Below are 57,671 nucleotides of genomic sequence, written 5' to 3' on the forward strand. Positions count from 1 at the left end.
ATTGGAACAGTTCCAGTATGATTGAAAAAGACAACAGCTGCATCCACACCACTTTTAAAAGGTGGAACGACCAAACAGCCATTCAGCCCAGCGAATCCTCGTGGCTCATTTAAAAGTAGTTTCATTTCTTGCTCATAGATAATTGGAAACTGCTCATTCACCTCCTGCAAACTTTGATAATAACCCAATGGTGCCTCCTTCATAATTCGGTAAGCTTCGCCTGCTACATGCACATCGGTTGTTGTGTAAGTCGTTTTAATCTTCATGTTATATCCTCCATTTCATGTTCCATTGGAGGAATGAGTAAAAACCCTTCTTGCAGTGGATCTTCTTCATTATAAAAGAACCGATGCATACCCATTAACCAGGCTGCCCCCGTTACCTCTGGAATAACAGCTCCTACATTCTTGACAGTAGTTGTGTTTAAAATTCTCGCTTTAAATAAAGAACCAACAATACTCTCATGCACAAACAATTCATTTTCTTTTATTTCATTTTTACTATACATAACTGCTAGTTTTGCAGAAGTACCCGTTCCACATGGAGAGCGATCAATCCCTCCCGGCGGGACGACTACAGTGTTCTTCAAATCTGCTTCTGGATGAACTGGATCTGTGTAAAATTCAATATGTGTTAATCCTTGAATAAATGGAAATTCTGGATGCACAATCTCCTCTGCAGCATTAATTGTATTGCGAATGGTAGTAGCTTTTTCTATAATCGTGGATGCATTTGCTTTTATCAATTCAATCCCTAGTTTTCTAGCATCAATAATGCCATAAAAATTGCCCCCATAAGCAATATCACATTCTACTTCTCCAATTCCTTCTACATCTATTTTGATGGTTTTTAATAGAAAGGAAGGAACATTGGAAAAGGTTACTTCTTCCGCTTTGCCGTTAGTCACTTTAATGGTGACTTTAATTAAGCCAGCTGGAGTATCTAATTTAAGATAGGTATATGGTTCAGAAACTTTAACTAGCCCTGCCTCAATTAACGCAGTACAGCAGCCAATAGTATCATGACCACACATTGGAAGATATCCGCCCGTTTCGATGTAAATGACCCCGAAATCCGCCTCAGGGTGGCACGGTTCTACAAGTAGAGCACCTGACATCACCTCATGTCCTCTAGGCTCATTCATTAAAAATTTTCGAATCCAATCGTAATGTTCATCCATATAAAGCATTTTTTCTGACATCGTATTTCCCTTAATCGGTGGAAGTCCACTAATAACGGTCCGTGTTGGATTTCCACCAGTATGTGTATCAATTGTTGAAAATAGACGCTGAAACTTCATCTATTGAACCACCCTTTCTTTAAATCGATCATGGCGAAGCGGTTGAACTGGTATGCAGGTTTGTTTCTCTGATAACATTTCTTCGATAAGTTTTCCTGTCACAGCCGCCAAGCTAATTCCATCTCCTTCATGCCCTGCTGCAATATAAAAACCAGGAACTTCTTCTACATGAGAAACGATAGGCAGGTGATCCTCTGTCCACGGTCGTAAACCAGCGTAGGTCCGAATAACTGTCATATCCGCTATCTTCGGATAAAAGCGAACAGCCCTTCTCGCAATATACTTCGTTACTTCATGATTTACCTTCGTATTAAATCCTGAAAATTCCCGGCTACTTCCAATGAGAAAATTTTGACTTTCCGTTGGTTCAAAAACTAGGGCAACCCCATACTTTTCCGTTATGGTATCCACTTGTCTTATTCCACCAAATTTCGAGATAAGATAACCAAATTCCATAACCTTTCGCAATCCTATTGGTTGCTGTCTCGATGCTACAATAAGCTGTCCTTTTCTTGGTTTAATGGGAATAGTCACTTCTAACATTTCTCCAATAAAAGGTGCCCATACCCCACATGCATTCACCACTTTGTTCGCTGTAAATTTGCCATTCGTTGTTTCAATAGCAAATTGGCCAGATGGATTTTTGGCTACATTTGTTACTTCTGTCCTTATATGTACCATTGCTCCAAGTTCTTGAGCACGATGAAACATAGAAAAGGTAAACATATATGGATTTACTGTCGAATCAGTCTTACATTCCAAACCACCATATAAATCATCCGCAAAATACTTTGATTCATTTTTTAAATCAGACCGATCAAGCATTCGAAAATCCAATCCAGCACCCTTTTGTTGCTGCACCCACTTATGTGCTGCTTCCATTTCTTCATCATTCTCACAAACCAAAATACTCCCTGGGTTACGATACTCAAATGGTTGCTCTAGATCCTTACTCAATTCATGTACCAGTTGCTGACTTTTTAAAGACATTTGACTATCAAAGCCTGGATCTTTGTCTATAGCCAAAATGTTTCCATCACACCTTGAAGATGTTCCACTAGCTAGTTCATTCTTTTCTAACACCGTTATCTCCAATCCTGCTTTTGCTCCATAATAGGCTATAGCTGCCCCGATAATTCCCCCACCAATAACTACAATGTCACGATGCTTTGCATTTCCCATTTTTAATACCTCCTTTCAAGACGCTGTTACGAGTTAATATGCAAAATGCATGCCAACAATATTCACTCTATTTTCATAACATACATTGTTTTCTGAATATGTTGATGTAAAATTATTTATAAACCTGTAAAACTTTTTATACACAAGGAGGTTAACCAAATGAATTTTGAAAAAGAATTTAAATTAGCTATGAAACAAGATTTTTTTACCATTACAGATAGAAAAGATGATGAGAAAGAGCTTAGAAGTTTACTTCAAACCAATAAACCAAAAAAGCTCCTTTTTAAAAACCAAGAAAATGTCTACTTAATTGAATTGATTCCCGATACAGACCACTTAAACTATTATCCATGCAAAGAGGTTTCAGCAGATATACATGTAAACGAAGCAATGATATTGTTAGAAAAACATCGATTCATTGTCTTAAAAGAGAAGAAAAACTACATAGGATATCTCAGTACATTCGATTTATTTAAGTTGCTTAGAAAAGAGTACAAACAATTAAATGCTTATTATCAAGCTATTTTAGAAACAATAGATGGGTCATGTACTGTTATTGATGCTAATCAGAATGTACTCGTGTGGACAAAAGGGGCAGAGAAGCTGTTTTCTGTAAAACAAAAAGATATCATTGGAAAGCCAATTACAGACTTCTTCAGTCCTGAACGGCTCGAGCTGCTAAACACCTTAAAAAACGGCGATTCCCTTCAGCACAAACAGCATAAAGCAAGAGAAGACCTTGTCGTGTTAATCAACTCCACTCCTGTTTATTTAGAAGACCAAATAATTGGCGCGGTCGTCTCTGAGATAGATATAACAAGCCAAATACGATTAAATAATGAATTAAACAATGCATCAGAAAAACTATTTGAACTTGAAAGAGAAACAAATCGATTCATACCCTCAGATCCATTTAAACTTATTCGCGGTAACAGTAAAACCCTTAAGAAAACAACTTCCATGGCTGAGAAGGCAGCAAGTACGTCTACAAACATATTAATTCATGGAGAAAGCGGAGTAGGAAAGGAACTTTTTGCCAAAGCAATTCATACAATTCGCGAAGGCAATAAAGCTCCTTTTATTGCCATCAACTGTGGCGCCATTCCTTCCTCTCTATTTGAAAGTGAAATGTTTGGCTATGAAAAAGGGGCTTTCTCTGGAGCGGACAATAAAGGAAAAAAAGGAAAGGTCGAACTAGCACAAGGGGGAACCTTATTTCTAGATGAAATTGGAGAAATGCCTTTAGAAATGCAAGTAAAACTCTTACGGCTACTCCAAGAAAAGAAATTCTATGCGGTTGGTGGAACGAAAGAGAAAACAGTTGATTTTAGAGTGATTGCTGCAACGAATCGTATCTTAAAGGATTTAGTTGAGGAAGGTAAATTTCGCGAAGACCTTTATTATCGATTAAATGTGGTAAGTCTTGAAATTCCACCGTTACGCAAGCGACCAGAAGACATCATTGAATTAACACATTACTTTTTATATGAGATATCCATTAAATATAACCGGCCAATTTATGGAATTTCCCAGGAAGTAATGCAGGCCCTGTTAAACCATGAATGGCAAGGTAATATCAGGGAGCTAAAAAATGTTATCGAGCGCTTAATTGTTTTCTCGGAAGATGGTCAGGTTAAATTAGAGCATTTACCTTTTGAAATTGATGGATTAGCAATTAAAACCAATTCGATGACCTCTATTTACAAAAATGATTCTCGTCCATTAGCTGACCGACTTCAAGAGGTTGAACGGAAAATACTTTTACATGAACTCGATAATGAAAGTGGTAACAAGAATGCCGTTGCTAGAAAGTTACAAATCACTAGAGCTACCCTATATAACCGTTTAAATAAACTTGGAATAAAAAATTGAAAGCCCGTCTCTTTTAAAAGTTGGCACGATTATTGCATGAATAACGTTGAGAAAAAGATGAGGTGATTCAATTGAGAGAAAGTGAAATGATAATTTGCAGATGTGAAGAAGTAACATATCAAGAATTATTAGATACAGCAATAACCTATAGCTGCTCGGCAAGAGAATTAAAGCTCAGAACACGCGCAGGAATGGGCTACTGTGGCGGGAGAACCTGCCGGAGCATCGTAGATCAAGTTGCAAAGCAAGTCGGAAGTGAGCAAAGCAAGAAAAATATATCATTAAAATATCAAGCACCAATTAGACCTGTTAATTTCGTGGATTTAGGAGGAGAAGGAAAATGACATTGCGCGTCACCGACCACCCAATACTCGGAAAGCTAGAAAAGAAAAAAGCAGTTACCTTTACCTTTAATGATAAACAATATACAGGCTATGAAGACGAATCTTTAGCTGCTGCACTGTTAGCAAATGAAATTCGCACCCTTCGCCATCACGAAGAAAGTGGTTCATCACGAGGAATCTATTGTAACATCGGTCATTGTTTTGAATGCAGAGTAAGTATAAACGGCAAGCAAGGAGTTCGTGCATGCCTTACCCCATTAAAAGGGAATATGATCGTGGAAAGCCATGGCAAACTGCCAACACCAGTAAGGGATTGGAGGTCTTCTGATGAATAATGTCATTATTATTGGGTCCGGTCCTGCTGGATTAACAGCAGCTATTACATGTGCTCAAAAGGGATTAGAAGTAAGTGTTATCGATGAGTACATGAAACCAGGCGGTCGTTTGCTAGGTCAACTTTATGAACAGCCAGATGGTTCTTGGTGGAATGGAATTAATGAATCTAAAAAGTTGTTCCAACAAGCAGTAAATCTTGGTGTTCAATTCTATTTAGAAACACCTGTCTTTAATATTGAAAAGAAAGATAGTCTATGGGTGGTTTACACAGATAAAGAAACCTTTCAAACAACTAATCTATTACTAGCAACCGGAGCTGCTGAGGCTCCAGTACCAATCCCCGGCTGGACATTGCCTGGTGTTATGTCTATTGGAGCAGCCCAGATAATGACGAATGTACATCGTGTAAAACCCGGGAACCGTGGACTTATTATAGGTATTAATGTTCTATCGTCCGCTATCGCCATGGAATTAAAACTCGCTGGGGTAGATATTGCTTGTCTTGCCTTACCGAAAAACAATCAAATTACGCATGAATCTGCACATCCCAAGAAGGTATTAGATTCATTACTTCACGTTGCTCATATGGCCCCTTCTACTTTTGTAAAATTAGGAAGCAAATTAATGAAAAATAATTTCATGAAAGAATTAGGTGTTACATTTTATCCTAGAAATGGTGTGAAAATGTGGGACATTCCCATTCAACTAAAAAAAGCTGTTATTGAAATTTACGGAGAGCAGGAAGTAGAAGGAGTAACCATCGCTTCGATTAGCAGTAAAGGCGAGGTTATCGAAGGTAGTGAAGAAAACATCGCTGTTGACTTTGTCTGTATTGCTGGCGGTCTTTATCCTTTAGCAGAACTAGCAGCACTAACTGGATGTCCTTTTCATTATATTGAGGAACTCGGTGGATATGTACCATTACATAATGAACAAATGATGACACCAGTAGAAGGTTTATTTGTCGCAGGAAATATTACAGGTATAGAAGGAGCAAAAGTTGCCGCTGCCCAAGGAAAAATTGCTGGGTTATCAATCGCTAAACGCAGTGGGAAACATCAGTTAGACGAAGATTTAAAAGATGCTGTCCAACAAGGAGCAGATACGAGAAAGAATGCTTATATTCAATTTCATCCAGAGGTGGATAGTGGGAGAAGGAGGATTCAGGAGGAGTGGGAGGAATACTTGGTAAATAATACTGTACAGTTTTTTTAATTTTTATACACTTGCAGAATAATAACCATCAGCAGGCATTATGTAAAAATTCTTTAAAACGCCTACACACTTTTGTAAAAATATTTATAAAAAGAATGCTACTAATGGAATCCCTTTATATAAAAACCTATAGACTTTACAACAAATTTTATAGTTGGCACAGTTGTTGCATGTACAATTTATGAAAGCGTTTAATTTATATTTAAATAATAATATCAGGGGAGGCATAATTAAATGACCAGATATCGATTAGCCGCAGATATCGGCGGAACCTTCACAGACGTAGTGTTATTTGATAATAATACTGGAGTCTATAGAACAGAAAAGGTACCAACAACACAACAGAATTTATCAGAAGGTGTATTAAACGGAATTACAAGAATGGTAGGTGATTTTAAAGAAGTTGACTTTTTCGTCCATGGGACGACTGCTGGCTTAAATGCATTTTTAGAGAGAAAAGGTGCAAAAATGGCTTTACTTGTAACAAAAGGATTTAGGGATTTATACGAAATAGGACGTGCCAATCGATCCGAAATTTACAATATTCAATATCGCCAACCTACTCCTTTAATCAAGCGTCGTCATATTTTTGAAGTGGATGAACGGGTTTTAGTGGACGGAGATGTAGAGAACCCTTTAAACATTGACGATTTAAATGAGGTTATAAATGAAATTTCAAATAATGGCTATGATTCCGTATCTGTTTGTCTTTTACACTCTTATAAGAATCCAGACCATGAAAAGCAAGTGAAAAAAGTTATTCAGGAAAAATTGCCAAGTATCTCCGTATCACTATCCCATGAAATGGTTCGTGAATGGCGAGAATATGAGCGAACTAGCACAACAATAATTAATGGTTATATTGCCCCTATCGTTGAAAAGTACTTAGCAGAATTTGAAGAAGAAATTGACCATAGAGGGTTAAATAAAGATCTTTACATTATGCAGTCTAATGGTGGGGTTATGACATCGGAAATCGCCAAGGTAAAACCTATTCAAACCTTATTATCAGGTCCTGTTGGTGGTACCATGGGAAGTCTAAAATTAGGACAAAGCATCAAAAAAGAAAATCTAATTTGTATAGATATGGGAGGAACCAGCTTTGATGTAAGTATGGTTATCAACGGCGAACCCGACATAACCTCCGAATCAAATATCGAAAAATTCCCTATTTTATCCGCAATGGTTAATATGCATACGATTGGCGCTGGCGGGGGATCCATTGCTTGGATTGAAGGAGGCGGATTACGTGTAGGACCACACAGTGCTGGTGCCACTCCCGGTCCTGCTTGTTATGGAAATGGTGGAACGGATGCAACTGTAACAGACGCCAATTTAATTTTAGGCCGAATCGATGCTGAAGGTTTTTTAGGTGGAAAGATGAAACTAGATTGGCAAGCAGCATACAAAGCTATTGAAAAACTAGCACACCAACTAGGTTTAAGAGTTATCGAAACTGCAGAAGGTATCTGTGAAATTGCTAATTCTAAAATGGCTGATGCAATACGAACTTTAACTATCTCTAAGGGAATCGACCCACGTGATTTTTCCCTTGTAGCTTTTGGTGGAGCAGGCCCGATGCACTCCATGCTAATTGCTGAAAATCTGGGTATTAAGCGAATTATTATTCCAACTCTCGCTGGTACCTTTTCAGCCTGGGGAATGTTACAAACTGATATTCGGCATGATGATGTGCGAACCTTTGTTTCTCTATTAGAAAATACGGACCAAACAAAAATGCATGAAATCTATCAAAATATGGAACAAGAGGCAGAGGAAATTTTAAAACAGCAGAAAATAAAAAAAGAAGATATTGAGTTTAATAAATTAGCTGACTTACGTTATGTTGGCCAAGAATATACTGTCACTGTTCCTTTACAATCAAGTTTAAATACTCATTCTTTAATAGATCTAAAAGACCAATTTCATAATACACACTTAAGAATGTATGGTCACAATAACCCAGAGGGCGATGTGGAAGTTGTAAACCTAAGAATTGTCAGCTTTGGAATTTTAAAGACTCAAGAGAAAGTATTTTCTGAAACCAAATCAGTAGAAAATCCAGAACCAATCAGAAGGAAAAATATCGTTTGGAATAATATTGAGATTGAAACACCAGTTTTCTCCACAAAAGATTTAGCCTATGGCCAAACTATTAATGGTCCAACCATTATTGAATCAAATACATCTACCATTGTTGTTCCAGAAAATTATCATGTTCATGTAGAAACTATGGGAAATCTTGAAGTTATCAGGAGGAATAAAAATGATTAATACAAAGTCAGCTACTTTTTTAGAAAATCCTATTACGACCGAAATCATACGGAATGCATTAATTTCAGCGGCTGAGGAAATGAATGAAAGTCTTGCACGTAGCTCCTTCTCCCCTATCATTTATGAAATGAAGGATTGTAGTGTCGGAATCTATAATGAAAATGCTGAACTGCTTGGCCAATCATCAGGACTTCCAATGTTTCTAGGCAATCTAGATGTCTGTATTATAGAAACAACGAGATTCATCGGCGGGAACAAACACTACAAACCTGGTGACATATATATTATGAATGATTCATATTTGGCTGGCTCACATCTAAATGATATTACAGTTATCTCTCCAATCTTTTTTGAAAAAGAACTAGTTGGTTTCTCTGCAACACGAGCACACTGGTTGGATATAGGTGCCAAAGATCCTGGTTATCCAATGGATGCAACCGAAATTTATCAAGAAGGTGTAAGAATCCCCCCGACTAAAATATACGATGGTGGAGAACCTAGAAAAGATATTATCAATCTAATCACTATTAATAGCCGAATGACAAAAGATGCATTGGGCGACTTAAATGCACAAATAGCTGCTTGCAGAACTGGAGAAAAACGTTTAAATGATATTATCAATAAACATGGTCTTAAAACTTTCCGCAGATCTATCAAAGACATTTTTATGCAATCAGAGCTTTTAGATAAAGAACAAATTTCAAGTATTCCTGACGGTATTTATGAGGAAGTAGGGTATCTTGATAATGATGGGGTTACTGATGAGCCAGTACTTGTTAAAGTAACAGTAACAATTAAAGGGGAGCACTTAAAAATTGATTTAACTGGATCTAGCGAACAACGCCAAGGAATGACCAACTGTGGCCAGGCCCAGACTGTGTCTGCATGCAGAGTAGCTTTCAAACATTTAATTGGACCTAATTCACCAGTTACTGGTGGGAACTTTAAAACAATGGACATTGTTGTTCCAAAAAGAACGATTTTTAGTGCCGAAGAACCTGCTGCTTGTGGTTGGTATTTCACATCTCTCGGTTTACTAATCGACCTAATAATTAAGGCATTATCTCCAGTTTTAAAAGAACAAAGTGCAGCAGCACACTATGGGGACTCTATGGTTATTACCGTTGCAGGTCAAGACGACAAAACTAAATCTTCTTTCTTATACGTTGAGCCAACTGCTGGCGGTTGGGGAGCATTTTCCGAAAATGATGGCCAGTCAGGTTTAATCAACAATTCTAATGGAGATTTTAAAAATCTACCTGTTGAAGTGTTAGAAGGAAAATATCCACTTAAAGTTAATTCTTATGGACTCCGAAAAAACTCCGGTGGTGCTGGTAAAACTCGTGGAGGTCTTGGTGTTATTAGAGAATACGAAATTAGATCAGAATCTGCCAATCTATCTTTGTGGTTTGAACGTTCTCTAGATCCCGCTTGGGGTATATTCGAAGGAAATACAGGATATCCACCAAAAGTAACTATTGAAAGTAGTCAAGGACAAGAACAGATTTTGAAAGTTAACTCAAAACTAGTTCAAAGAGGAGATTTTGTGAGGGTTGAAACTGGTGGTGGTGGTGGATTTGGTCATCCGTTTACACGATTACCAGAATTAGTATTAGAAGACTACTTAGATGGATATATTGATATCGATACAGCTTTGGTTGAGTATGGTGTCGTAATAGATATCAATTTACAAGAAGTAAATCAACAAAAAACTAAAGAATATAGAAATAAATAACTAAATGAATACAATACTGGTTCAAGAGGGGGTTTCTATCGCCTTCTTGGACCATAATAGCATATTAATTATCAGATACTTCTAATTATTGAAAAACAAGGAGGTAGCTTATGGAAAGCAAAAAGAAAGACAATGCTCTTTCTGCTGTACCTTTATCGAAAAGGCAGCATTGGATCGTTCCAGCCACTATATTTGGTGGACTTGAGTTTGCCGTGCCAGTAATTATGGTGGGATCTACATTAGCAGGCAGTTTTAGCCTTTTGGAAATTATCGGGATATTATTAATTGGTTTAGTAATTATACAGTGGATAGGAAATGGATTACAAGGTTATCTTGGTGCAAAGACAGGGCGTCCCGCATCTGTGATTGCAAGAACTAGTTTCGGTTCATTACAGGCTCGGTTTTTAGTAGGGCTTGCTTTAGTTATATTAAACGTTGGATGGTTTGGCCTGAATACAGCTGTAGCTGGAAATGCCCTATCAGTTACATTAGGAATTGATTACACTGAAAGCTGGATGCTATGGGCGCTAATCACTTTAATATCTGGTTTAGTTTTTTCTCTTCCAGCAGTTCTAGGATATGACTCAATGAAATGGACAGATTATATCGCTGTTCCTGCCGGTATATTATTAATTTCTGGTGGAGTTTACTTAGCGTTAAGAGGGACAGGGTGGGATTCGATATTTTCTTGGAATCCAGAACAGTCGATCACTTTTTATGGAGCGATAAGTTTAGTACTTGGCGCAAATGTTGCTCAATGGTTGATTGCTTCTGACTATACAAGATACTCTAAACCAAAAATAAAAGATCAAGCTTTAATTCCTCTAGGCATTGTAATTATCGGCTTGCTCTTCTTCTTAACTGGCGCCATCATGTCGGTAGGCGTTGGTAACCCAGATATAGTTGTTGTCATGCAGGATCTAGGTTTTCCTATTTGGGGTTTTCTTATTTTATATGTTGCTCTTTGGACAAGTCAAATCGTAGCAAGTTACTCTATCGGTTTAGCTGCAGCAAATATGTTTAATATTAACTCAAATAAAGGTAGAGCAATATTAACCATAATTGGCTCTTTATTAGGTGTCTTATTAGCATTAGGTGGTATATTAACATATTTCCAGGAATTTTTAATACTTTTAGGTGTAACTTATCCTTCTATAGCTGCTATTATGTTTGCTGATTTCTTCTTTATTCGCAAACAACAATGGATTGATAATAAAGGTTGGAACTGGATGGCTACTATCGCTATGTTATTGGGTTCATTTATTGGCTACTTAACAGAATATATTATTCCAATCGGCATCCCTGCTCTTCAGTCATTAATATTTTCTGGAGTTGTATATATTATTCTAATGAGAGTAAAATCGAAGGTGCAACCAGACCAATTCACAAACACAAACATTGATTCTGACGATAAATATGCAGAAGGAAATATTTCAATATAATTGATGGCAATAGAGAAGGTTTATCCGTTTGGTGAGACTTTCTCTTATATTTCAACCACGCACACGTGATGTAATCACTTAGTACATGAAATATTCATGCCAAGTTACTAATGTTATCATTTTATTTCCTATTGTTTAAATCTTAATCTAAAATAAAAACATACTACAAGGAGGTATTTGTATGAAAAAGGAATACATAAAACGTCTTGAATCCATTCAAGTATATTTACAAAACGAAAAGATTGATATCGCTATGATCACTGATCCTGCCAATGTTTTTTATTACACTGGGTTTCTCTCCAATCCACATGAACGTTTCATGGCACTAGTCATCGACAACAAAAATGAAAAAACCACGTTGTTTGTGCCTGCATTAGATGTAGAAATCGCTCGAAATGATTCTGCCGTCCAAACCATTGTACCCATCTCAGATGAAGAAAACCCATTTACCAAGCTCCAAACGAATGTAAGTGCGAACATTTTAACTTTCGGTTTGGAAAAGAAAGCTGTCAATATCTTTCGGTATCAACACTTACAAGAAACTTTCGCAACGGCTTCCTATATCGACATTCAACCTTACATCAGTTCTGAGCGAATGAAGAAGTCTCCAATTGAAATAGAACAAATGAGAAAACCTATCCAAATTATAGAAAGGGTTTTAGCAGAAGGTATCAAAAAAGTTCAAACCGGAATGAGTGAAATGGATTTAACTGCTGAATTAGAATACTTAATGAGAAAATTTGGTGCCGATGGTCCTTCTTTTTCCACTATTGTTCTATCAGGGGAAAAATCAGCTCTACCGCATGGAACACCAGGAAGTCGTACCATTGAAAATGGTGACTTTCTATTGATAGATTTTGGTGTTATTAAAGATGGTTATTGCTCAGATATAACACGAACATTTTTAATAGGAGAAGCTTCTAAAAAACAGAAAGAAATCTATAACATTGTCTTACAATCTACCAATGCGGGGTTAGATGCTGTAAAAGCAGGGGTACCACTTAGAACATTTGATATTGCTGCGAGAAATGTTATTAAAGAAAAAGGATATGGAGAATATTTTAATAATCGTGTAGGTCACGGTCTTGGTATCGAAGTGCACGAGGAGCCTTCAATTCACGAAAGTAATGCAGACATAGCAGAACCAGGTCTTTTATTTACGATCGAGCCAGGAATCTATATTCCAAATTATGGAGGAGTACGAATTGAAGATAATGTTTGTATCAATGAAGAAGGTAAAGCAGATGTATTGACTTCGTTTCCTAAGGAATTGCAGATTTTATAATTTAGGGAAATAGAGATAGGTTGGTAAAGAACAGATAATTCCAATGCGAGAACAGAGTATAAACTTATCCTCTTTCACCACAACTAGGACTATTCCAATCAAGAATGGTCCTCCTAAAATGCCTCCAACTTATTTTCAGTAGACTTGCCCATTATGTTTAAAATTCCAATAATCTTAAGAGTATGACCATACGATTCCTTTTTAATTAGGATGGATGAATCTAAGTTTGACCAATACGCTGAGTTAGTATTAGATTCTACAACTAACATTTCTAAAAAAATGGAGTTTGTGTGATGGATTTAATGTGACTAGAACAAAATTCAAATAACTAAACATAACGTGGTATTTTTCATCAATGTTCAAGTTCAATGAAAAATACCACACTTTACCTCAATAGCACCATTTAAAAACGAGTAAGCACTTGAAAAAAGCCTAGAAGGTGAACGCCTCCATATACTAAGTAGTAAAAATTCCTCTTACCCAGCATTAACCTTTTTCGAATCACTTGTTTTAATCCGTTCAATCCCAAACCCTGTATATCCCGATATAATCGCGACAATAAAGCCTAAGTAACAAACTATTGCCCAAGGCGCATAACTAATCGTTGAAACACCAAGAACCCCTGCCATATATACACCCGCAGAGGACCATGGCACAAGTGGAACAATTACAGTTCCTGAATCCTCTAATGTTCTTGATAAGTTTTTTGCGTGTAGGTTTTTCTTTTGATATGTTTCTTTAAATAATTCTCCTGGAACAATAATTGATAAATATGAATTTCCAGTAACAAGTGCCATTGTTATGCAGGAGGCAACAGTCGATAGGATAAGATCACCAGTCTTTTTCACAATCTTTAACAATGCATCCATAATTACTTCCAATGCTCCTGCTTTGGTAATAATTCCTGCAAATGCAAATGCACTAAAGGCAATCATAATTACACTTGTCATGGACTGCATTCCACCCTGATTAACTAACCTGGTCACTTCAAATATTACCGTTTCTGCATTAAAATCAGGCTTGTTTATCATGGAAACATCAAACCCTGTAACAGTAGCAGCAAATATATCAGTTATTGCAAAATCTTGATAGAATTTTGCGATAATAGCAGCTACAAAAGATGAAAAAATAATTGTAGGCAATGTTGGCTTTTGGGTTATCGATCCATAAAGCACAATGGCTGGGGGCAGTAATAGTATAATATTCCAATGAAACATATCGGCTAATGTCTGAAGCATGATATTCATTACCTCTGGTGTTGCAACAGCATTAGCCGATAAATTGAACCCTGCAATTGTGTAAACGATCATTGCAACAATAGCTGCAGGAACGGTCGTATAAAGCATATGCTTTATATGTTCATAAAGCTCACTCCCTGCTGCAATGGGTGCGAGGTTTGTTGTATCGGATAATGGAGATAATTTATCCCCAAAATACGCACCTGAAACAATCGCACCAGCTGTCGCAGGCAATGAAGCGCCAAGCCCAGTAGCAATCCCCATCAAAGCGACGCCAACTGTACCTGCAGATCCCCAGGAAGTTCCTGTTACAATTGAAATGATTGCAGAGACAATAAACGCGATAAGTACAATAAACTGTGGATTAATTAATTCCAAACCATAATAAATCATCATCGGTATCGTTCCTGAAATCATCCAACTTCCAATTAAAATTCCTATTGATATCAAAACTAATATGGCCGGCATTGCCATATCGAGCTTTTCGCGAATACCAAGCATCATTTCATTCCAATTCACACCTACCCTAAGTGCAATAACCCCAGCGAAGATAGATGCAAGTATTAATAATGGCTCCGGACTTAATCCGTAAACACCGTAACCAATTGCTAATAGCAATAGCATGACTATAATCGGTAAAAATGCTTCTAATAACGTTGGTTTTCTTTGCATCGTATTTCCCCCTAATATCTTTATTCAAATGTTCCTTTGACAAGAATCTCCCTATCCCTAAGCATGTGTTGCCCTTTTGCAAAAACATGTTTAATTTCTAGTGAATTTTGATCCAGCATAAGGATATCAGCATCAAACCCTTCCTTCAGAGCACCCTTTTCATCTAAACGAAGTGCTCTTGCAGGATTACTAGTGACAAGAGGTAATACTTCAGTTAAAGGCAAACCATAATCTTTAACAGTGGATATAACTTGCTCAAACAAGGTTTGCTGCGTTGCAACACCAAATCCGATTAATTCCCCTCTCGTATTAAATTTAGGTAGACTGCCATTTCCATCAGAGGAAATGCTCAGCTGATGCATGTCACCTTGACTTTGTTTATAATACTGAATCCATTTACCTGTGTCTTCATCTGCAGTTATGTCTACAAATGCCCCCTTTTTCGCCAACTGGATCGCATCATCAACAAGTTCCTTGCTTCGTGTAATGTGTGTTGCATAAATATTTGCAGGTGGGATTTCGTAATCTTCTAAAAGCGCCTGTAAAAATGCCAAACGGTCTTTTCCAATACCAACATGAAAATGAGTTACTCCTGCTTTCTTACTTAGCAAACCACCTATTCTGGCTTCTGCAACTAATTTTGCAACCTCATGTAAAGAGGCTTGAGCTGATCTGGAATCGGATATTGCAATTTCTCCCGCTCCGATCACTTTATCAATTAACATAATATCGTCTTTTACCGATGAAGTTATCGTTGGAGTAGGGATATGATAGTTACCTGAATAAATATAAGCCGTAATTCCCTCTTCTTCCAATCCCCTAGCCTTTGCTAACAAAGATGTCATATGTCGTGTTGTTCCATCTGTCCCTAGACAGCCAACAACAGTAGTAACACCTGAAGCAATAATAGTACTCAGTTGGATTTCCGGAGTCCTTGTAGCAAAGCCTCCTTCTCCCCCTCCACCAATTAAATGTACGTGTGGATCGATCATACCTGGAGTAGCAATTAAACCAGAAGCATCTATCACATTAACGTCAAAAAGCGCTCGCAATTTTTCTTCATTTATAGTTCCTATTTTCACTATCTTTTCATCAATCATTAGAATAGATTGCTTCCCCATATAATTTGGTGCATAAATTTCACCATTTTTAATCAGTGTAAACATCTTTTTGCTCCTTCAACTAAATTTCCTGTTTAAATTATTAGAATAATAGGATTATAAATCATTATCCAAATTAATACAACCCATTACAACCCATTTATAAAAAAAGGATTCTATGATTATATCGATTTACCATGTAAAATAGGGGTATATGATAGGAACTATGGAGCGTGACACTAATGAAAAAAAGATTAATTATTATCGGAATCCAAGAAGATAACTTACTATTTTTAAAAAATCAATTGGAGTATATATTCGGAACTTCCATCCAGATCGAAGGGCTAACTTTAAAAGAGTTAAACTCCGACACTCTCTTATCGAGTGATCTTGTTTTATTATCTGCGATGGAAATACAAGAATTAGTAAAGCCATTTCTGCCCGAGGCTGCCATTTCCATTGTGGCACAAAGAACAGAGAATATTGGAAATCTAAAAGAACTCATTTTTTCGAAACAAAGAAAAAATATATTGGTTGTAAACGATAATTACAATAACACGATACAAACGTTGGAATCCCTGAAACTTTTTTTGCCAAACCATACCTTTTATCCTTATATTTCAGAAAAGCCAATGCCTGATAAAATAGACTTTGTTATCACTCCTGGAGAAACGAACCTTATCCCAAAAGGATTTCCACGGATGATTGATATTGGACCACGCATTATTTCCTTAGAAACACTAATACAAATAAAACAATACTGTCAGTTGGATATGAAGGTTTCATTATTAACTCAGCTTTATATCAAGGCAATGATTTATGCAACCGATAAAAAAACAGAAATCTTACCCATCTCCATTCATGATCAAAATCAGCATCGTACATTAGATAGTTTGAAGACAAGTTCCCCTTCCTTGCAGTCTACAATCAGGATAGCAAGCAAACTAGCGAAAACACCTGATGCAATCCATATTGAGGGTGAGACTGGAACAGGAAAACAAATGCTTGCAGAAATGATTCATAATGATTCTACTGGGGCAGCATTGCCTTTCTACGTCTATAATTGTTTAGACAAAGATCCACAACTTATAAAAAAGGAATTATTTGGCTCAAAAGACGAAAAAATAGAAGGTATTATCAATGCCATAAGTGGTGGGACGCTATATATCAAGCATATCGACCAACTGCCATATGCCCTACAAAGTAAGTTATTTAACTTGATTGAATCAAATGATTTAAATCCGATGAAGAATCGAATACGAATAATCACCTCCTCTTTAGAAAGCTTGGCAACGTTATTTCAAAAAGGGATCATTCGTACGTATCTTTATTCCTATATGTCTTCTTATGTACTTCAGATGCCATCACTCAAAGAACGAAAGAATGATTTGTCACAATTAATTGAAGCCTTTAAGGGTCACTTCAACAGAATAGATTTGGTATTCTCTACAGATGCAATGGAGGCCTTTTATCATTACGATTGGCCAGGGAATGTGAGGGAATTATATAACGTTATTTCATACTGTGTATGTTTAAATACGACATCCATTGAACGTGAATCATTACCGCTATTTTTCAAAGGAAACCAAAAATTCGATGCAACCGAAAACACTGAACAGGATTTAGGTATCAACGAAATAATAAGAACGATTGAAAAACATGGATTTCTTTCGGAAAGCATAAGCCTTCTGCAAATCTATCAGAAAGGAAAAAAGCAAAATGAATCTTATGGTAGAAGGAGAATAAAGCAGTTGCTTTCAGATGAGCAATACAGTCTTACTGATCAGCAGTTAAGATTACGAATAGAAGTGCTGAATAAAACAGGACTATTGAACGTTCGAAAAGGGAGAGCTGGAACAACTATTTCAGCAAAAGGAGAGCAGTTTTTAGATGTGTATCAGAATGAATTGCGAGTACAGTGAATACCTGGAAGATCTTCATAGTATTCCGTTTTCAATAAATTGTTATAGTCTAAAAACGTTGGATCTAGACCACGTATTTGAAATTATAATAAAGAAAAACGACCAAATAGTTGTATACGCTTATAGGGCTGATTTGCTTTATTATATATACCAAACTTCCATACTAAATAAAAATAGTGGGGTAATTCAACTTATTGAATTACCTCTGCCCTTCCTTTCGGGCTTGCACTTGATTGTACCTAGATTGCTTGCATGTTAAATTTTCGCATTTGTTTGAGCTTCGATACCATCTCACCAACAGCAACAATATTTTTGAACAATAGTTAGCTTTCAACCATTCCTGTAGATTCCAACTCCACAAAAAAGAAAGGGCATTACACCCTCTCTTTTAACAAAAACCTCAGCCATATGTTACACTCTCGCATTCATTACTCCAATATATGTGGACTTAACACGAATATCCTTATTTCCCATCGGTTGCAGTTTAGTCTTAGATCGTTATCCAGCACAGAATAGTCTGCTTTTATTAATTACACCTTTAGTCGATTTTAACCGTACTACTTATAATGCTTTGATAATAATCTACCTGGATCAAGATGATTGATATTGCTTTTTGTTTTCCCTTCAATCAATAGTTCAGAAGAAATCCTGCCGATGATGGGTGCTAGTTTGAAACCATGACCAGAGAAACCACTTGCAATGATAGTATTATTCTTTCCTGGTAATTCTCCCAACAACGCATGATTATCCGGTGTATAAGCATCCATATAAGCACTCGCACGAACTGGGTCTGGATATAGCATTGGGAGCAAGGCTTTTACGGATTCTCGCAGTTTTTCAATTTCTTCCGGATATACGTCTCGGTATAATGAAGATGGATTTTCTATTGGCAAAGGATCTTTTGTATAGGAAGCTTTCACCATCGACCCATCTAGTGAAGGTGCTCCTGTAAGCCTGAAATCTCCGCGCATTCTAGCAAATATAGGTAGCTTATTTGCTTTTGTTTCAGCAAGATTTTTCGGTGTAAACCAGGTCAGCAATAATCTTTTCGGTATCAATTGCTTTTTTAAAGCTGGTAAAAGTTTCCCTGTCCATGCACCAGTGGTAATCAATACTTTTCCTACCTTGTACGTTTTCCCTTCTGCAATAATGCGTACACCAGCAGTTTCAGGAATAATTTCATCTACTGCGGTATATTTCATTAATTTCGCACCATGCTTCATAGCCAGTAAAGAAGCTGATACAACTGAAAGTTCCGGTCGAATAAAGCCTGCTTCCTTATCTAATATGACTAGGTCATCATCGTATATTTTAAATTGTGGATAGCGTATTGCTGCCTGGTCTCCCTCTAAAATTTCATGCTCCAGTTTAAAATCCTCGATGCTTTTTAAAACTGTTTTAATTTCCAGAGAGTTAGATTCTCCAATCATTAATCCCCCATTTAGCGTTAACAGTGAATTTCCGCTTTCTGTTTCCAATTCCCTCCATAATTTTTTTGCTTCCTGTAGCATGGGAACATATTCAGGTCCTTCCATGTATGCTGTACGAAAAAGCCGGGATTCTCCTCCCGCAGCAGTTCGGTCATTTCCGATTCCAAACTGCTCAAAACCTATAACAGATACCCCCTTTTTTGCAAGTTGCCATGCAGCCATGCTTCCCATTGTTCCAACTCCAATGATGCCTATATCAGCGTCCATTTTTTTCTCCTCCTTCATATACTTACTATTGCTTAGGATTTCAATTACTAATTCGTTCATCATATAATTAATTATATTCCCACAAATTTATAAATTAAGAAAATTCAAGTTGTACTTATAGACCAGAAACTTTCTTATCAAGCCCTCTTTTTTCTTTAAAAATCATACTGAATAAAAGGAAACCTACTAAGGAACCAACAACCCCATATACAGCATATGGAATGGCTGTATTTAATAATTGAGCAATTGCCGCTCCAATAACACCAGCGAATATACCACCCATGGCTCCTTTTGCTGAAAGTAACTTCGTTCGTCGCAAGGCAATACCCAAAAATATGGGAACTAGCAAACCTGCAGCTGAATAAGCGTATGTCGCTTGCAGCCATCCCAAAGCTTGCGGATAATACAATGATAAAACAATTGCAAATACAATAATTATTACGGATAGCATTCGCGAAGCTTTGATCAATGTTCGATCCTTTACTTCGGGATTGATATATGATTTATAAATATCATTTGTTATATTAACTACTACAGACTGCATAGCACTGCTGACTGTTGACATGATAGTTGCGATGATAAAAGCTGAATAAATCGCCAGAAACCAAGTAGGAATTTGAGTTAGAAACCATCCTGCAGCCAACTCGGGATTATCCATACCAGGATTTTGCGAAAGAATAGCAATCCCCATAAAGGAAGCCCAAGTTCCACTAATAATTCCGGCAATTGCAGCTATGATAAAACCCTGTTTTGCCGTTTTGGCATCCTTAGCTGAATAGATTCTTTGATAAGACATTTGATTTGTAAGGGCACCAGGAAAAATGGCAAAAATCCAAAATACGATTGTTGTCAATCCAATCGCTCCCATCCCTTGAGGAAACGACACAAGGTTTTCAGGAACATTCGAAGCAATTCCCGACCAACCTCCAGCATAATTTAACATATATATTCCACTAACTATAGACAGTAGCAGCATAAAACAACCAAAAACAAAATCAGTCCATGCTACCGAAGCCATTCCTCCAGGTAAAACGAACAACAAACTGATAGCTGCAAATATAATAATCAATAAAGTAAAAGATAACCCCGTTATTTCAGTGAATAAGTTTCCGAATGCCACCAACTGTGTACATAACCAGCCAAATGGTACCACAATAGCTAGTAATGTAACAGAACTCATCATAATTTTGTGCTCTCCATATAACTTCTTGAAAATGTCAGGTAAGGTGGAAAAATTATGTTTCTTTAGCCACCCCGCTAGTAATACAAGAAGAACAATACCTATAGAATATAGCAAGTTATACGTTATTGCTGACCAGCCAGCACTGTAACCTATACCCACATGTGCAACAAGAACTCCTCCCCCCATGCCAGTAGCAAACTGTGTGCCCGCAACAACATACATTGGAAGGGATCTCCCTCCCACATTCCAATCTTCTATTCCCTTATTCCTCTTTCCTACCCAAAACGAAATAGCCACACCTACCCCTAAAACTACAATAGAGCTAATTACTATCGCTACAGCAGCATTCATCATTTTCCTCCCTTAATATATTTGGCTTTTTTTGATATTGTTTTAACATTCCATTTTAGACTCCTTCAAATCTTGCAAGGCTGTATCTAGTAAGGTCAATAGAAGTTTCACCATCTGTCAGCAATTCTGTCATTAATGTACCGACTAATGGTGATAATGTTATTCCACTGTGCATAACAGCCACATAGGCACCGTCCATATTGGGGATCTCACCGATAATTGGAAATCCGTCCTTGGGCATTACTCTGATCCCGGAAAAAGTCCGAACAACATTTGCCTTGGCCAGTGCTGGAACGAAATCAGTCGCCATTTTTGCTGTTTGCTGAATAACATCCAATGTCGATCTTCTATCATAGCCCACCTCCTCTTTCGAATAGCCAATTAATACTTCACCATTGTCTGCCTGACGAATACCGCCAATAGTATATTTAAGAAACGGCTGAAGCGGTTCTGTAACAAGAATTTGCCCTCGTACCTGCTTCACCGGCATCTCCACACCTAACATGCTTCCTAAATCCTTTGACCAAGGACCGCCTGCCATAATAACTTTCTTCGCTCGAAAGACTCCTTTGTATGTTTCCAACCGAAAGATGTCACCAGATTTCTCTATATCGATTACTTGATTATAAAAAGAACACTGAACCCCATTCCTCTTTGCAGCTTTCACATATAATTCAACGAGGCGAAATGGATTCACATTCCCATCTAGTTTACTGAAGGTAGCACCAGCTACATTAGAAGAGAGAGAAGGCTCTTTTTCCAGTACTTCGTCTCTTGTTAGAACTTCAATATCTATTCCGACCTCCGCCTGTTGTTCAACAAGTCTCCAAGCTTTTTCCCGTTCAGCTTCATTGAAAAAAGGGGCTATTCCACCAGTTCTTTTATACTCCACATCACCGATTTTCTTTTCTAGAAAAGGGTACAGTTCTGCGCTGAACATACTTAATTCCCCATACCAAGAAGGTACTTTGCTATGTACCCAAACCCATGCTTGCGTAGAACCTGAAGTGCCAGATAAAGGGAAATCCTTATCAATAAGCAGAATTTCATGATTTTTACTTTCTGAAAGATGGTAGGCAATACTGCTCCCGATAACCCCACTGCCAATCACAATAACATCAAATACATTATTCATTTTTTGTTTCACCATCTTCCACTGATTCTCCAAAAACAGATGCAACATTACCGCCTTCACTTCCATTTGTAAGCGCACTCATTCTTACGAGTTTTAATGGCATTCTCATCCTAGATATCCGAATATCTGCCAAAGGCTTGCCAGTATATTCAGCAATAATTTCTCTTACAGGATTAAGGCAAATCTTTGACTGGCAAGGACCCATCCCACATCTAGTCAGCCGCTTTATATCATCAAATGTTTCAGCACCATTCTTCATAGCTGTCTCAATCTCATCAACATTTATTTCTTCACAACGGCAGACGATTGTTGATTTATCCATACATCTTCCCTCCTCTTATCTTCATGAAATAATCCGGGAGATTCAATTCATGTTTCTGATGATAATCGGCTATCATTTCAGTCCTTGCTTTAAGTACTTTTTCACTTTCCAAATTAGCTAATTCTCTCCAGCATCTGCTTTTTTGTTCATCTCCCTCTGCTGAGCTGATGAATCCCATCGCCTCTAAAGCACTCAAAGCAGCAATTTCTCCCGTTAATAGAATTGGTCCAAGTTCCGTAATTCCTGCCGCATTTCCAGCAATATAGCAGGAAGGTTTGGTTGTCTGTAAATGAATATTGTACGCAGCTAGCCATCCTCCAAGTTCTTTTTGATAAACAAAATGACAGTTCATAATTTCAAAAGGTTCCAGTATCGGACTGAATCCATTAGCAATACAAACAAGATCCGCATTAACTTCTTTTGACCCATCTGGTGTTTGAATTACGACGTGTTCCACCTCTCCGGCACCCGTAACTATTTCAATCGTGCTGTTTGTATAGACAGGAACGTTTTCCACAGTCTTCACTAACTCTCCATCAGAGCAGATGATTTGATTCTTTTCCTCCACAATCGCTTCTACTGTTATTCCACAAGAATTGAGCTGGCTTGCAACTTCCAATGAAAAATCATTAGAACCAACCATAACAGCACGCTTACCAGGCAATACTTTTTCCCTGTTTATTAGTATTTGAGCTGCTCCAGCAGTCATGACTCCAGGAAGTGTCCATCCTGGAAAAACTTTTGCTTCCTCTTGGGCTCCAGGCGCTATTATATTTTTTCGGGATTGGATTTCAAAAGTCTTATCCCCATCAGAAACACCAATGTTGCCATTAAGATAGGAACCAATCATGGTATGTTTCTTTAACACCTGTACATTAGATGCTCCTACTTGATTAATAAGTTGTTCATTCACCCATGTACCGCGCTTCTTTCCATATCCATACTGTCCCGGAAGGTTAGAAAACCATTGAGTCTGTTGTCTCAATTGTCCACCGAGAGAAAATGTTTCATCGGCTACTACTACCCTTGCCCCCGCTCTATCAGCAGTAAGAGCTGCATGCAGTCCTGCCGGTCCACCCCCTATAATCAGTAAATCAGTTTCCATATTTCTCACCTCTTATTTCTGGATCATTATTATTGGAAAAAACCTGCATATTGTTTTCCACAAGAGTAGTACAGCTTATCACATGATCGAGACCATTTATCGTTACAAAGCAGCTTGTACACCTTCCATTAGAACAATAAAGACCTCGAGGCTGAGAGAGTTTCCGACTCACTCCCAATTTCCGAATACCATTTGCCATAAGAGCAGCTGCCACCGTTTGTCCTTTTTTTGCTTCTAAACGATGATTATTAAAATAGAAAAAAACTTTTTCATTGGATTTCTCTTTCAAAACTGGATGTTCACTAATATGCATGAGAAAGCCTCCTTCAGGTTATATATTTTTTATTTTTCGATAAATTTTGACTAAAAAAATTAAATTTTAATATACAAATCTAGTTAGTTATACAATAATCTATTCATAACAGGTATTTTGTATGTGATAAAATTATAATGTTATAACATTATAATTTTGCAAGTTATATTAATGAGCAAGCATTAATTATAAATTAATCTCAAGAAAATATTTTGCATCTTTAAATACCGCCTTAAAACGGGAATATTCTACAATATAGTCATCTTCTGCTTTCGTATACCTATCCAATACTAATAATTGTTCACCAATGGGGATATTGAGTAACGCTGCTTCAGATTTATCTGCAGTTTTTGTGGAGATAAACACTTTTGCAGTATCCAGCTTAAGCCCATACTTTTTTGAAAATAAGTTATATAGTAGTTTATTTTCAATTTCCTCCTCTGTTAAACCTGGTGTTAAAGCTGCAGGTATCCAGGAATTTTCAATTATAACGGGTTTCTCTTCTTCTAGTTTAATCCTAGAAATATAATAGATTTCTTCATTCTTGTCTATCTGCAGATTCTTTATCAATTCAGTATTTCCTACTATTTTTTTAAAGCTTAATGTTTTATGGGGATAGGGCTTCTCATCTTCAAACTTATTATGTATGGAAACAAGTCTAGACAAGTCAGTTTTATCGTGTTTATTTACAAATGTACCCTTTCCGCTTTTCCTGTATAACTTCCCATTGTTAACTAGGTCAAGTACAGCGCGTTTTACTGTAATATTACTCACCTTAAAAAGGGATGAAAGCTGTTTTTCTGTTGGAATTTTATACCCCGGCTCCCACTCTCCAGAAATTATTTTGTTTTCTAGGTATTGTCTTATTTGCCTGTGTAATGGTATTGCTGAATTCTCTTCTAATGACATGTATTTCAACTCACCTTTGTTATAATATTATAATTTTAAAGAATTTATTTCTGTATATTATAGCGATATTATCTTTCATAGTCAACATTATCTTTAGAATTTTCTAATTATATTTTATGCTTCGTTTTTAACATTTCACATAGTTCTTATAAAAAAACTTTGTGCTTCAAAGTAAATATTACCTGCCAACCAGTCACTACTTGCGGGTACTATTCGATTTGTATTAATTGTTGTGTCTGTAATTACATCCCTTATACCTATTTAGCATAATACTTTTAAAAAGACATCCTGCATCATTCTTTTATGACTTGCATCACAAAAAGAGAATAATATCTTTTCCATTTTTTTCATCCCTCCAATGTATTCATTACTCTCTATACTAATCGCATCACAGTTGAAATTACTGGTAAACTTTTAAAATATAACATATATACCCGGATAAACTTAAAATTTTCGGAAATTATATTCATGAGGAGGTGTTTTGCGTGGGAAATAAAAACCTCAGTCAGTTCAAAGGTAGTGTCATGAAAGCCAATGGGTATATCGTGGATAATAATAACCCGGATTATGTAAAATATGAAGTTGCTAAAGAACAAGGCATCGCTTTGGAAAAAGGAAATAATGGAGACCTTACCTCCAGACAAGCAGGAAAAGTTGGAGGGTCAATTGGTGGCAGTATGGTTAAAGAAATGATTAACATAGCCAAAGAACAGATGAAAAAATAACTATAATTCTCCCCTGCTGCTTCTAACGCACGAACCAGCAGGGATCGTCGTTTTATTATCATTTTTGATTCTTTTTCCGAACCTGTTCTGTATTCGTGTCGCTATAAATTGCCGTTCCGTGGCCACCAGTAGTCCTAGCGATGTATTCCTTTGCTTCGTTATATGACATGCCGGATTGTTCATTTGACTGTTTAACAGCTGCAATATTTGTGCCAGCTGCTGTATACTTTTTACTTCTTTCCATAAAATCACCTCTCTCTTGGTGAACTTAGTTTCCCCAGAAATGCTTTATTCAAATAGACAATTCTTTCCTTCCACTCACCCTAAAATGTAAAAATACTATTTTATTACACATGAGTAAGCAATCTATTTGATTTATGTATTCGATTTTTTATTTTTACATGAGGGATCGAATGGATAAGAACGGAGGAATAACTCGTTGAGTTGTAGCAGAGGGCAATGCCTCTTATAAAAATGAATATCCTTACAGGCAACAGACCCTCAAAGGTAACGCTGCCTGTTAAAGATACTTTCATAGCCCCATCCCCACCCATTGCCAATACGAAAAATAGAATAACATCATAAGAAGTATATAGAGAGGCATTAATAAAGCACTCATCTTTAATAGATTACTAGCATCATAGGATATGTCGCCTTCCTCATAAAAAAACAGCAATGCTTTTGAACTAACCGGAAATGTAACACAATAGTTCATCCCAACTAAACTTAAGAAAACAACTGCAACAGGATTAACTCCTATTGTTTCACTAAACATTAATAAACTTGGAATAAAGATAATCGCTCGTGTCGTATGAGAAGTAATATACAAATGACTCGTTACGGTCACAACCAAGATAATGAAAACAATGAGCCAATCTGGTGCTCCTACAAACAAATGCAGCACATGCAGCATTTCGTTTTCAATCCAGTGGACTACACCTGTATCGACTAACACTTTTCCTAGCGCAGTTGCAGCAGCAACAAATAAAATCAAATTCCAGGATACCGCCGCTAGTCCTTCTTTCCAACGAATGATTCCGTATTTCGGTATCATGACCAGGATGGCACCTATCATCGTAATAAATGCTATATCATAGCCATGGATCGTTTCTGTCATCCAGCCTGCAATTAAAAATGAAATCAAAATCAGTGTCTTCTTCTCAGCCCCATATAACTGATTTCTTTGCATTGTTTTTTCTTCTGGTTTTACATCCATCTCCGTCGTTTCACCTTTTGGCCACAAGCACCATTTAATAATAAAAAATGAAACAAGCGTAACAACGAGGGCAAATGGCACTCCCCATAGAAACCATTTTAAATAGGAAATGGTTTGACCAGATGTACTTTCCAGTAAAGAGACTCCGATTAAATGAGAGCCTGCACCTATTAATGTTGCTGACGTGCTCATTAATATAAGTACAGGTGTGATAATAGCCAATACGCGTTGTTCTTTCGTTGAAAGCTTTTCACCTAGCTGATTCACAATCGGTCTGGATAATGCAGCCCGACCTGAGGTAGATGGAATGAAAAATGCAGATGCAAAGAAAACCGAGCCTATTCCAAAAAGCACACTGCTTTTTTTCGTTGACCTTCTGCATACAGAACAGGTTAATCGTTCTGCTAATCCAGATCGTTTCACTGCTTCACCGATAATAAAAGAACCAATCATTAACCATACTACCTTCTCAGATAGTGATTCGTATAACAATTCCGTACCTGCCGCATTCATCATGATGATAAACATAATAAGTGTAATCGCTACGAATCCCGCGGGTATTTTAGTTGTGATCCATAGCGTCATTGCTGATAAAAATGCGAATAATGCTATCTTTCCACTGAAGTCTAAATGACCAATGGATAGAGTCAGTGCTATTAGAAGGACATGTATGCTGATAATTACGACCGACTTCGTTGATAATTGGCTTACCCGTGATTTGATCCAATTCTGCTTATCTAATCGTTTCTCCATGCGCGACATCACTTTTGATTCATGCCTTTCCTTAGCAATTTTCTTTCACCAATTCCTAAGCCAATAGCAACTTGTCGCAGTACGGATTCTGTACTTTCCTCAATCCACTTTGGCGCCTTTTTTATCGCCTTTTCTAAAGTTGTTGGTTTTTGAATAATACTACTGTAAGCATCTATACCCGCACGATAGTTTAAATTTGCTCCTTTACCGATTGTTCCAGTAATCGCAATCACAGGGATGTTATTCTTTTTCGCAATTCGTGCAACCTCCGCTGGAATTTTTCCATTTGGAGTTTGAAAATCTAAACTCCCTTCTGCAGTGAATACGATATCAGCATTAGAAATTTTTTCCTCAATACTAATATAGTCCATAATAATATTAAAACGCGGATGTAATGTTGCACCGGTAAATGCAATTAATCCCGCACCTAACCCCCCTGAAGCACCGCTCCCTGGCAATGAACCTATCTCTATCCCAACTGATTCCTGAATTAACGCCGCATAATGCTCTAAAGAAGCTGATAACTTTTCTACTTGTAATGGGGTGGCCCCTTTTTGTGGACCGAAAACTCTGGCCACTCCTTTCTCGCCACATAAAATGTTTTGCCAATTACATGCAACATCGATAGTAACAGATTGTAAGCGCTTATCTAATTTCGCTAGATTAAGAGAATCCACCTCCAATAAATCCTTCCCACCGTTTATAGGAATTGATCGATGTTGCTTATCCAAAAACTGAACTCCTAAAGCTTGCGCCATTCCAGCACCACCATCAGACGTTCCAGAATCACCACAGCCGATTAAGATTCGATCAACACCTAAATCAAGAGCAGCTAATATTAACTCACCTACACCATAAGTAGTTGTTCTTAATGGATTTCGTTGATCACGAGGAACGAGCTTCAGCCCAGCAACTGCTGCCATTTCAATCACCGCAGTTCGTTTTCCATTCTCAACAAAAACGCCAAAATGGCTTAATATCTTCTGCCCAACAGGACCTGTAGCTTCTTCATATATTAATTCTCCATTTTTTAAATGAGTAATCGTCTTTGCAAATCCTTCTCCACCATCAATCATCGGAATAACTTCCAAATCAATAAACGGATCAAAGCGTCTTACCCCGCGTTCCATTGCTGAAGCCACTTCCTCAGAGCCCAAACACTCTTTAAACCCAGACGGTACAATAACGATTTTCATGATAACATTCCTCCATATGTTTTTATTACTAATCAATATACCGCTGAAAGATGAGAACATAATGAGAGAATGATGGGAAAATTATTATAAATTCGTTGTAATTGTATGATTAAGAATACGAAGATCCCAATTTTCTTAATTTTTTGGATTAAATCGCTGTCTCACTCGTCTTCTTTTGATTCAGGCCAGATGCAATTTATCGTTGATTCCCTTTTTCATCATTTTTCATCCGGGATACAAATCGATAACTAATTAATTAGTAGGAGGAATATTTCATATGTCGTTCTTTTATACTTATGAAATAATAGTCTGTTTTTACCGAAATATAGGATTCAAACAATTATTGAAAAATAACGCTTTATTGTTCTTCTATTCTTTAGTATATTGTTGGATGAACAAGAAGAAAATGGAAAAAGGAGAGTCCTATTAAGTATGAAGAAGAATTTCGTTTATCTTATTTTAGCTGTATCTTTAAGCTTTTTTATAGGAGCTTGCTCGGAACAAACTCCGGAAACAGCTGGGTCAAAAGAGGAAAAGACAAATAATGCCAATGAGGAACAAAACACTGGTATGAAAGAAATGGAATCAGAAAAGGCTATTACACATACTTCTCAGTGGTCTTATAACGGGAATACAGGTCCTGAACACTGGGGAAAACTGGACAATGCAAACTTAGCCTGTGCCAATGGAAGTGAACAATCACCCATTAATGTCGAATTCCCCCAAGTAAAAGCGAATAAAAAACAAGAGGAAATTCAGATTCAATATGAGCCAACAACATTTTCACTAGTAAACAACGGTCACACAGTTCAGGCAAATGCTGTAACAGAAAGCAGCAGCATTGTCATTGAAGAAAAGGACTACAAGCTCAATCAATTTCATTTTCATACTCCGAGTGAACATCAATTTAATGGCCAAAATTATGATATGGAGCTGCACCTAGTACATAACGATGCAAATGGCAATCTTGCCGTACTTGGATTAATGATTAAAGAAGGTAGAGAAAATGAAAATCTAGCATCTGTTTGGAATGCATTACCGAAGGAAGAAACGGAAAAAGATATTCCCGTAAAAGAACCGATTGATTTACAAGCACTGCTACCCCAAGATCAAACATCTTTCCATTATAACGGTTCGTTAACAACACCTCCTTGTACAGAAGAAGTGAAATGGATGATTTTTGAACAACCAATTGAAATGTCAAACGTACAAATTCAAGCATTCCAAGACATTTTTCCTGACAACCATCGTCCCGTTCAATCTTTAAATGAACGAGAAATTATTAAAAACTAGATAGATTTCATTTTTCCACACAAAAAAACATATCTATTAATCTCGGTACCCATTATCCACTTTCCGGACAATAAAACAGATAAGCTCGATAATTCGTTTAGAGTTAATCAAAAAAGTGTACGAAAAACTTTTGGTTAGGATTAATAAATGTATCTCTTGACATTCACGAGTTTGCAATGAATTCAGTATAAACACAACACTACATGGAGAAGTGGTATTGGTAGGCTTATTTACTAAGCAAGATCAAACTTTGCTATATAGCCTTTGGCCTCTACCACAGAGGCTCCATGTCAAGTTCCATTAGATTGAATATATATACTTTCATCCGGATAATATCGAATGCCAGTTCATACAAAAATCAAATGCCAAACACACATTTCCTAAACCTCTCCCTCAAGCATCCCTCGCACCTTCGCAATCTCTTCACCTGTTACAATCAAATAATAAATCCCGTCAATCGTCGTTCCGTCCCCTTGCAATTGATAACTAACAACATTATTTCTTGTATCTTTATAGCCAGATAAGAGCTTTTTCATATCGTCAAAATCCAGATTTGTTGCCATATTATTCCCTAGAATATCAATTGTACTGTTGATTTTTGTAACGGAACCTACAGAAGCACCTTTGTTAATAATGCCTTCGATTACTTGCCGTTGTCTGGATGTTCGTCCAAAGTCTCCGTTTGGATCTTGCTTCCGCATTCGGACGAAAGCCATTGTTTGGTCGCCGTCTAGTTCGACTGGGCCAACATTAAAATTATTTGTACCATCATTCCAAGCAATCTCATTATCTACTGTAATCGTCCCAAGCTCGTCTACTAATTCGGACAGTCCATCCATATTCATACGTACATAATAATCAAGCTCGATATCCAATAGATTCTCAACAGTCGCTATAGACATATCTGTACCACCAAATGCATGCGCGTGATTAATCTTATCCTCGGTTCCTTTTCCGACGATTGTTGTTCTCGTATCCCGCGGGATACTAATTAGCTGCATAGAATCGTCTGTTGGATCAAGTGATAGAACCATTAATGCGTCAGATCGACCGCTCGTTCCTTCTTGTGAATCAATTCCCAATAATAATATAGTAAGCTTTTCGGTTGCTTTCATTTTCTTTTTCGTTGCTTCCCGATCAATTGAATCTACGGGCTCATGCATTTTTTCGTTTACAGTTTTGGCAACGTTATTGTAAATGGAAATAGCATATGCTCCCACTCCAAGGACAATCACCCCGATAAGTATCAATGGAATTTTCAACCATAGTTTTCTAGATTTTTTCTGATTTGATTTTCTAGTCATTACCTGTTTCCCTCTTTCAGCATTCGATTAATTACGTTTATATCTAACTCTTGCAACATTCCTTACATTTACAAAACACATTGTCACCCGCCAAATCAATCACGTCTTGCGGACAATATTTATCAATCGACTTAACAACAGATAGCCAACTATGCCCACACTAGCTCCTGCGCTATCTATTAACACATCCTTCACCTGAGCTCCCCTGCCTGGAACAAATAGCTGGTGCACTTCATCTGAAATCGCGTATAGCACACAGATGAGTATCGCTAACCCGATTGTTTTGCCTCCAGTTCCTTTACTCATATTTAATGCATGAAGCACTAGCATTCCAAGGAAAAAATAAATGAAGAAGTGAGCGCTCTTTCTGATGATATGGTGGATGCTGCTAACATCTAAATCCTCATTTGGAACAACTTTTTCTATAAAGGCTAACACTATTTCTGTAACTCCTGTACTAAGTTCACTAGACGCTGCAGCAGCTTGATGTGATAAATGAAAAATTAACCCCATCCAGAGGATAACAGCTGCCCAGGAAAGGGTTTTTTGCATAGAAATCTTCCTTTGCTATTTATACGAATAACATTTTCAATTGCGAATAAAAATTTCAAGTAGAGACAATGGTCCCTCACTGAAATAATAAACTGCTTTTCGTGTATTAAGGGAGTAACATCCTATATATTATCAAATAAAAGAACAATTATGAAGCAGCGATTATACATGAATTAATTCAATTACAAAATACAATAGAATACCATATAGCCTGATTAGTTAGACTAGGCTAGATTGTACTCTGTACTCTTCTGCTTCTTTATGTATAAAAATGAAGCATCGCTATCACAGGAACGCTCCCCCGTCTAAATGTAATTTTAACTCTTATCCAACAATAATATCTTTACAAACACCATTATTTCTTATAAACTTTAATACACATAAACCCTATTAACTTAATAGGAATAAGGAGGTTTTTTCTTGGAACAGCAGGTAGCTGAATCATCAAAGACATGGATTAAACATCCCACAACCGTTATTAAAGAACTACAGCCTGTCCAAAAACCATTTTTAACACTCGGAGTTATTGCTTCCGTTATCTTATTTATTGCGATCGTTAGCACAACGGATATGGTGCAAGGAGTGCTTTATTTAATAGGTATTGCATTAGGCGTTACGTTATTACAAGCTCGTTTTGGCTTTACATCAGCTTTCAGACGGCTTATGTCCGTTGGAAATACACAGGGGCTCCAGGCGCATATGCTGATGCTCATGGTTGCAACAACATTATTTGCCGTCATTCTTAGTACTGGTTTTTCATTTACTGGTGCCGATCCCGCAGGATATGTTTCTCCTGTAGGAATGAGCGTCATTTTTGGATCGTTTCTATTTGGTATTGGCATGCAGCTCGGAAACGGCTGTGCCTCTGGAACACTTTATAACCTCGGTGGTGGTTCCAGTTCGATGATCCTTACGCTGATAGCATTTATCATCGGATCAACAGTTGGCGCACTTCATTTCCCATTCTGGATGAGCACACCGTCACTTGAACCATTCTCCCTTGCTACATCAACAAGCCTGGGATATGGTGGGGCTTGGATCGTACAAATAATTATGTTTGTTGTGATTTACTTTATTCTCGCTCAATTTGCAAAGAGAAAGAATCCTCCAAGAATGAAGCCACTCGTGACAACAAGCGGATGGAAGAAAATCTTTAGAGGAGCATGGCCGTTATTTGTTGCTGGAATAATTCTAGCAATCTTAAACGCTCTGACACTAGCAGTCCGTGGTCAGCCATGGGGAATAACATCCGCCTTTGCTTTATGGGGAGGAAAAACGCTTGATTCTGTCGGTGTCGATGTTGCTTCATGGGGATATTTCCAAGGGGAAAACGGCATGGCATTAAGCCAAACCGTTCTAGCTGACTCCACAAGTGTGATGAACTTTGGCGTTATCTTAGGAGCATTCATTGCTGCGACTGCGCAAGGTAACTTCAAACCTAAAAAACTAAAAGTCGGCCCAGCCAGCGCCTCTATTGTTGGCGGATTATTAATGGGATATGGCGCACGTCTTGCCTTTGGTTGTAATATTGGTGCTTATTTTGGCGGTATTGCATCATTTAGTTTACACGGTTGGGTATGGATGGTTATGGCAATGCTTGGCACAGGAGTTGCTTTGTTTATTAGGCCGTTGTTTGGTCTTAATAACCCGAAGAAGAATGATTTGTTCTGTTAGGGAAAACCTCGTCCGTTTTTGGGCGAGGTTTTTTGATAATTATAAACAGGTATTGGAGGTCTATGGGAACAAAATGTGGTCCTCCAATACTCATTGATTTTCTCAGTGCTTTAGGTAACAAAGGAACTTATCTCCAATCAATTTTTTCAAGTAAATTTCTTCAGGATGTTTTCTTACTTAAATTAGTCAATTGCACTAGATTAAGGGTTATTATAAATGTTTTAAGCTCACACTTTCCCTCATTTTTTGTAATGCACATCGCCCCAATTCTTTTCTCAAAATCATAACATTTGTATAAAGCGCATCAATTATAGATAATTGAGCAATTCTAGAAGATAGTACTTCTAATCGAAAGTCCGTTTCATCAGCAACCGTATATAGAGCAATATCTGCTCTCTCCGCTAAATATGATTTTGCAAAATTGGTAATGGCTAGAATAGGGACTTTGTTGTTTTTTAACACCTGTGAAATGTCTAATAAGTCTTTTGTTGAACCACTAAGTGATATAAGCACAGCAAGATCTTTATCTTTCATCTGAGAGGCAGACATAATCTGAAGATGGGAATCCAAATCAGCATTGGCATTAATTCCACTTCTTATAAACTTGTGATACGCATCTAGGGCTACAATGGCTGACCCTCCAGATCCGAAAAAATGCACTCTATCTGCTTTCATTATAGCATTGACTGCTTTTATAATAAGATTTTCATCCTGGATTTGAAGTGTGTCTTCGATTGTTTTAATATTGGAACGAAAAATTTTTTCAGAAATTACTCCAACACTATCCTTCTCTTCTATTTTTTCGTTGATATTATCTATAGGGGCAACAACCTCTGCTGCAAGGGCAATTTTCATAGATTGAAAACCTTTAAAACCAATTCGTTTACAAAATCGAAAAACTGTGGAGTCTGCTATACTTAGTTTCTCTGAGATTTGGTTTATTGTATAATGAATAACTTTATCAGGATATTTTAATATAAAATCAGCAATTAAGCGTTCTTTATCACTAAAGTGACCATAATTGTTACGAATACTTACTAAACAGTGTTGGGTATTATTCAACGTACATTACCTCCTAAAAATATAATTTTTAACTGAAACATTTAATATAAAAGATTTCAAAAGTACACCTCTTAAGCCTTCTCTTTACAACTATTTATCAAAGAATTAAAAACGGTTATAAAAGTACAATCCATATTTTTACACCTTATAAACAGGATTATATGTAGTTTCCTAATCTTGATATTCCTCTCTTTAAGATAAATCATCGAAAAATTTTTTACGAAAACGCGAATAAAAGAAAAAATATTCTATATATTGGATTAAGCAGTTTTAAGGGCCTTCCAAGTTACTAACAAAATTAATTGTTCTTAACAGATTATTATTGTAAACGTTTACAAATTAAATTTTTTACTTACAAAACCCAACTATAAATATTAACCTAAGAAACCTTAAAAGGAGGAGTAATTTTGTCAAACGAATCTTATCAAAGTGAAATTTTATTATTAACTCACGGGGGGTGGGGAGAAACACTTATAGATAAATTAACTATGATAATTGGTCAAATAAAAGGAGTAAGTGAAATAGCTCTAAATCCTTCTGATACACCAGAGGACTTCTTGAAAAAGGTAGAGCAAAAGATTAAAAAAATGCCAGCTAATTCTTTAATTATCACTGATATCGCTGGCGGTACAACGTCAAATGCTGCATTAAAGTTAAGTCAGAAATATAAAATTCATATATTATCCGGATTAAGCGCAATAATGTTGATTGAAGCCATTATAAGACAAAATCGACCTTTCACAGATGAAAGTATAAAAGAAATTAATGAGGCTGCAATTATGAACTGCCAACATTTGAAAGTACTAGCACCTGACCCAGATCAAGTATAAATATAATTTATATATGTTTTACCAAAATAGCAAAAAACTACCTAGGAGGAGATTTTAATGGCTCAAATAGAATTGGTAAGAGTAGACTTTCGCTTAATACACGGTCAAGTAATTACTAAATGGGTGCGCCAAACTTTTGCAAATCGTATTGTGATTATAGATGATAATTTAGCTAAAGATGAATTTATGAGAAGCATATATGTAATGGCAGCCCCATCAAATATAGAGGTAAATGTTTATTCGGTTGAATCTGCAATAAACAATTGGGTAGAAAACGAGATGGGACATGGGAAATTATTCATTTTGTTTAAAGATGTTGAAACAGCCTTTAAAACTATAAAGGGAGGAGTTCCAATTAAGGATTTACAAATTGGTGGTTTAGGGGCTGGTCCAGGAAGAAAGGCTATATTTGGACCAATTACATTAAACGAAGAAGACGCTAATTTGTTAAGAGAATTAGATCAAGAAAATAATTGCCATGTATATTTGCATCAAGTACCAGATGAACCAAAAATGGAATTAAAAAAGGCTTTAGAAAAATTGGATTCTCTAAAAAATAAAAATTAGGGAAGAGGTGCACCACCAATGAATTTATTAGTAGCGGCATTATGCGGCATTTTATATTTCATAGGTACTAGTCGTCTTGGTTATGGTTTATCACAAGCAACAGGTTCACCTATTTTTTATGGTTTAATTCTAGGGTTGGTCTATGGCGAGGTTGAAAAAGGCCTGATCATTGGTGCTACAATACAGCTAATTTATATTGGTATTATTTTTACAGGAGGCAATATGCCTGCCGATCAATCACTCGCAGGAATAATCGCTATCCCGATTGCTTTACAGACCGGTATGAATGTAGAAGTTGCTGTCGGACTCTCAGTTCCTTTTGGTATTCTAGGAATATTTATTGACCAACTAAGAAGAATTTCAAATTCTTACTGGGTATCAAAAGCGGAGAAGTATGCACAAGTTATGGATACAAGGAAAATTTTCCATTGCGCAATTACGTATCCAACCATAACTATATTTCTATTAACGTTTACTCCTGTTTTCGTTATTACCTTATTTGGTGCTAATGCTGTTACAAGTATAATGAACATTTTACCCCAAGGGATAATAGATGGTTTTAGCGTTGCAGGTGGGATACTTCCAGCTCTAGGGTTTGCCATTATTATAATGGTTATAGGAAAAAGAGAGATAATGCCTTATTTCTTTATTGGATTCTTTTTAGTCGCTTATCTAAAAGTTGACGTTATGGCAGCAGCAGCATTTGGTTTCTGTGTCGCAGCTCTCACCATGTTTAATTCAATTAAACAGAAGCAGAAGGAGGTTAATTAATAATGTCTTCTAATTTAGATGAAATACAAAAGCAACGCGAATTAACTAATAGAGATTTAATGAAGACCTATGCAAGATGGTATTTATCAGTAGAAGTTAGTAATTCTTATGAGCGTTTACAAGCATTGGCATTTTGCAATGCTCTATCTGGGAGCTTAAAAAAGTTATATAAAGATGATGATCAAGGATATAGAGAAGCTTTAATACGACATTTGCAGTTTTATAATTCTGAAGGAACTTTTGGTGCCGTTATACATGGTGTCGTTTTATCAATGGAGGAAGAAAAAGCAAAAAGCAAAGATTCTTCAGATTCGCTTTCTGAAGAAGTTATTACAGGATTTAAAACAGGTTTAATGGGACCAATTGCTGGTATTGGAGATACATTAATTTGGGGAACCTTAAAGCCTATTATTCTAGCTCTAGCTTCTTCTTTAGCATTAAGTGGACTATTTATCGGAGGTATTGTGCCGTTTTTATTCCCCTTAGCAGTTATACTAATAGGATACGGTATGATGAAATCTGGATATTTATTAGGAAAAGACTCTGTTACAAAGTTAATGAAATCCGGATTAATCAACAATCTTATTAACAGTGCTAGTATTTTAGGATTGTTTATGATGGGAGCACTTTCATCAACTTATATAAAAGTTTCCACTCCTTTAGAGTTCACTTTTAAAAATGCTGAGCCAATTGTTATTCAAGATATATTAGATCAAATTTTAGTAGGTATATTACCTCTTGCAGCTGTCTTTGGCATATATTTTTATTTTAAATTGAGAGGACAGTATTATAACAGGCTTATCATGTGGCTAATTGTTATTTCATTAATTACTGGGTTCTTTGGAATATTACAAGGCAGTTAAACATCAATAAATAAGTGAGAGGATTATTATATGGAAAAAGAAGCTATGAAACTACGATACGATGATTATTTGGATTCGAGACTTGATGAACTTTGGAAAATCGCACAATATGTTCATTCCAATCCCGAACTTGGGTTCAAAGAGGAAAAAGCTTATCGAATTCAATGTGATTTTCTAAGAAAAAATGGTTTTGTGGTAGAAGAGAACTTAGGTGGGCTCTCAACTGCTTATAAAGCAGTATATCAATATGAACCGGGGGAGCTAACTATAGCTGTGGTATCTGAATATGATGCTTTGCCTCAAATTGGTCATGCTTGTGGACATAATTTAATTTGCGCCACTGCTTTAGGTACAGCTGTTCAAATAAAAAAGTATATGGAAGAACAAAAAGTACCCGGAACATTAGTTGTAATGGGGACACCTGCCGAAGAGTTTGGAGGGGGCAAAATAAAATTACTCGAAAAAAATGCCTGGGATGGTATTGATGCTATTTTATTTATGCATCCAACTAGTGATACAACACGACTTGCGGGTGAATGTATGTCTTCTAAGAGAATAAAAATAAAATTCAAAGGGAAATCTGCACATGCCGCATCACATCCTAGTAAAGGTGTCAATGCCTTGAATGCCGCAAATTTATATTTTGTAGCAACGGGTTTATTACGACAGCATACAAAATCAGATTTTCGCCTATCAGGGATTATAGAGTCTGGTGGAGAAAGTACAGGTTTGATACCTGATATTGCTTCAATAGAAGGATCACTCAGCTGTTTCAAATTAAGTGATCTAGATGATTATACTGAACGTGTGAGGAAATGTGCTGAAGGCGCAGCTATTGCTACTGGTTGTGAGGTTAATATTGAATTTATTCCTGGTTATTTAGGAAGAGTTCCTAATAAAACATTATCTGAAGTTTGCCGAAATGAACTAATATCTATAAATGAGCCCGTTATGGATGGTATGCCTTATGACTATGGTGGAGAGGATTTAGGTAATGTTTCAAGAGTAATTCCAATTTGCAATCCTTATGTCACTATTTTCCCTGATTTTAAAATTTCAAATCACACCGAGCAATTTAGAGATCTCGCCAACTCCTCCTCCGGAAAAAGGTGTATACAAGTTAGCAGTAAGGCTATGGCGAGAACCGCAATGGAATTGTTTATGAACCCTGATATAGTGGATGAGGCTAAGAAAGAACTGCATGAACGTATGCAAGATGAATAGGCATTTTGAGTTTCTAGGAGGCGGGGGTGTCTAACCCCCGCCCTCTCATACCACCGTAGTGTCAAGATACCAACTACCCTCCCCTATATAAGTCTTGATGCAAAACTACTTCTTTGAATTACTTATAAAAAAGATATCCAAATGTTTTTCGTAATGTATGTGTACCGTTTCCTTCAAGACTTATATGCGACTTCCCTGAAATGTAGCGGAAAGCCCTCATATCCTGCAATGTTTAAAGTATATAACCCATAAAGGGATTGCCTCTAAAAAAAGCAATCCCTTTAATAATATTTACTCTAGACATAAAACGCAATAGATTCTCTCCATCCTAAAATCTACCTCCCTAACTCCTCATTTAATGCCTCATAAGGCTGCTCCATCTTAATCAGGTGCATAATAAAAAGTCTTATTTTTTCTGGTTTCTTTTCCTTCTATTTCATGATCTTCAATATGATCAAGTGCATGACAATAGTTCGATTGGATATCACAAATTTCCTTTATATCTAGGTTTACTTTAACATTGTCTTCAGCGGATGTAATAATCTCCCTAAGGTTAGTTAAATATAAGATGAGTCATATTTCAACATGAAGTGGGAAAATGTAGCACCAGAGTTAGGTATTGCATGAAACTTCGGTAGCATGAAAGATTCTTAAGTAGAGATTAAAACTCCCTTTTAAAAAAAAAAAGACATTCGCCAGCTAAACTAGCAAATGCCTCACTCTTAAAGAATCAAAAAAATAACTCGATAAACAAAATAAAAACCAGCAACAAATAATACCGCTGTCTTCAAGTTGTTTTTTGCAACAAAGAAGTAAGAAATTAAAAATATGGATAAATGCAAAAATGTATACGCTAATGAACTAAACCATGAATAAATTGTAATGTCTACTAGCTCTAACGGGATGGATACGATTAATAAGATGGCTGGAACGACAAGTAGTGCTCCCAGCTTTTCAAAGAAAAAGTTTAAATCATATGTTTTACCATTTTTATTAGCGACATTTTTAAAAACAAACATCAATAATGCTAGTGCTGCCGCATAAGCAATAGTCCGTTCAAAATAATCGAAGTAATCACTGAATCCAAGGTAACGCAACGCATCTAGATATGCAAAAATGCCAACAATATTACTTAGTAAAATAAGACCAAGAAAAGCTATTAATGTAATAAGACCAAATTGCTGCTTGCTTTGCGTTTCATCTGAAAGAAGATGGTCTGGATCCTTTATGACTTGCACCACATATTGAAAGTAATTACCTAGCTTTCCTTCATTTTCATTATTCCCTTTCTTCTTCTCCAATACTTCATTTTGGTTTTCCATTTTCCTGTTCATCCCTCCAATGTATTTATTACTTATGATATATAAGTTTTAGGTAATTTTATATACAAAACAGGAAGAATGAATCGTTAGTACCTCACTTTTCTTTTTATGGGTACAAAGTATGTAACCAACTTATAGTAGTCTTTTTTATTATCGCAATGAATACATTACCAAACATAGTACTATTTTTGACTCATTCACACCTCTAACACAAACCTAAGAATAGAACCTTCCCTCCTCAAATGATAAACTCATACTATACTATATCCAATTGAAAGAATAATAATTGAAATGAGGTAACCATAATGAAACTTGTCGGCGTATCAGGAGCACTAGCTGGCGAAAAGACATCCATCGTTGTAAATGATGTTTTAGTCGCTGCTCAACATCTTGACTCAAACATACAGACAGAATTAGTCGACTTAAGGGACTATGAAATTGATTTATTTAATGGATCTCCATTAATAGCATATAACGAAGATACTTGGAATGTTGTTCAAAAGATTTTATCTGCCGATTTCCTCATATTTGGTACACCGATTTATCAAGCATCTATTTCAGGTGCATTAAAAAATTTGTTAGACCACTTACCGGAATATGCATTTAAACATAAAGTAACCGGCATGGTTGCAACTGGATGGTCAAACAGACATTTTCTTGTCATGGAATACCATTTAAGATCAATCTTATCTTACTTCAAAGGTTTAGTTCCAACAGGTAATGTCTTTGTCCACAATAACTCTTTTAATGAAGATAGTGATGCAATTATAGATGAACGTGTTTCGGAAAGGATTCAAGCACTGGCGGAAGAAATCGTTTATTTGCAGCATGGGATAAATAATAGGTAATTACAACGTGCCATGGCGAGAACATCGTACCATTTGATAGAGACCGGTTAAATTGCACGAATCGTTATTTAGCTCTAAAAAATCCTCAGCCTAATCTATAAGAGTAGCTGAGGATTTATCACACGTTTTATTTCGTTACACCGTGTACCATTTGTTTAAAAGCTTCATAATGGTTCAATTTCTTTCACTGCTTTCTTAATAGAGTCACCAATAAACTCATGTTCATTTTCTCGTTGCAACCATTTTTTTGTAGCAGCTATATTTCCCTATGAAATATTTTCCATTTTCCACTTGTAACTGAATCGATGAGAAATTACTCGTAGCTGCTTAGATGACATCCATTCCTTTTGAAAGCCCATTATTATTCTGTTGGAAAGACACTTCTAATTCCGTGAAGAAATCTGCAACTTCTTTTAATTTTAACCTTATTTAACAGAAGACAGTACACTTCTATCCCTGTAAAATGCAGTAACTGAAGAAGTATTATCTAGTATATTGGGCAAAAATAGAGTTGTTGGCGGATCAGTGGAATTTGGTGGATCTTGGAAAAGGCCTTCTTCTAAATTTACTAGGTTTGTACTGTTCGATATGATTTGCTCATTAATTATTATAAATTTCCTAAGTAAGCATCATAAATCCACACACTTATACAGGTGGAATATAGCTAACACTCACTTTATTAAGCCTTACCAGAAGAACCAAATAATCTAATCTTTTCTTTTACCATTTCTTTAACCGCCATTCTCCCTTCTCTTATATAACAAGTTGCATCATACATATCCCTATTTTCATTTAATAACTGGCGCACTCGCTTTGTGAAAGCAAGATGATTATCCGCATTAACATTAATTTTTGCAGTTCCCGATAATATAGCCTGTTGTATTTGTTCAGGATAAAGACCAGAAGCGCCATGTAATACTAATGGAATTTGAATAGACTCACTAATCTTCTTCATTTTCTTGAAATCAACTTTTGGTTCACCTTTATATGGTCCATGAGCAGATCCGAGTGCAGGAGCTAAACTATTAATTTTGGTTAGTGTAACCAACTGTATGCATTCATCTATGTCTGCGTACACAGGGGCATCAGAAACGATCTCGCCTTCTTTTCCACCAATACTCCCTAACTCAGCTTCTACTGTAACCCCTAGCTTATGTGCATAGTCAACGACCTCTTTCGTAGTCATGACATTTTCATAAAAAGGTAACTTTGAAGCATCAATCATCACGGAGGAAAATCCAGCTTGAATGGCAGATTTGCAATTTTCTAGGCTTGAGCCATGATCCAAGTGAAGAGCTATAGGGACAGTGATATCTTTCTCTCTTATAACGGAAATTACAAGTTCTTTGGCAACTGAAAAACCGCCAAAATAATCAATTGCTTCCTCGGTGACACCGAGAATAACAGGTGAATTTAACTCCTCAGCAGCTTCTAAAACCGATTGTATCCATTCTAAATTGTGAACATCAAAATGACCAACTGCATAATTTTCTTTTAAAGCCTTGTCCAGCATACCTTTTACAGATACTAACTCCATCTAAAATTACCTCCTAGTTACTATTCGCTATTAGAAAGCTTAGTTGTCACCACCACTTAGCTATCAGCCTGAGTTATAATTAACAGCAAGAAATTCTTTTTGCTTCTAACTATATGTTGCCAATTATATTAAAAGCACCATTGTTTAAGGCTTCTACTCTAAAATAGCAGAAGCCCCTATAGAATTATTTATTAACTTGTAGGTTTGCATTAGCTAAGTCAAGATAAAACGCATAAGCCTCTTTATCTGTAAATCCATCATGTACAACTTTATTAACTGCTTGAATCATCCCTTCCGGATACTCGGATTGAAAAATGTTTCTTCCCATATCTACCCCTGCAGCTCCACATTGAATAGAGTTATACGCAAGTGTAAGCGCATCCTTTTCAGGAACCTTTTTACCACCGGCAACGACTAATGGAACTGGGCAGGCTGCTACCACTTTTTCAAAATCATCGCAGTAGTATGTTTTTACAATTTGCGCACCAAACTCTGCTAACATTCTTGTTGCTAAAAGAAAGAAACGATTGGTACGCTCCATTTCTTTTCCAACAGCCACAACACCCAATGTCGGGATCGAATACCTAGAACCTAAGTTTACTGCTTTATTTAATGCTTCAATCGTTTCTTTTTGCCCCTCTGCACCGATAAAAGTCTGAATTGCAATTGCACTAGCATTCATTCTGATCGCATCTTCTATATCTACAACCATCGTTTCGTGACTTAAATCGTTTTGCAAAATACTCGATCCCGACGAGATTCTTAATGCAATTGATTTATTATAATTCGCTGGGACGCTCGTTCTGATTGCTCCCCTTGTTGCCATTAAACAATCCGCGTGCTTCGCTAATCTCGGAATCAACAAATCCAATCTTTCTAACCCTGAAGTAGGTCCCATGAAATATCCATGATCAAATGCCAGCATCACGGTTTTCCCTGTTTCCGGATTAAAAATTCTCGAAAGGCGATCCTTCATACCCCAATCTAAGTTAGAAGCTCCTCTCACATGGAAATCACCTGTATTAGCAAATGCTACATCCTGGGCAAATCGCTTTGCATCTTTATTGCCTTCCATATCCGCCATAAAATCACTCCTCAAATAATATAAGCAATGCTAAAAGTCATAATCCGCTGTATTTTCTTTTGTAAAGACGATTCGTTCAGGTAAGACAATGATTCCTGAATCATCAGCTTCATAGTCGTAACCTTGGATTGTATTAGGCTCTACTGTAATTTCACCAATCGTTGGTACATCAAGTGTATCCCCAACATTTAATGTATTGCCTTGTGCTAAATAATAGGCTATATAAACAGCCAACGCTCCCTGATCCTGTACATCCCAAAGACCATGGTTTACAATGGTTCCATTTTCAATGAACCCTCTCATTGAATTTGGTGATGCAAAACCTGTAATAATGAGGTCTTCAGCAGTTAAACCTTTATTTTCTGCTGCTTGAGCCATCGCAGGAAGCGCCGTCGAATCTGGAGCTATTACCGCATCAAGATCTGGATATGAATCGATGATACTTTCTCCAATTTGCAATGATTTTTGCTCATTTCCTTCTCCGAATTGCTTCGTTACAATTTCCCATTTAGGGTATTTATCTTTAATATATGTTTCCGCATAATCAACCCAGGAATTTTGGTCTGGTACTGTTGGACTTGAGTAAAACCATGCAACTTGATTTTCTCCATCCGGGTCATCCATTTGTTCTGCAGCCATATCCACCAGCATGGCCCCGAGGATCTCCGGTGTTCCTTGATTGATATAAAAGGATCGATATTCTGGATCCACATCAGAATCCCAGGTTACCACTTTAATACCTGCATCTAACGCTTTTTGCAATGCCTGATTCAAACCATCAGCGGACACAGATGATATTGCAATCGCATCAGCACCGCTACTAACAGCACTATTGATAATCTGTACCTGATTTGCTACAGTACCTTCAGGTGCACCATCATACTTAACCGTAAATCCCTCCGCTTCAGCCATCTTTTGAGCCCCGTTATTTCCAGATTCAAAAAAGGCATTACCAGTCATTTTTGGGATAAACACGACTTCGATATCCTCCGCATCCTTCCCATTATTTTCAGCTGCTCCTTCCTCATCTGAGCTACAAGCGACCAAAACGAAACAAAGCATTAATAATCCAAGCAGAGATAATGTTAACCTTCTTTTTTCCATTATATATTTCCCTCCTTCATAGATTTTGGCCTCCATAATTTTTTCATGTTCTCCTTTGCGCTAGATGAAATACTTAGCAAAGCTACGGATAGAATAAGAAGCAGCCCTGTTGCCAAACCAATATATTGCGTTGAAACCCCACCCATTTGCATCCCAACTTGGAGAAAACCTACTATTATACTAGCAAGAGCTGTTCCGATAATCCCCCCCTTCCCTCCTGTAATTAAGGTACCTCCTAAAACAACGACCGTTAAGATGGACATTAAATATTCAGAGCCAAAATCCGCTCTGGCACTCCCCAAATAAGAAGTCAGCATTGTACCTGCTATTCCAGCACTTATGCCCGACAACACATACGTACTAGCAATTATTTTTTTCGTATGAATACCAGCGTAATCTGCGGCATCCTGGTTAACCCCGGTTAAAAATATATAGCGGCCATACTTCGTAAAATGCAATAGAATATAGGCAATAATAAATAAAACGATAAACAAAATAATCGAACTCGGGATTCCCCAGACGGTGCCGTAAGCTAAATAACTAAAGCTCTCGGGAAAACCAGAAATTCCTTCATAAGCGCTCACACCCGATACTCCTACCAAAACAATTGCTATCCCGCTATACAATAGCATCCCACCCAACGTAACAACCATGGCCTGCACACGTCCATAAGCAATGAGAATTCCATTTAGCAATCCACATAACCCTGCAGCTGCAATAGCGAGAATAATCGAAGCCCATATATTCATACCGATTACTTGAGAGAGAATCCCAAGTACCACGGACGTTAAACCAATTACAGATCCCCCAGAAATATCAATTCCACCAGTAATCATGACCAGTGTTACAAAGAAACCAATGATAGCAATTCCAATAAAATCATTGAAACTGTTTAACAATATGGAGATATTCCAAAACCTTGGATTGATTAGTCCAAATATAATTATTTCTAACACCAGAACAAAAATTAAACCGAGATTCCAATTAGGTATTTTACTTAACAGGGACATTTACTGACACCTCCTCCTGAAGCACCCTTGCCCTTAATCGCTCTTTTTTCGTACGTTTATCAGCTCTTCTAGATAGTACTGCATCAATTACAACAATTGTTATTAATAATAATCCTGAAATGGCATCATTCCAAAAAGCAGGTATCTTCATATATATAAGTGCTGCGTTAATGGATATCATAATAACCGCACCAATCGTTGCACCAAGGACCGTCCCAACTCCACCACTCAGTGATACACCACCAAGAACGGCAGCAGCAATTACAGTCATTTCTATCCCTAAACCGGCAGTTGTTGAAATAAATCCTACTTGACTAGCAAATATTAATCCGCCCAAAGCGGCACACACACCGGAGAATATAAAAGAGTATGTCACATAACGCTTCACAGGAACCCCTAACAAAATCGCTCCGTCAACATTGTCACCGATAGCAGAAAAATACCTTCCTTTACTACTCCTCGTTAAAAACAAATGCGTGACTATAACTCCAGCTATAACGATGAGCAATAATAAATTCACGCCTAGCACATTCATTTGCGACAATTGTTTAAATCCTGCTGGCAAGTTCTCTACCCATTGTCCATCTGTATAAATAACTTGAATCACTCTAGTAATTTCCAGCATTCCCAATGTCATAATAAAGGACGAAATATTTAACCTGGTGACTCCTAATCCATTAATCAATCCAATAATAGCCCCGATGAGGATTGCAACGATTATGGAAACAAAAATACTCCCGCCATTTTTTAATAGGATCCCGCTCACTGCAGCACTAAGTCCCAACGTACCGCCAACTGAAATATCAATATTCCCAGTTAAAAGGACGACTGTCAGACCTACTGCCAGCACAATGTAAAGCAAGCTGCTTTTTAAAGAGTTTTGGATATTGCCAACCGCTAAGAAATCGGAGTTCACTAGCCCTGCAATGATAAAAATTGCTACTAAAAAATATAAGGTTCTAAACTCTCTTTTCTGCATTATTGTCTTAAATATCGGCATCGGAATCACTTCCTTCATATGTTCCAAATGCAACCTTCATTACATTGGCAGCATTAATCTCCTCAAAACCAAGATAGGCATTACAGGTTCCCCGATAAATACCGTAAATTCGATCACTAATTCTCTCGATCTCTTCTAAATCGGAGGAGATTAATAAAATGGAAAAGCCTGCTTCTTTTAAATTATGGATAATCGAGTAAATATCACTTCTTGCTGCAGCATCAATTCCCCTTGTGGGCTCATCCATAATGATTAAATGTGGATTCGTCGATAGTATTCTGGAAATGACTGCTTTTTGCTGATTTCCACCGGATAATGATTTAATTTCTTGGTGATGATCTGCCATCTTAATTCGTAATCTATCAATATATTTATCTGTGACTTCTTTTTCATATTTATGATTTATGAAAACCCCTTTACTTCTTATTACCTGGGCTGTCATATTATTTCTAACGGAACTGATAGGAAAAATCCCATGCAGAAACCGATCTTCCGGAATATAGGAAAGGCCATTGGCAACGGTTTCATTTATACCAAGCTGAGTTATATCCTTTTCACCTAAAAGAATTTTCCCTTTTTGACATTTCGTTATCCCGTATATTGCTTCGGCAATCTCCGTTCTGCCAGCGCCTACAAGACCTGCAAGTCCAACTACTTCCCCTTGGTAAACCTCAAAGCTAATATTCTTAAATCCATCACCACTTATATTTTGAACAGTTAATACTGGCGGTCTATCCAGGTGACCAGTATATTTTTTCTCAAAAGCAGTACGAGACGTTGATTTATTTCCAACTGGCAATAATCCATCAATCAACATGTCTTTTGTGAAGTCCTTAATATTTCCTTTAAGTGTAACCTTTCCATCCCTTAAAATAACTGCATGAGTAGAGATTTCAAAAACCTCATCCAAACGATGTGTGATATAGAAAATACCTACAGCAGAATCCTTCAACTTTCTAATCACTTCAAACAATGATCTCGTTTCAGAGAAGGTCAACGCAGAAGTAGGTTCATCTAGAATCAACACTTTGGCGTTTCTAAGCAGTCCTTTAATAATCTCTAATTGTTGCTGCTCAGCTATTGTTAAACTAGACGCTATACGAGTTAAATCGATCCCCCATCCTAACGCTGCATATAATTTTTTCGTTTCTTTCCTAATTTCATATTTCGATTTCTTAAAACCAAATGTAATATTTTGCTCAACCGTCATATTTGGAAATAACAAAGGTTCCTGCGGTACAAGATAGATTCCCTTTTCATGAGCAATAGCAGGGTTATAATTATCAATTCTTTCCCCGCAAATTTCCATTTTTCCACTGTCTGGTCGATATACCCCAGTTAGGATTTTCATTAGGGTACTTTTACCAGCACCATTACCGCCAATGATTGAAATTACTTCATGTTGAGCAAGTTTTAATGAAACACCTTTCAGCACATTATTTTTATGAAAACTTTTATAGATTCCCTCTAGATTAATAAGGTTATTAGCCTCATTCAAATTTCTCCCCCCTTTAGTACTTTCGTATCAATAAATTTACTTTACGTAAGCGTATTCTCTTTTTTGTAATTATATGATTGCTTAATACATATTATTAATCGTGCATAAGATTATTATTGTTTTCTTGCAACCCAATCAAGTCAGAAATAAATTTATGAAACCATTTTTGTAGAAATTCCCTCAATAAACTATAGATTTATAAACGTAATGAACCATATTTTTTCACTACAGAATCTATCCAGATTTATAACATTTGTTAAAGCCTAAATAATTTGTTGCACCTAATTAAAATGAACACCAGTGGAAAAGAGAGCGAGTGATGATGATGTCGTATGAGAAAGATACTGCAGTCAAAGTAGCCTGGAAGTACTATAACGAGGGACTAACTCAAACAGAAATCGCAACAGCTTTAAACCTTTCAAGGATGAAAGTTATTAAATACCTGGAAATTGCAAAAAAGAACCACATCATTCAATTTAAAATTGATTTAGAACAGGTATCCGATAAGGATTTACAAACAAAATTAATCGAAGAATTTGGTTTAGATGATGTATACATCGTTCCTTCGGCAAATGATCATTCTTTAGATAGTCTCACCATTGCAGCCGCAAACTATATAGAAGATAGAATCACTAGCGATACGATGATTAATATTGGTTATGGTGAAACTGTTTCAAGAACACTTGGCCGTTTAAAAATATCTACAAAATATAAAGTAACTTTTGTATCTTTATCAGGTGGGGTTAAATTTTATATGCCAACCGCTATCGACCAAGCTTCTGATTACTATACCAATCCAAATTACAATCATTACATTCTGCCATCCCCTTTAATGGTCTCAGCTGCTGCCCTTGCAGAGAATTTAGTTAATGAACAGTCCATTAAAGATATCTTAGAAATGATTCCTTATTCTAATCTCACAGTAATAGGTGTTGGGGCATTGAATCAACAAGCAACTTTAGTAAAGGAAGGGCTTCTCAGTATAAGAGAAATGGAGATTTTGAAATCCCACGGTGCAGTGGGCGATTTATTAAGTCAGTTTTACGATATTAACGGGGATGTCTTAGATTTAAGTTTACACAATAGGCTTGTCAGTACAGAAATTCAATTATTGAAATCCTTGCATAATGTTGTCGCTGTAGCATGCGGTATTGAGAAAAAAGAAGCAATTATTGGAGCATTAAAAGGAGGTTATGTAGATATCTTAATAACGGATGAAAATATTGCCCGTAGCTTACTAGAATAAATTGATTTTCCTCAATAAGATTCAACTCAATTATTGCGTTAGAAATGGATAATCATCAAACAATGAAGGGATGGGTTATGGTGCAAAAGTATTTATTGGCAATTGATGCTGGAACAGGCAGTGTTCGAGTCATTTTATTTGATACTTACGGAAATGAAATATATGTTTCACAATCCGAATGGACGCATAAAGAAGATTCCCGATATCCAGGTTCCATGAATTTTGATGTTCCTACGAATTTCAATATTATATCTAAATTAATTAAAAAGACCATAACAGAAAGTAAAATTGATCCTAATCATATTCTTGCAATCTCCACAACGAGTATGCGAGAAGCAATCGTTCTATACGACGAAAACGGCATTGAATTATGGGCATGTGCGAATGTAGATTCAAGGTCTGATAATGAAGTTATAAATCTTAATAAATCATCTCCAAAAATAGAAAAAGAAATCTATCAAATCTCAGGGCAAACCTTCTCTTTAGGCGCTATCCCAAGAATTCTCTGGGTAAAAAATAATCTGCCAAGTCTTTATCAGAAGACTAGATATGTAACAATGCTTAATGATTGGATCACTTACAAATTAACAAATATTATTACCGTAGAACCATCAAATGGTTGTACTACCGGTCTGTTTAATATTAAAAATCGTACATGGGATTCTACACTAGCTAATAGAGTAGATATAAAAGATGACATCTATCCCATTGTACATGAGAGCGGCACAGTCATTGGAAATGTTACAAACGAAATAGCAGGATTAACTGGATTAAGCACGAAAACAAAAGTGGTTGCTGGTGGTGGTGATGCCCAGCTTGGATGCATTGGACTGGGGGTGATTCATGAGGGTGATGCAGCTGTTTTAGGAGGCAGCTTTTGGCAATATGAATATACGACAACAAGCATCAAGCCAGATGAGAGTGCTCGAGTAAGGGTTAATTGTCACGCCATACCAAATACATGGCAATATGAAGCCATCGCCTTTTATCCTGGTTTAGTGATGAGATGGTTTAGGGATAGTTTTTGTGAATTAGAAAAGTATATACAAGATCAAATTAATCAAAACGTTTACGAACAAATGGAAAACAGAGCTGCAAAAGTTCCTGTTGGCAGCTATGGAATGATTGCTACTTTCTCTAATAAAATGAACTATATTTCTTGGAAACATGCTGCACCTAGCTTTATAAATTTTAAATTAGATGCCGAAAAATATAATAAAGCAACCTTTTATCGAGCCATTATGGAAAATGCTGCTTTTGTTACCAGGGGTAATATTGAATTAGTAAGTGACATTACGAATACCTATCCAGATACAATTATCTTTGCAGGCGGCGCTTCCAACAGTGATTTATGGTGTCAAATCGTTTCGGATGTATTAAACAAACCTGTAAAAGTTCCCATTGTTAAAGAATCAACTGCCTTAGGCGCAGCAATTTGTGCAGGTATTGGTGCTAACGTTTACGATAGTTTTCAAGATGCCATTTCTAAAGTTGTTAAGATTGAAAAGGAATATCAACCAATACAAGAAAATCATTTAATATATAGCAGGTTATATGAAAAATGGGAAAGTGTTTATCTACATCAGCTTAATCTGGCTGACAAGGGGCTTACAGAACACATGTGGAGTTCACCTGGAGTTTAGTCATAACAGAGGAGGAATGTGGTAATGACAATTATTAATGAAAACGATAGAGATTATAGATTCGGCGATAGTGGACCGAAATATTTACAAAAAGGACCTCGAATGAATTTCGGACTCGTAGTGTTAAAACCAGGGCAAGATTTTAATGCACATTTTCATCATATCATGGAAGAAAACTTTTATATATTAGAAGGCGAGCTTGAAATTCATATTGATGAAGAGGTCTTTCATTGCAAAAAAGGCGACTTTATTCATGTAGAGCCAAAAAAAGTCCACTACTTAATAAATAAGGGTGATACTGACTTTAAAGCTGCTTTTATGCTTTCCCCCTACCAAGAAAAAGACAAAGTTGAAGTGGACTATAAACCGTATGGTAATTAATGCAAGAATCATCATCAATTGTCCCAAAAAAGAGGTTACAAATCTCTAAAGCATGCTGTTGATCCAACTGGCGGCGGAATGGGTAACCGAATTGATTGAGTATTATCAAAAGGAAATGTAACGACTGAGACCAGCAAGATTATTGATTTCCAAAAAAATGGACAATATCCGAGTGATCATTATCCAGTATTGTCAAAAATACGTTTCTAGGATTCTTCTAAAAGTTGACGGCAAAAGACATGGTCTAATAGGGACGAAATAGATTGGTGAGACCGTATGGATGCAATGAAAAGGTTTTTGACAAAGCGAGATCTTTCGCTTTGTCATTTCTTTCTCTATACATCTCATGGTTTAGAAATATAGAAAATAGTTTACTGATCTTTTCACTTATTATTATACTTCAAAACGCCTATCCGACTTTATCCATTCTTCTTTACGTTACACTGTGATCGGTTCTGGCTGTCAGCAGTCGTTTCTATAGAAGTCTTTCCACTATCGGTGTTTCTCTCTGAATTTGTGGAATTATTAGAGGCAAGCAATAGCAATGAGTTCTTCCCACTGTGAAACGTTTTATCTGCCCTTCTAGGAGATTGCGGAAATTTTGAACGTGCTAAATTTGACAAATCCAGTCTCCACACATTCCTTTAGAAGCTCATTGGCTAAAACCAAAACTCTCCCAACATACCATTTCTTGAATAATAAAAAAGCAAATAGGCCATAATAAACACGCCCAAAGGAATAGTAGACGAATCTTTCTCTTCACATTCTAAAATTAGAAAGTGACCATCATCATTGAAATATGGAGGTGCAATATGAATAAGCCATACCGTTGCCCAAATTGCAAAACAAACAGATCTCGATTTAATATCATTGAGCAAATCGCAACGCCTGTCAAACTCGATGCAAAGACTGGGGAAGTCCTCGAAGATTATACATCTGAGAATACAGAAATGTTTCATCAGATGTATAATGGTCCAAAATACCGTATTCAATGCGGGGTATGTGGGTTGATAGAAAATAAAAATACATTTGAACAATTTGCTAAATACGAAGGGTCTTAAAGTTTGGTATATGTGTCTGCTGCTGCCCGATGATTTTTTGTTGGTGTGAAAACACTAAACACAGCAAGCCTTTTAAGGTGTAGATGTCATCTAAAATTAGGTTGTTTGGCATCATTATTAGAATTAATGCGTAATTAGATTATCGATTCATTGCTTATTGAGGATTTTTATAAATCAATTTCGCAGAGTTTGCTCAAAAAGGAACTTACTTTATCCATTTCCCTCTTCATCCGCAAACAAAAATAAACGTTCTGTAACAGGTCTATTTAAAATATTAACTAAAATTTCACTTTTTGCACCCCATATTGTAATGAATGGTCGATTATAGATATGAATACCGTTTATGATGGGGAGTGTAAATTAAATGAAAAAGAATACAAACACACTTACATTTGAAGAAATTTTTGAGCAAAATAGGCGTAGGATTCATTATCACCTTCACAAATTAAACATACAAGATCCTCACCAAGAGTTTTATCAAGAAGGGCTTATCTCGATGTGGAGCGCATATAAAAACTACCAGCCAGATAAAGGCCCACTTTCCACATACTTCAACTTTATTATTCGCCATCGTCTGATTGATTTAATTCGAAAAGAGAGTCGTAGAATTGAAAGAGAAGTACTCGCCTCCAGAGAGGAGGAAGCTACGTTTGAAGCAGAAGTGTATCATAAAGCGAGTAACACTAATTTTCCAGGATTAACTGTGAAAGAAAATATCAAAAGCGATGATTATCTTTGGCAGCAAGTTAAAAGATTATTAACCGAAAAACAATGGAAATGGATAAGATATTACATTATTGAGGACAAGTCATTAAAAGAAATTGCTGAACAAGAGGAAGTTTCTATTGAAGCAGTAAAAAGCTGGGGAAAAGAGGCAAAAAAGAAGCTACGAAATGCTGACTTTGAGAAAGTAATTATGGAGAGTATTGATCCGTAACAATGTGTGAAACAGAAAAATATAACTTACAAGCCACATGAAATCAAGATGAAGACCTTGATTTTATGTGGCATTGCTATGGTATAATCAAATGGAAGTTAAGTGCTAGTTTTTCTACACTATAATAGTTCAAGGTTTTATAAGACAATTTCTTCTAAATGAATAGCTCAAATACCGGAATGATTCCAGTAAAAAAATGCTTTCGTTTATCAAGTGATAAATGCTTTCCTATCTCCTCATCATGGAATTTCCAATTGAACATTGTACCGATATCGATCCCCTCTATAAAAGAACTCAGCATATTCAATTAGTCGATCTTGTTCATCTCTTGTTACTCGTTGAACATATAACAATGGGCTATTTTCTGCTACTTTCAAAATTTTAGCCAATTCCTCATTCGCAACTACAGATTCAATTGTTTCATTTGCTTTTTTCACCATATATCCTTTTATGCGAAACAACTGATACAAGGAAGCATCCGATGAACTGAGCTCTTCAGCAGATAAAGAAATAAACGAAGGACAATAAACACGTTGAAAGCTAATCGGAATTTCGTCAATCCAACGTATTCGTTCGTGACAACTAACCATCGCACTTTTTGGCAAATCAAGTTGGGAACATACCAGCGGACTTGCTGGAATAGACGCTTCAAATGAGAATAACGATGATTGTAAATTATACTCTTTATTTTCCTCCGAAAAACTTAATAGATTTTGTAATTGCAACGATTTTTTTTGGCTAAGAACAATCGTACCTACACCATGAATCCGTTCAACGTATCCTTCATCTACCAGTAATTGTACTGCATGCCTCACAGTAATCCGACTTACATTATATCGTTTTTGTAAGTCAGGCTCTGCTGGCATCAGATCACCAACGAGGTAATCTCCATTGATGATCTGTTGTTGTAATTCTTCATAAATGGCCAAATATTTAACTTTGTTTCTTTTCATAAGCATCCACCATACTTGCTAACAAATTTGTAACTCTATCAAGTTTAACTTTGCTTCTTTTCAATAGTATTCACTATACTTGCTAATGAATTGGCTAACTCTACCAAGTTAAAATCATTAGCACGTTGTACAGTTTCATATAAAGACATAAAACTCTCATCGGTTAAATCCACAAACGCACCAACCATAGACCCTACGATTGTTGCAACAGTGTCGGTATCGTATCCAATGTTTACAGCATCAATTACTGCTTGCAAGGCATCGTCCTTATTTAAAGCAACAATTCCAAATGCACAAGGCACAGCCTCAGAAATATGCAAGCCGCTTCCTACAACTTGTGATAACTTACGTAATTTTTCTTCCTTTGTACCAACACCATTTACTATATCATACGCTAATCGGATACGTTCTACAACACTTGGACCTGCTACTTCACGAGAAATGAATTTCGCTTTCGTTTCACCACGTAAAGCACCATAAAAACCTGCACTTAAAGCCTCATCTACTGTTGCATGCGGTGCTAAAGAAGCACTTGTAGTAGCAGCCACTGCACAAGCACCAGAAATAGCCAAAGCGTTATCGTGTGTTACCTGTGTAATTGTAATTGCAGCATCAATAGCATCTTCTATATTATCGGGATATAAAATACCAGCTGGCGCAATTTTCATTGCTGCCCCGTTAGTTGCTTTGGAGGCATAGTCCACCGTTGTAGCCCCTGGTAGCGGCTTCATTTTTAAGGAGGGGTCTTTATACATTGCTACTGCACTTCGAGTTGTAGGACCTGCAAAACGATCAAAATACCAAGGAACATTTGACCAATCCAAAATAGCTTTAATTACAATATCTTTATTAATAATACCGTCATTTTTTAAAATAGCTTGGCATAGAAAATATACTTGGGAAAAATCATCTGTAACTTGTCCAGCCTCATTTCCTAATGCAAATGCTGTTTCTCCCGGTTTTTCAAATTTAGTTACCGTTTGACCAAATTGCGTCCGGATTTGATCAAACGATAAATTTTCAGTTGCTGCCCCCATTGCATCACCAATTGCTGCTAACCCTAAAATCCCTTGTATTTTTGAGCTCAAACTCATTTCTATCATCCTTTCTGTAAATAATCCTATATTTATTTTGAAGCAGACATTTCTGCTTTTGGATCTTTAATACCAAAAATAAATGTTAATAGCATACCACTAAAAAACGAAATTGCTAAACCAACGACATATGCCCATAACGTTGGTCCCGCAAATGCAGGGATTGTTGTCAGTCCGCCAAATACAAAGGCATTCCCTACTACATTAAATGCACCCATAAAGGCACCACCTAAAGCAGCACCTATGCATCCCGCTACTAAAGGACTCTTAAACCTTACACCCAAACCGTAAATTGCCGGTTCAACAATTCCCGATAGAAAAACAGATGTTATTGCAGTTAATGAAAAATTCTTCAATTCTTGATTTCTACTACGCAGGAAAATGGCAAATGCTGCGCCCGCCATACCAAAGTTCGCATTCGCACCATACGCAATAAGAGCCGAACGTCCTGTAGAAGCAATTTCCGGAATAATCACCATTGTATTCGGTGCCCAATGTACACCAAACATGATCAAAATATTCCAAATTCCACCGATAACAGCTCCCGTAACGATTTGATTTATATTTGCTAACCAATCTACAAAACTAGCAATACCAATACTGAAGTAATTTCCAATTGGTCCAAATATTCCAGCAACGATTGGAACTAGTATTACTAATAATACTGTCGGAATCACAATCATATGTAAACTATTTGGTAGTTTACTTTTCATAAAATGTTCCATTTTTGATTGTACCCAAGTAGTTAAAATCGCAGGAATGATTTGGCTAGTATAATTGAATACAGGAATTGAAAGACCTAGAAATGTAATCATATTTCCACCATCACCCTCTACCAGGTTGATAAATTCAGGCATGATTAGTGCACCCATCACAGCAATCGCGATATATGGACTTGTATCAAATCGTTTTGCTGATGTAATTGCGACTAATAATGGTAAGAAATAAAACACTGAAGTCGCTGTAAGAGTTAAAATCAGATTTGTTGTGCTTTCAGTTGATAACCAGCCCAACTCATTAGCTAAGATCGTAAACCCTCGGAGCAAACCTGCACCAGCTAACAATGGCAATAATGGTGAAAAAATACTGACAACTAGAGCAATAAACTTATTGAACCAACTATGCTTCTTATTATCTGTCTGTTGAATATCTGTCATTTCCTTATCCGTATCATTTGATTCAGTTGATTTCCATACCTTTATAAATGCGTTATAAACTTCATCGACATTGGTACCAATTATTATTTGAAATCCTAGGTCCCTATCAACAACCCCTGCTACACCATCTAATATTTCGATTTTCTCCTTTTCAACTATCCCACGATTTTTTAATGTAGGGCGTAGCCGCGTCGCACAATGGGTTATCGACACGATATTATCCGCACCTCCCATCAACGATAACAACTGCTTTGCTAAAGATAAAGACTCTGTTTTTTTCATAAAAACTTCTCCTTTCTTTTAGACCTAGAAACATAATTGCTACCCCAATAAGACGTTATAACGTCTTATCCTCGTATTAAGAATACACAATTATTCAATTGTTGTAAAGGCTTACATTAATTGAACAATATTATCCGTACAGCACACAGATAAGTAACTCCCTGGAATACGGTTTTCCATCAATGAACCAAAAACGGAATATCCCAAGTGTTTTCACTTCTTTCCACCCTGCCTACCAACAAATCTCCGCTCATCGTTTGATAATACTAATCACTTGGAAATCTGACTGTGTAATAGGTAGTGACAGACACCTTAAATTAAAGATTGTGTAAGCTATTATAAGGCAATAATGCAATTGCACAGTATGAATGCTATACTTACTGAATAATTGGATACAAAAGGGGTTAAAGTAGCAGATGAAATATTATACATCTCACATGAAAAAACTAGTAATGCAAAATGAAGAATTACAAAAAGAGTTGAAAAAAATAATGAAAGAACATGATCTTGAAAAAACCTTTGCGCTTAAGGCTTTGTACCATGCTGAGGTTG

General features: G+C 36.7%; 52 protein-coding genes (2 of these 52 cut by a window edge). 24 read left to right on the plus strand and 28 right to left on the minus strand.

Translation table 11 applies throughout. From position 1 onward, the window contains the following. The 3 genes in view from MHH64_RS19460 to MHH64_RS19470 are tightly spaced (each overlapping or abutting the next) and all read right to left on the minus strand, a layout consistent with a single transcriptional unit that may run on beyond the window. Window positions 1-266: the 5' portion of a proline racemase family protein gene (locus MHH64_RS19460; protein WP_340002258.1), read on the minus strand. It extends 691 nt beyond the left edge of the window; the window shows 266 of its 957 coding nt (coding positions 1-266); it begins with the start codon at window positions 264-266; its stop codon lies off the left edge, out of view. Next, entirely contained in the window at window positions 263-1,300 is a 1,038-nt protein-coding gene (locus MHH64_RS19465) for a proline racemase family protein (RefSeq protein WP_303448744.1), read from the minus strand. The genes MHH64_RS19460 and MHH64_RS19465 overlap by 4 nt, the downstream gene beginning before the upstream one ends. After that, complete coding sequence (locus tag MHH64_RS19470) at window positions 1,301-2,482, minus strand: FAD-dependent oxidoreductase (protein ID WP_340002259.1); 1,182 nt, start codon at window positions 2,480-2,482, stop codon at window positions 1,301-1,303. A 159-nt stretch (window positions 2,483-2,641) separates the two neighbouring features. On the opposite strand from MHH64_RS19470, the gene MHH64_RS19475 reads away from it, so the two are divergent. From MHH64_RS19475 to MHH64_RS19510, 8 genes are all read left to right on the plus strand, one after another. Further along, window positions 2,642-4,354 (plus strand): sigma 54-interacting transcriptional regulator, encoded by a 1,713-nt coding sequence (locus tag MHH64_RS19475; protein WP_240033854.1) that lies wholly within the window; start codon window positions 2,642-2,644, stop codon window positions 4,352-4,354. 71 nt (window positions 4,355-4,425) lie between these two features. Continuing rightward, entirely contained in the window at window positions 4,426-4,698 is a 273-nt protein-coding gene (locus MHH64_RS19480) for a (2Fe-2S)-binding protein (protein WP_118890221.1), read from the plus strand. Then, window positions 4,695-5,033: a (2Fe-2S)-binding protein gene (locus MHH64_RS19485; RefSeq protein WP_118890222.1), complete on the plus strand. Its 339-nt coding sequence runs from the start codon at window positions 4,695-4,697 to the stop codon at window positions 5,031-5,033. The genes MHH64_RS19480 and MHH64_RS19485 overlap by 4 nt, the downstream gene beginning before the upstream one ends. Beyond that, window positions 5,026-6,249, plus strand: a complete 1,224-nt coding sequence (locus MHH64_RS19490; protein WP_118890223.1) for an NAD(P)/FAD-dependent oxidoreductase — start codon at window positions 5,026-5,028, stop codon at window positions 6,247-6,249. Before MHH64_RS19485 ends, MHH64_RS19490 begins: the two co-directional genes overlap by 8 nt. Window positions 6,250-6,483: 234 nt before the next feature. Further along, window positions 6,484-8,523 (plus strand): hydantoinase/oxoprolinase family protein, encoded by a 2,040-nt coding sequence (locus MHH64_RS19495; RefSeq protein WP_118890224.1) that lies wholly within the window; start codon window positions 6,484-6,486, stop codon window positions 8,521-8,523. Then, window positions 8,516-10,258 carry a hydantoinase B/oxoprolinase family protein gene (locus tag MHH64_RS19500; RefSeq protein ID WP_118890225.1) on the plus strand — a complete coding sequence of 581 codons (1,743 nt, stop codon included), beginning with the start codon at window positions 8,516-8,518 and terminating at the stop codon, window positions 10,256-10,258. The genes MHH64_RS19495 and MHH64_RS19500 overlap by 8 nt, the downstream gene beginning before the upstream one ends. A gap of 110 nt (window positions 10,259-10,368) precedes the next feature. Next, window positions 10,369-11,700: a cytosine permease gene (locus MHH64_RS19505; RefSeq protein ID WP_251661209.1), complete on the plus strand. Its 1,332-nt coding sequence runs from the start codon at window positions 10,369-10,371 to the stop codon at window positions 11,698-11,700. 181 nt (window positions 11,701-11,881) lie between these two features. After that, entirely contained in the window at window positions 11,882-12,985 is a 1,104-nt protein-coding gene (locus MHH64_RS19510; RefSeq protein WP_340002260.1) for a Xaa-Pro peptidase family protein, read from the plus strand. A 476-nt stretch (window positions 12,986-13,461) separates the two neighbouring features. Here the strand turns inward: MHH64_RS19510 and nhaC are convergent, their stop codons facing one another. Together nhaC and iadA are read right to left on the minus strand one after the other, a co-directional pair. Next, on the minus strand, window positions 13,462-14,895 hold the full coding sequence (gene nhaC / locus MHH64_RS19515; protein WP_303448760.1) for a Na+/H+ antiporter NhaC: 1,434 nt from the start codon (window positions 14,893-14,895) through the stop codon (window positions 13,462-13,464). 20 nt (window positions 14,896-14,915) lie between these two features. Further along, complete coding sequence (iadA, locus tag MHH64_RS19520) at window positions 14,916-16,061, minus strand: beta-aspartyl-peptidase (RefSeq protein WP_340002261.1); 1,146 nt, start codon at window positions 16,059-16,061, stop codon at window positions 14,916-14,918. A 176-nt stretch (window positions 16,062-16,237) separates the two neighbouring features. Between iadA and MHH64_RS19525 the strand changes: the two genes are divergently transcribed. Then, window positions 16,238-17,917: a sigma 54-interacting transcriptional regulator gene (locus MHH64_RS19525; protein WP_340002262.1), complete on the plus strand. Its 1,680-nt coding sequence runs from the start codon at window positions 16,238-16,240 to the stop codon at window positions 17,915-17,917. A 557-nt stretch (window positions 17,918-18,474) separates the two neighbouring features. Here MHH64_RS19525 and solA read toward each other — a convergent pair. From solA to MHH64_RS19560, 7 genes are all read right to left on the minus strand, one after another. Beyond that, window positions 18,475-19,614: an N-methyl-L-tryptophan oxidase gene (gene solA / locus MHH64_RS19530; RefSeq protein ID WP_340002263.1), complete on the minus strand. Its 1,140-nt coding sequence runs from the start codon at window positions 19,612-19,614 to the stop codon at window positions 18,475-18,477. Window positions 19,615-19,729: 115 nt separating this feature from the next. Next, a complete protein-coding gene (locus MHH64_RS19535) occupies window positions 19,730-21,148 on the minus strand; it encodes a sodium:solute symporter family protein (RefSeq protein ID WP_340002264.1) in 1,419 nt (472 codons plus the stop codon). 55 nt (window positions 21,149-21,203) lie between these two features. Then, window positions 21,204-22,283, minus strand: coding sequence for an FAD-binding oxidoreductase (locus MHH64_RS19540; RefSeq protein WP_340003291.1), 1,080 nt, complete (start codon window positions 22,281-22,283; stop codon window positions 21,204-21,206). Continuing rightward, window positions 22,276-22,605 carry a (2Fe-2S)-binding protein gene (locus MHH64_RS19545; protein ID WP_340002265.1) on the minus strand — a complete coding sequence of 110 codons (330 nt, stop codon included), beginning with the start codon at window positions 22,603-22,605 and terminating at the stop codon, window positions 22,276-22,278. The genes MHH64_RS19540 and MHH64_RS19545 overlap by 8 nt, the downstream gene beginning before the upstream one ends. Further along, entirely contained in the window at window positions 22,598-23,710 is a 1,113-nt protein-coding gene (locus MHH64_RS19550) for an FAD-dependent oxidoreductase (protein WP_339316265.1), read from the minus strand. The genes MHH64_RS19545 and MHH64_RS19550 overlap by 8 nt, the downstream gene beginning before the upstream one ends. Next, entirely contained in the window at window positions 23,700-24,023 is a 324-nt protein-coding gene (locus MHH64_RS19555; RefSeq protein WP_118890236.1) for a (2Fe-2S)-binding protein, read from the minus strand. Before MHH64_RS19555 ends, MHH64_RS19550 begins: the two co-directional genes overlap by 11 nt. A gap of 186 nt (window positions 24,024-24,209) precedes the next feature. Further along, complete coding sequence (locus MHH64_RS19560; protein ID WP_339316261.1) at window positions 24,210-24,932, minus strand: GntR family transcriptional regulator; 723 nt, start codon at window positions 24,930-24,932, stop codon at window positions 24,210-24,212. A 524-nt stretch (window positions 24,933-25,456) separates the two neighbouring features. On the opposite strand from MHH64_RS19560, the gene MHH64_RS19565 reads away from it, so the two are divergent. Then, the gene (locus MHH64_RS19565) at window positions 25,457-25,657 is read left to right on the plus strand and encodes an alpha/beta-type small acid-soluble spore protein (protein ID WP_340003292.1); all 201 of its coding nucleotides are present in this window, start codon (window positions 25,457-25,459) and stop codon (window positions 25,655-25,657) included. A gap of 58 nt (window positions 25,658-25,715) precedes the next feature. On the opposite strand, the gene MHH64_RS19570 is transcribed toward MHH64_RS19565, so the two are convergent. The 3 genes from MHH64_RS19570 to MHH64_RS19580 all read right to left on the minus strand — a co-directional run bounded on the left by MHH64_RS19570 (window position 25,716) and on the right by MHH64_RS19580 (window position 28,822). Then, a complete protein-coding gene (locus tag MHH64_RS19570; RefSeq protein ID WP_118890238.1) occupies window positions 25,716-25,901 on the minus strand; it encodes a gamma-type small acid-soluble spore protein in 186 nt (61 codons plus the stop codon). Between the two features lie 288 nt (window positions 25,902-26,189). Then, complete coding sequence (locus MHH64_RS19575; protein WP_340002266.1) at window positions 26,190-27,626, minus strand: SLC13 family permease; 1,437 nt, start codon at window positions 27,624-27,626, stop codon at window positions 26,190-26,192. An 8-nt stretch (window positions 27,627-27,634) separates the two neighbouring features. Next, window positions 27,635-28,822 (minus strand): glycerate kinase, encoded by a 1,188-nt coding sequence (locus tag MHH64_RS19580; RefSeq protein WP_251661189.1) that lies wholly within the window; start codon window positions 28,820-28,822, stop codon window positions 27,635-27,637. Window positions 28,823-29,254: 432 nt separating this feature from the next. Between MHH64_RS19580 and MHH64_RS19585 the strand changes: the two genes are divergently transcribed. Further along, complete coding sequence (locus MHH64_RS19585; RefSeq protein ID WP_340002267.1) at window positions 29,255-30,115, plus strand: carbonic anhydrase family protein; 861 nt, start codon at window positions 29,255-29,257, stop codon at window positions 30,113-30,115. Window positions 30,116-30,495: 380 nt separating this feature from the next. Here the strand turns inward: MHH64_RS19585 and MHH64_RS19590 are convergent, their stop codons facing one another. Together MHH64_RS19590 and MHH64_RS19595 are read right to left on the minus strand one after the other, a co-directional pair. Continuing rightward, window positions 30,496-31,419 (minus strand): LCP family protein, encoded by a 924-nt coding sequence (locus MHH64_RS19590; RefSeq protein ID WP_340002268.1) that lies wholly within the window; start codon window positions 31,417-31,419, stop codon window positions 30,496-30,498. 99 nt (window positions 31,420-31,518) lie between these two features. Further along, on the minus strand, window positions 31,519-31,971 hold the full coding sequence (locus MHH64_RS19595) for a VanZ family protein (protein WP_340002269.1): 453 nt from the start codon (window positions 31,969-31,971) through the stop codon (window positions 31,519-31,521). A gap of 420 nt (window positions 31,972-32,391) precedes the next feature. Here MHH64_RS19595 and MHH64_RS19600 point away from each other — a divergent pair, with 420 nt between their 5' ends. Beyond that, the gene (locus MHH64_RS19600; RefSeq protein WP_340002270.1) at window positions 32,392-33,645 is read left to right on the plus strand and encodes a YeeE/YedE family protein; all 1,254 of its coding nucleotides are present in this window, start codon (window positions 32,392-32,394) and stop codon (window positions 33,643-33,645) included. Between the two features lie 210 nt (window positions 33,646-33,855). Here the strand turns inward: MHH64_RS19600 and MHH64_RS19605 are convergent, their stop codons facing one another. Next, a complete protein-coding gene (locus MHH64_RS19605; protein ID WP_340002271.1) occupies window positions 33,856-34,707 on the minus strand; it encodes a MurR/RpiR family transcriptional regulator in 852 nt (283 codons plus the stop codon). 407 nt (window positions 34,708-35,114) lie between these two features. Here MHH64_RS19605 and MHH64_RS19610 point away from each other — a divergent pair, with 407 nt between their 5' ends. From MHH64_RS19610 to MHH64_RS19630, 5 genes are read left to right on the plus strand one after another with little or no spacing between them, the layout of a single operon-like run. Continuing rightward, window positions 35,115-35,537: a PTS sugar transporter subunit IIA gene (locus MHH64_RS19610; RefSeq protein ID WP_340002272.1), complete on the plus strand. Its 423-nt coding sequence runs from the start codon at window positions 35,115-35,117 to the stop codon at window positions 35,535-35,537. 57 nt (window positions 35,538-35,594) lie between these two features. Then, window positions 35,595-36,104, plus strand: a complete 510-nt coding sequence (locus MHH64_RS19615; RefSeq protein ID WP_340002273.1) for a PTS sugar transporter subunit IIB — start codon at window positions 35,595-35,597, stop codon at window positions 36,102-36,104. 18 nt (window positions 36,105-36,122) lie between these two features. Beyond that, window positions 36,123-36,875: a PTS sugar transporter subunit IIC gene (locus MHH64_RS19620; RefSeq protein WP_340002274.1), complete on the plus strand. Its 753-nt coding sequence runs from the start codon at window positions 36,123-36,125 to the stop codon at window positions 36,873-36,875. 2 nt (window positions 36,876-36,877) lie between these two features. Then, the gene (locus MHH64_RS19625; protein WP_340002275.1) at window positions 36,878-37,738 is read left to right on the plus strand and encodes a PTS system mannose/fructose/sorbose family transporter subunit IID; all 861 of its coding nucleotides are present in this window, start codon (window positions 36,878-36,880) and stop codon (window positions 37,736-37,738) included. A gap of 30 nt (window positions 37,739-37,768) precedes the next feature. Beyond that, entirely contained in the window at window positions 37,769-38,962 is a 1,194-nt protein-coding gene (locus tag MHH64_RS19630) for a M20 family metallopeptidase (RefSeq protein WP_340002276.1), read from the plus strand. A 722-nt stretch (window positions 38,963-39,684) separates the two neighbouring features. On the opposite strand, the gene MHH64_RS19635 is transcribed toward MHH64_RS19630, so the two are convergent. Beyond that, window positions 39,685-40,284: a hypothetical protein gene (locus tag MHH64_RS19635; RefSeq protein WP_340002277.1), complete on the minus strand. Its 600-nt coding sequence runs from the start codon at window positions 40,282-40,284 to the stop codon at window positions 39,685-39,687. A 305-nt stretch (window positions 40,285-40,589) separates the two neighbouring features. On the opposite strand from MHH64_RS19635, the gene MHH64_RS19640 reads away from it, so the two are divergent. Further along, window positions 40,590-41,132 carry an NAD(P)H-dependent oxidoreductase gene (locus tag MHH64_RS19640; RefSeq protein ID WP_340002278.1) on the plus strand — a complete coding sequence of 181 codons (543 nt, stop codon included), beginning with the start codon at window positions 40,590-40,592 and terminating at the stop codon, window positions 41,130-41,132. A gap of 679 nt (window positions 41,133-41,811) precedes the next feature. Here MHH64_RS19640 and fba read toward each other — a convergent pair. The 6 genes from fba to MHH64_RS19670 form a co-directional block, all read right to left on the minus strand. Beyond that, a complete protein-coding gene (gene fba, locus MHH64_RS19645; RefSeq protein ID WP_340002279.1) occupies window positions 41,812-42,669 on the minus strand; it encodes a class II fructose-1,6-bisphosphate aldolase in 858 nt (285 codons plus the stop codon). A 184-nt stretch (window positions 42,670-42,853) separates the two neighbouring features. Then, the gene (gene lsrF / locus MHH64_RS19650) at window positions 42,854-43,753 is read right to left on the minus strand and encodes a 3-hydroxy-5-phosphonooxypentane-2,4-dione thiolase (protein WP_340002280.1); all 900 of its coding nucleotides are present in this window, start codon (window positions 43,751-43,753) and stop codon (window positions 42,854-42,856) included. Window positions 43,754-43,783: 30 nt separating this feature from the next. Further along, window positions 43,784-44,857 carry an autoinducer 2 ABC transporter substrate-binding protein LsrB gene (lsrB, locus tag MHH64_RS19655; RefSeq protein ID WP_340002281.1) on the minus strand — a complete coding sequence of 358 codons (1,074 nt, stop codon included), beginning with the start codon at window positions 44,855-44,857 and terminating at the stop codon, window positions 43,784-43,786. Continuing rightward, on the minus strand, window positions 44,857-45,867 hold the full coding sequence (locus MHH64_RS19660; RefSeq protein ID WP_340002282.1) for an autoinducer 2 import system permease LsrD: 1,011 nt from the start codon (window positions 45,865-45,867) through the stop codon (window positions 44,857-44,859). Before MHH64_RS19660 ends, lsrB begins: the two co-directional genes overlap by 1 nt. Next, window positions 45,851-46,867, minus strand: coding sequence for a sugar ABC transporter permease (locus MHH64_RS19665; RefSeq protein ID WP_340002283.1), 1,017 nt, complete (start codon window positions 46,865-46,867; stop codon window positions 45,851-45,853). Before MHH64_RS19665 ends, MHH64_RS19660 begins: the two co-directional genes overlap by 17 nt. Continuing rightward, entirely contained in the window at window positions 46,854-48,365 is a 1,512-nt protein-coding gene (locus MHH64_RS19670) for a sugar ABC transporter ATP-binding protein (RefSeq protein WP_340002284.1), read from the minus strand. The genes MHH64_RS19665 and MHH64_RS19670 overlap by 14 nt, the downstream gene beginning before the upstream one ends. 319 nt (window positions 48,366-48,684) lie before the next feature. Here MHH64_RS19670 and MHH64_RS19675 point away from each other — a divergent pair, with 319 nt between their 5' ends. The 5 genes from MHH64_RS19675 (at window position 48,685) to MHH64_RS19695 (ending at window position 53,633) form a co-directional block, all read left to right on the plus strand. After that, window positions 48,685-49,611, plus strand: coding sequence for a sugar-binding transcriptional regulator (locus MHH64_RS19675; protein WP_340002285.1), 927 nt, complete (start codon window positions 48,685-48,687; stop codon window positions 49,609-49,611). A gap of 77 nt (window positions 49,612-49,688) precedes the next feature. Then, window positions 49,689-51,254 carry an autoinducer-2 kinase gene (gene lsrK / locus MHH64_RS19680; RefSeq protein ID WP_340003293.1) on the plus strand — a complete coding sequence of 522 codons (1,566 nt, stop codon included), beginning with the start codon at window positions 49,689-49,691 and terminating at the stop codon, window positions 51,252-51,254. 24 nt (window positions 51,255-51,278) lie between these two features. Next, entirely contained in the window at window positions 51,279-51,635 is a 357-nt protein-coding gene (locus MHH64_RS19685) for a cupin domain-containing protein (protein ID WP_095313819.1), read from the plus strand. Window positions 51,636-52,447: 812 nt separating this feature from the next. Next, complete coding sequence (locus tag MHH64_RS19690) at window positions 52,448-52,696, plus strand: DNA alkylation repair protein (protein WP_095313818.1); 249 nt, start codon at window positions 52,448-52,450, stop codon at window positions 52,694-52,696. A 364-nt stretch (window positions 52,697-53,060) separates the two neighbouring features. Next, entirely contained in the window at window positions 53,061-53,633 is a 573-nt protein-coding gene (locus MHH64_RS19695; RefSeq protein ID WP_340002286.1) for a sigma-70 family RNA polymerase sigma factor, read from the plus strand. 239 nt (window positions 53,634-53,872) lie between these two features. Here the strand turns inward: MHH64_RS19695 and MHH64_RS19700 are convergent, their stop codons facing one another. Genes MHH64_RS19700 through MHH64_RS19710 form a run of 3 tightly spaced genes read right to left on the minus strand, consistent with a single transcriptional unit; the run spans window position 53,873 to window position 57,119 of the window. Further along, on the minus strand, window positions 53,873-54,586 hold the full coding sequence (locus MHH64_RS19700; protein WP_340002287.1) for a GntR family transcriptional regulator: 714 nt from the start codon (window positions 54,584-54,586) through the stop codon (window positions 53,873-53,875). A gap of 44 nt (window positions 54,587-54,630) precedes the next feature. Further along, window positions 54,631-55,680, minus strand: a complete 1,050-nt coding sequence (locus MHH64_RS19705) for an ADP-ribosylglycohydrolase family protein (RefSeq protein ID WP_340002288.1) — start codon at window positions 55,678-55,680, stop codon at window positions 54,631-54,633. A gap of 32 nt (window positions 55,681-55,712) precedes the next feature. Beyond that, window positions 55,713-57,119 (minus strand): PTS transporter subunit EIIC, encoded by a 1,407-nt coding sequence (locus MHH64_RS19710; protein WP_340002290.1) that lies wholly within the window; start codon window positions 57,117-57,119, stop codon window positions 55,713-55,715. Window positions 57,120-57,535: 416 nt separating this feature from the next. Here MHH64_RS19710 and MHH64_RS19715 point away from each other — a divergent pair, with 416 nt between their 5' ends. Continuing rightward, window positions 57,536-57,671: the 5' portion of a hypothetical protein gene (locus tag MHH64_RS19715; RefSeq protein ID WP_340002291.1), read on the plus strand. It continues 56 nt past the right edge of the window; 136 of the gene's 192 nt are visible here — the first part of the coding sequence; the start codon lies at window positions 57,536-57,538; its stop codon lies beyond the right edge, outside the window.

Source organism: Oceanobacillus sp. FSL K6-0127 (assembly GCF_037983385.1).
Taxonomy (GTDB): domain Bacteria; phylum Bacillota; class Bacilli; order Bacillales; family Amphibacillaceae; genus Oceanobacillus; species Oceanobacillus profundus.

Bases quoted from the DNA above. Each gene is read 5' to 3' on its own strand.
- MHH64_RS19465 (WP_303448744.1), bottom strand. From the start codon at position 1,300: ATGAAGTTTCAGCGTCTATTTTCAACAATTGATACACATACTGGTGGA.
- MHH64_RS19470 (WP_340002259.1), bottom strand. From the start codon at position 2,482: ATGGGAAATGCAAAGCATCGTGACATTGTAGTTATTGGTGGGGGAATT.
- MHH64_RS19475 (WP_240033854.1), top strand. From the start codon at position 2,642: ATGAATTTTGAAAAAGAATTTAAATTAGCTATGAAACAAGATTTTTTT.
- MHH64_RS19485 (WP_118890222.1), top strand. From the start codon at position 4,695: ATGACATTGCGCGTCACCGACCACCCAATACTCGGAAAGCTAGAAAAG.
- MHH64_RS19490 (WP_118890223.1), top strand. From the start codon at position 5,026: ATGAATAATGTCATTATTATTGGGTCCGGTCCTGCTGGATTAACAGCA.
- MHH64_RS19495 (WP_118890224.1), top strand. From the start codon at position 6,484: ATGACCAGATATCGATTAGCCGCAGATATCGGCGGAACCTTCACAGAC.
- MHH64_RS19500 (WP_118890225.1), top strand. From the start codon at position 8,516: ATGATTAATACAAAGTCAGCTACTTTTTTAGAAAATCCTATTACGACC.
- MHH64_RS19505 (WP_251661209.1), top strand. From the start codon at position 10,369: ATGGAAAGCAAAAAGAAAGACAATGCTCTTTCTGCTGTACCTTTATCG.
- MHH64_RS19510 (WP_340002260.1), top strand. From the start codon at position 11,882: ATGAAAAAGGAATACATAAAACGTCTTGAATCCATTCAAGTATATTTA.
- nhaC (WP_303448760.1), bottom strand. From the start codon at position 14,895: ATGCAAAGAAAACCAACGTTATTAGAAGCATTTTTACCGATTATAGTC.
- iadA (WP_340002261.1), bottom strand. From the start codon at position 16,061: ATGTTTACACTGATTAAAAATGGTGAAATTTATGCACCAAATTATATG.
- MHH64_RS19525 (WP_340002262.1), top strand. From the start codon at position 16,238: ATGAAAAAAAGATTAATTATTATCGGAATCCAAGAAGATAACTTACTA.
- solA (WP_340002263.1), bottom strand. From the start codon at position 19,614: ATGGACGCTGATATAGGCATCATTGGAGTTGGAACAATGGGAAGCATG.
- MHH64_RS19535 (WP_340002264.1), bottom strand. From the start codon at position 21,148: ATGAATGCTGCTGTAGCGATAGTAATTAGCTCTATTGTAGTTTTAGGG.
- MHH64_RS19540 (WP_340003291.1), bottom strand. From the start codon at position 22,283: ATGAATAATGTATTTGATGTTATTGTGATTGGCAGTGGGGTTATCGGG.
- MHH64_RS19545 (WP_340002265.1), bottom strand. From the start codon at position 22,605: ATGGATAAATCAACAATCGTCTGCCGTTGTGAAGAAATAAATGTTGAT.
- MHH64_RS19550 (WP_339316265.1), bottom strand. From the start codon at position 23,710: ATGGAAACTGATTTACTGATTATAGGGGGTGGACCGGCAGGACTGCAT.
- MHH64_RS19555 (WP_118890236.1), bottom strand. From the start codon at position 24,023: ATGCATATTAGTGAACATCCAGTTTTGAAAGAGAAATCCAATGAAAAA.
- MHH64_RS19560 (WP_339316261.1), bottom strand. From the start codon at position 24,932: ATGTCATTAGAAGAGAATTCAGCAATACCATTACACAGGCAAATAAGA.
- MHH64_RS19565 (WP_340003292.1), top strand. From the start codon at position 25,457: ATGAAAGCCAATGGGTATATCGTGGATAATAATAACCCGGATTATGTA.
- MHH64_RS19570 (WP_118890238.1), bottom strand. From the start codon at position 25,901: ATGGAAAGAAGTAAAAAGTATACAGCAGCTGGCACAAATATTGCAGCT.
- MHH64_RS19575 (WP_340002266.1), bottom strand. From the start codon at position 27,626: ATGGAGAAACGATTAGATAAGCAGAATTGGATCAAATCACGGGTAAGC.
- MHH64_RS19580 (WP_251661189.1), bottom strand. From the start codon at position 28,822: ATGAAAATCGTTATTGTACCGTCTGGGTTTAAAGAGTGTTTGGGCTCT.
- MHH64_RS19585 (WP_340002267.1), top strand. From the start codon at position 29,255: ATGAAGAAGAATTTCGTTTATCTTATTTTAGCTGTATCTTTAAGCTTT.
- MHH64_RS19590 (WP_340002268.1), bottom strand. From the start codon at position 31,419: ATGACTAGAAAATCAAATCAGAAAAAATCTAGAAAACTATGGTTGAAA.
- MHH64_RS19595 (WP_340002269.1), bottom strand. From the start codon at position 31,971: ATGCAAAAAACCCTTTCCTGGGCAGCTGTTATCCTCTGGATGGGGTTA.
- MHH64_RS19615 (WP_340002273.1), top strand. From the start codon at position 35,595: ATGGCTCAAATAGAATTGGTAAGAGTAGACTTTCGCTTAATACACGGT.
- MHH64_RS19620 (WP_340002274.1), top strand. From the start codon at position 36,123: ATGAATTTATTAGTAGCGGCATTATGCGGCATTTTATATTTCATAGGT.
- MHH64_RS19625 (WP_340002275.1), top strand. From the start codon at position 36,878: ATGTCTTCTAATTTAGATGAAATACAAAAGCAACGCGAATTAACTAAT.
- MHH64_RS19630 (WP_340002276.1), top strand. From the start codon at position 37,769: ATGGAAAAAGAAGCTATGAAACTACGATACGATGATTATTTGGATTCG.
- MHH64_RS19635 (WP_340002277.1), bottom strand. From the start codon at position 40,284: ATGGAAAACCAAAATGAAGTATTGGAGAAGAAGAAAGGGAATAATGAA.
- MHH64_RS19640 (WP_340002278.1), top strand. From the start codon at position 40,590: ATGAAACTTGTCGGCGTATCAGGAGCACTAGCTGGCGAAAAGACATCC.
- fba (WP_340002279.1), bottom strand. From the start codon at position 42,669: ATGGAGTTAGTATCTGTAAAAGGTATGCTGGACAAGGCTTTAAAAGAA.
- lsrF (WP_340002280.1), bottom strand. From the start codon at position 43,753: ATGGCGGATATGGAAGGCAATAAAGATGCAAAGCGATTTGCCCAGGAT.
- lsrB (WP_340002281.1), bottom strand. From the start codon at position 44,857: ATGGAAAAAAGAAGGTTAACATTATCTCTGCTTGGATTATTAATGCTT.
- MHH64_RS19660 (WP_340002282.1), bottom strand. From the start codon at position 45,867: ATGTCCCTGTTAAGTAAAATACCTAATTGGAATCTCGGTTTAATTTTT.
- MHH64_RS19665 (WP_340002283.1), bottom strand. From the start codon at position 46,867: ATGCCGATATTTAAGACAATAATGCAGAAAAGAGAGTTTAGAACCTTA.
- MHH64_RS19675 (WP_340002285.1), top strand. From the start codon at position 48,685: ATGATGATGTCGTATGAGAAAGATACTGCAGTCAAAGTAGCCTGGAAG.
- lsrK (WP_340003293.1), top strand. From the start codon at position 49,689: ATGGTGCAAAAGTATTTATTGGCAATTGATGCTGGAACAGGCAGTGTT.
- MHH64_RS19685 (WP_095313819.1), top strand. From the start codon at position 51,279: ATGACAATTATTAATGAAAACGATAGAGATTATAGATTCGGCGATAGT.
- MHH64_RS19690 (WP_095313818.1), top strand. From the start codon at position 52,448: ATGAATAAGCCATACCGTTGCCCAAATTGCAAAACAAACAGATCTCGA.
- MHH64_RS19695 (WP_340002286.1), top strand. From the start codon at position 53,061: ATGAAAAAGAATACAAACACACTTACATTTGAAGAAATTTTTGAGCAA.
- MHH64_RS19700 (WP_340002287.1), bottom strand. From the start codon at position 54,586: ATGAAAAGAAACAAAGTTAAATATTTGGCCATTTATGAAGAATTACAA.
- MHH64_RS19705 (WP_340002288.1), bottom strand. From the start codon at position 55,680: ATGAGTTTGAGCTCAAAAATACAAGGGATTTTAGGGTTAGCAGCAATT.
- MHH64_RS19710 (WP_340002290.1), bottom strand. From the start codon at position 57,119: ATGAAAAAAACAGAGTCTTTATCTTTAGCAAAGCAGTTGTTATCGTTG.